This window comes from Pseudoalteromonas sp. Ld19 (assembly GCF_045064135.1).
Lineage (GTDB): Bacteria > Pseudomonadota > Gammaproteobacteria > Enterobacterales > Alteromonadaceae > Pseudoalteromonas > Pseudoalteromonas aliena.
The window spans coordinates 171,891-229,561 of sequence record NZ_JBISHA010000008.1; the positions used below are offsets into that span (position 1 = coordinate 171,891).

At 40.0% G+C, this 57,671-nt stretch carries 48 protein-coding genes and 1 pseudogene (1 of these 49 only partly in view); 27 read left to right on the forward strand and 22 right to left on the reverse strand.

Annotated elements, in window-relative coordinates; translation table 11 throughout:
- Positions 1-140: 140 nt before the first annotated feature.
- The 3 genes from ACJJVZ_RS00765 to ACJJVZ_RS00775 form a co-directional block, all read right to left on the reverse strand.
- A complete protein-coding gene (locus ACJJVZ_RS00765) occupies positions 141-1,760 on the reverse strand; it encodes a methyl-accepting chemotaxis protein (RefSeq protein ID WP_138586282.1) in 1,620 nt (539 codons plus the stop codon).
- A gap of 265 nt (positions 1,761-2,025) precedes the next feature.
- Positions 2,026-2,643 (reverse strand): glutathione S-transferase family protein, encoded by a 618-nt coding sequence (locus tag ACJJVZ_RS00770; protein ID WP_138586283.1) that lies wholly within the window; start codon positions 2,641-2,643, stop codon positions 2,026-2,028.
- A gap of 50 nt (positions 2,644-2,693) precedes the next feature.
- On the reverse strand, positions 2,694-3,722 hold the full coding sequence (locus ACJJVZ_RS00775; RefSeq protein WP_405597265.1) for an NADP-dependent oxidoreductase: 1,029 nt from the start codon (positions 3,720-3,722) through the stop codon (positions 2,694-2,696).
- Between the two features lie 279 nt (positions 3,723-4,001).
- On the opposite strand from ACJJVZ_RS00775, the gene ACJJVZ_RS00780 reads away from it, so the two are divergent.
- Complete coding sequence (locus ACJJVZ_RS00780; RefSeq protein WP_405597267.1) at positions 4,002-5,207, forward strand: anhydro-N-acetylmuramic acid kinase; 1,206 nt, start codon at positions 4,002-4,004, stop codon at positions 5,205-5,207.
- Positions 5,208-5,240: 33 nt separating this feature from the next.
- Here ACJJVZ_RS00780 and ACJJVZ_RS00785 read toward each other — a convergent pair whose 3' ends face one another.
- Both ACJJVZ_RS00785 and ACJJVZ_RS00790 read right to left on the reverse strand, forming a co-directional pair.
- The gene (locus tag ACJJVZ_RS00785) at positions 5,241-5,726 is read right to left on the reverse strand and encodes a hypothetical protein (RefSeq protein ID WP_077535490.1); all 486 of its coding nucleotides are present in this window, start codon (positions 5,724-5,726) and stop codon (positions 5,241-5,243) included.
- Between the two features lie 1,019 nt (positions 5,727-6,745).
- The gene (locus ACJJVZ_RS00790; RefSeq protein WP_405597269.1) at positions 6,746-7,618 is read right to left on the reverse strand and encodes a LysR family transcriptional regulator; all 873 of its coding nucleotides are present in this window, start codon (positions 7,616-7,618) and stop codon (positions 6,746-6,748) included.
- 104 nt (positions 7,619-7,722) lie between these two features.
- Between ACJJVZ_RS00790 and ACJJVZ_RS00795 the strand changes: the two genes are divergently transcribed.
- A complete protein-coding gene (locus ACJJVZ_RS00795) occupies positions 7,723-8,094 on the forward strand; it encodes an isochorismatase (protein WP_138586287.1) in 372 nt (123 codons plus the stop codon).
- A gap of 476 nt (positions 8,095-8,570) precedes the next feature.
- Entirely contained in the window at positions 8,571-8,951 is a 381-nt protein-coding gene (locus ACJJVZ_RS00800; RefSeq protein WP_273049681.1) for a hypothetical protein, read from the forward strand.
- A 504-nt stretch (positions 8,952-9,455) separates the two neighbouring features.
- On the opposite strand, the gene ACJJVZ_RS00805 is transcribed toward ACJJVZ_RS00800, so the two are convergent.
- Complete coding sequence (locus ACJJVZ_RS00805) at positions 9,456-10,007, reverse strand: YkvA family protein (RefSeq protein WP_182703072.1); 552 nt, start codon at positions 10,005-10,007, stop codon at positions 9,456-9,458.
- Between the two features lie 217 nt (positions 10,008-10,224).
- Between ACJJVZ_RS00805 and ACJJVZ_RS00810 the strand changes: the two genes are divergently transcribed.
- The 6 genes from ACJJVZ_RS00810 (at position 10,225) to ACJJVZ_RS00835 (ending at position 17,093) form a co-directional block, all read left to right on the forward strand.
- Entirely contained in the window at positions 10,225-11,463 is a 1,239-nt protein-coding gene (locus ACJJVZ_RS00810) for a DUF3667 domain-containing protein (RefSeq protein WP_405597272.1), read from the forward strand.
- A gap of 165 nt (positions 11,464-11,628) precedes the next feature.
- Entirely contained in the window at positions 11,629-13,551 is a 1,923-nt protein-coding gene (locus ACJJVZ_RS00815; RefSeq protein WP_405597274.1) for a hypothetical protein, read from the forward strand.
- Between the two features lie 72 nt (positions 13,552-13,623).
- Positions 13,624-14,082, forward strand: a complete 459-nt coding sequence (locus ACJJVZ_RS00820; RefSeq protein ID WP_273049687.1) for a thioredoxin family protein — start codon at positions 13,624-13,626, stop codon at positions 14,080-14,082.
- A gap of 356 nt (positions 14,083-14,438) precedes the next feature.
- Positions 14,439-15,272 (forward strand): tyrosine-type recombinase/integrase, encoded by an 834-nt coding sequence (locus tag ACJJVZ_RS00825; protein WP_405597276.1) that lies wholly within the window; start codon positions 14,439-14,441, stop codon positions 15,270-15,272.
- Positions 15,269-16,357 carry an IS91 family transposase gene (locus tag ACJJVZ_RS00830; RefSeq protein WP_405597279.1) on the forward strand — a complete coding sequence of 363 codons (1,089 nt, stop codon included), beginning with the start codon at positions 15,269-15,271 and terminating at the stop codon, positions 16,355-16,357. Before ACJJVZ_RS00825 ends, ACJJVZ_RS00830 begins: the two co-directional genes overlap by 4 nt.
- Positions 16,358-16,697: 340 nt before the next feature.
- On the forward strand, positions 16,698-17,093 hold the full coding sequence (locus ACJJVZ_RS00835) for a GFA family protein (protein ID WP_405597282.1): 396 nt from the start codon (positions 16,698-16,700) through the stop codon (positions 17,091-17,093).
- An 84-nt stretch (positions 17,094-17,177) separates the two neighbouring features.
- Here ACJJVZ_RS00835 and ltrA read toward each other — a convergent pair whose 3' ends face one another.
- The 3 genes from ltrA to ACJJVZ_RS00850 form a co-directional block, all read right to left on the reverse strand.
- Positions 17,178-18,491 carry a group II intron reverse transcriptase/maturase gene (gene ltrA, locus ACJJVZ_RS00840; RefSeq protein WP_405597284.1) on the reverse strand — a complete coding sequence of 438 codons (1,314 nt, stop codon included), beginning with the start codon at positions 18,489-18,491 and terminating at the stop codon, positions 17,178-17,180.
- Between the two features lie 388 nt (positions 18,492-18,879).
- Positions 18,880-19,440, reverse strand: coding sequence for a hypothetical protein (locus ACJJVZ_RS00845; RefSeq protein WP_405597287.1), 561 nt, complete (start codon positions 19,438-19,440; stop codon positions 18,880-18,882).
- A gap of 119 nt (positions 19,441-19,559) precedes the next feature.
- A complete protein-coding gene (locus ACJJVZ_RS00850; protein WP_405597290.1) occupies positions 19,560-20,438 on the reverse strand; it encodes a LysR family transcriptional regulator in 879 nt (292 codons plus the stop codon).
- Positions 20,439-20,559: 121 nt separating this feature from the next.
- Here ACJJVZ_RS00850 and ACJJVZ_RS00855 point away from each other — a divergent pair, with 121 nt between their 5' ends.
- Positions 20,560-21,642 carry a YeiH family protein gene (locus tag ACJJVZ_RS00855; protein ID WP_405597293.1) on the forward strand — a complete coding sequence of 361 codons (1,083 nt, stop codon included), beginning with the start codon at positions 20,560-20,562 and terminating at the stop codon, positions 21,640-21,642.
- Positions 21,643-21,787: 145 nt separating this feature from the next.
- On the opposite strand, the gene ACJJVZ_RS00860 is transcribed toward ACJJVZ_RS00855, so the two are convergent.
- Positions 21,788-23,098, reverse strand: coding sequence for a DASH family cryptochrome (locus tag ACJJVZ_RS00860; RefSeq protein ID WP_405597296.1), 1,311 nt, complete (start codon positions 23,096-23,098; stop codon positions 21,788-21,790).
- Positions 23,099-23,596: 498 nt separating this feature from the next.
- Here ACJJVZ_RS00860 and ACJJVZ_RS00865 point away from each other — a divergent pair, with 498 nt between their 5' ends.
- Together ACJJVZ_RS00865 and ACJJVZ_RS00870 are read left to right on the forward strand one after the other, a co-directional pair.
- A complete protein-coding gene (locus tag ACJJVZ_RS00865) occupies positions 23,597-24,181 on the forward strand; it encodes a DUF4202 domain-containing protein (RefSeq protein WP_273049853.1) in 585 nt (194 codons plus the stop codon).
- 24 nt (positions 24,182-24,205) lie between these two features.
- Positions 24,206-24,709, forward strand: coding sequence for a zf-TFIIB domain-containing protein (locus tag ACJJVZ_RS00870; RefSeq protein WP_405597299.1), 504 nt, complete (start codon positions 24,206-24,208; stop codon positions 24,707-24,709).
- Positions 24,710-24,789: 80 nt separating this feature from the next.
- Here ACJJVZ_RS00870 and der read toward each other — a convergent pair whose 3' ends face one another.
- From der to ndk, 9 genes are all read right to left on the reverse strand, one after another.
- On the reverse strand, positions 24,790-26,256 hold the full coding sequence (gene der / locus ACJJVZ_RS00875) for a ribosome biogenesis GTPase Der (RefSeq protein ID WP_077535506.1): 1,467 nt from the start codon (positions 26,254-26,256) through the stop codon (positions 24,790-24,792).
- Between the two features lie 93 nt (positions 26,257-26,349).
- A complete protein-coding gene (bamB, locus tag ACJJVZ_RS00880) occupies positions 26,350-27,528 on the reverse strand; it encodes an outer membrane protein assembly factor BamB (protein ID WP_405597302.1) in 1,179 nt (392 codons plus the stop codon).
- Positions 27,529-27,538: 10 nt separating this feature from the next.
- Positions 27,539-28,159: a YfgM family protein gene (locus tag ACJJVZ_RS00885; protein WP_405597305.1), complete on the reverse strand. Its 621-nt coding sequence runs from the start codon at positions 28,157-28,159 to the stop codon at positions 27,539-27,541.
- A gap of 19 nt (positions 28,160-28,178) precedes the next feature.
- Entirely contained in the window at positions 28,179-29,459 is a 1,281-nt protein-coding gene (gene hisS, locus ACJJVZ_RS00890) for a histidine--tRNA ligase (protein ID WP_182703086.1), read from the reverse strand.
- Between the two features lie 137 nt (positions 29,460-29,596).
- Positions 29,597-30,715 carry a flavodoxin-dependent (E)-4-hydroxy-3-methylbut-2-enyl-diphosphate synthase gene (gene ispG / locus ACJJVZ_RS00895; RefSeq protein WP_077535510.1) on the reverse strand — a complete coding sequence of 373 codons (1,119 nt, stop codon included), beginning with the start codon at positions 30,713-30,715 and terminating at the stop codon, positions 29,597-29,599.
- Positions 30,716-30,720: 5 nt separating this feature from the next.
- The gene (locus ACJJVZ_RS00900; protein WP_405597308.1) at positions 30,721-31,581 is read right to left on the reverse strand and encodes a RodZ domain-containing protein; all 861 of its coding nucleotides are present in this window, start codon (positions 31,579-31,581) and stop codon (positions 30,721-30,723) included.
- Positions 31,578-33,413, reverse strand: coding sequence for a type IV pilus biogenesis/stability protein PilW (gene pilW / locus ACJJVZ_RS00905; RefSeq protein ID WP_405597311.1), 1,836 nt, complete (start codon positions 33,411-33,413; stop codon positions 31,578-31,580). The genes ACJJVZ_RS00900 and pilW overlap by 4 nt, the downstream gene beginning before the upstream one ends.
- 117 nt (positions 33,414-33,530) lie before the next feature.
- Positions 33,531-34,661 (reverse strand): bifunctional tRNA (adenosine(37)-C2)-methyltransferase TrmG/ribosomal RNA large subunit methyltransferase RlmN, encoded by a 1,131-nt coding sequence (locus ACJJVZ_RS00910; RefSeq protein ID WP_405597313.1) that lies wholly within the window; start codon positions 34,659-34,661, stop codon positions 33,531-33,533.
- A gap of 169 nt (positions 34,662-34,830) precedes the next feature.
- Positions 34,831-35,262: a nucleoside-diphosphate kinase gene (ndk, locus tag ACJJVZ_RS00915; protein ID WP_007377442.1), complete on the reverse strand. Its 432-nt coding sequence runs from the start codon at positions 35,260-35,262 to the stop codon at positions 34,831-34,833.
- A 216-nt stretch (positions 35,263-35,478) separates the two neighbouring features.
- Here ndk and yegQ point away from each other — a divergent pair, with 216 nt between their 5' ends.
- The 11 genes from yegQ (at position 35,479) to ACJJVZ_RS00970 (ending at position 52,019) form a co-directional block, all read left to right on the forward strand.
- Positions 35,479-36,861 (forward strand): tRNA 5-hydroxyuridine modification protein YegQ, encoded by a 1,383-nt coding sequence (gene yegQ / locus ACJJVZ_RS00920; RefSeq protein WP_405597316.1) that lies wholly within the window; start codon positions 35,479-35,481, stop codon positions 36,859-36,861.
- A gap of 659 nt (positions 36,862-37,520) precedes the next feature.
- Complete coding sequence (locus ACJJVZ_RS00925) at positions 37,521-38,399, forward strand: NAD(P)-dependent oxidoreductase (protein ID WP_405597319.1); 879 nt, start codon at positions 37,521-37,523, stop codon at positions 38,397-38,399.
- Positions 38,400-38,520: 121 nt separating this feature from the next.
- On the forward strand, positions 38,521-40,788 hold the full coding sequence (locus ACJJVZ_RS00930; RefSeq protein ID WP_405597322.1) for a polysaccharide lyase 6 family protein: 2,268 nt from the start codon (positions 38,521-38,523) through the stop codon (positions 40,786-40,788).
- 52 nt (positions 40,789-40,840) lie between these two features.
- Positions 40,841-43,051, forward strand: coding sequence for a heparinase II/III family protein (locus tag ACJJVZ_RS00935; protein WP_193156864.1), 2,211 nt, complete (start codon positions 40,841-40,843; stop codon positions 43,049-43,051).
- 5 nt (positions 43,052-43,056) lie between these two features.
- A complete protein-coding gene (locus tag ACJJVZ_RS00940) occupies positions 43,057-43,401 on the forward strand; it encodes a cupin domain-containing protein (protein WP_182703293.1) in 345 nt (114 codons plus the stop codon).
- Between the two features lie 2 nt (positions 43,402-43,403).
- A complete protein-coding gene (locus ACJJVZ_RS00945) occupies positions 43,404-44,711 on the forward strand; it encodes an MFS transporter (protein WP_405597326.1) in 1,308 nt (435 codons plus the stop codon).
- A gap of 74 nt (positions 44,712-44,785) precedes the next feature.
- Entirely contained in the window at positions 44,786-45,718 is a 933-nt protein-coding gene (locus ACJJVZ_RS00950) for a sugar kinase (protein ID WP_405597329.1), read from the forward strand.
- 67 nt (positions 45,719-45,785) lie between these two features.
- Positions 45,786-46,403, forward strand: a complete 618-nt coding sequence (gene eda, locus ACJJVZ_RS00955) for a bifunctional 4-hydroxy-2-oxoglutarate aldolase/2-dehydro-3-deoxy-phosphogluconate aldolase (RefSeq protein ID WP_405597331.1) — start codon at positions 45,786-45,788, stop codon at positions 46,401-46,403.
- A gap of 14 nt (positions 46,404-46,417) precedes the next feature.
- Entirely contained in the window at positions 46,418-47,500 is a 1,083-nt protein-coding gene (fbaA, locus tag ACJJVZ_RS00960; RefSeq protein ID WP_405597334.1) for a class II fructose-bisphosphate aldolase, read from the forward strand.
- A complete protein-coding gene (locus tag ACJJVZ_RS00965) occupies positions 47,497-48,462 on the forward strand; it encodes a class 1 fructose-bisphosphatase (protein WP_405597336.1) in 966 nt (321 codons plus the stop codon). The genes fbaA and ACJJVZ_RS00965 overlap by 4 nt, the downstream gene beginning before the upstream one ends.
- A gap of 596 nt (positions 48,463-49,058) precedes the next feature.
- The gene (locus ACJJVZ_RS00970) at positions 49,059-52,019 is read left to right on the forward strand and encodes a TonB-dependent receptor (protein ID WP_405597338.1); all 2,961 of its coding nucleotides are present in this window, start codon (positions 49,059-49,061) and stop codon (positions 52,017-52,019) included.
- 146 nt (positions 52,020-52,165) lie between these two features.
- On the opposite strand, the gene ACJJVZ_RS00975 is transcribed toward ACJJVZ_RS00970, so the two are convergent.
- From ACJJVZ_RS00975 to ACJJVZ_RS00985, 3 genes and pseudogenes are all read right to left on the reverse strand, one after another.
- Positions 52,166-52,897 carry a FadR/GntR family transcriptional regulator gene (locus tag ACJJVZ_RS00975; RefSeq protein ID WP_182703261.1) on the reverse strand — a complete coding sequence of 244 codons (732 nt, stop codon included), beginning with the start codon at positions 52,895-52,897 and terminating at the stop codon, positions 52,166-52,168.
- Between the two features lie 493 nt (positions 52,898-53,390).
- Positions 53,391-53,558, reverse strand: a complete 168-nt coding sequence (locus ACJJVZ_RS00980; protein WP_193157071.1) for a hypothetical protein — start codon at positions 53,556-53,558, stop codon at positions 53,391-53,393.
- Positions 53,548-53,836, reverse strand: a pseudogene (locus ACJJVZ_RS00985) (helix-turn-helix domain-containing protein). The gene ACJJVZ_RS00980 and the pseudogene ACJJVZ_RS00985 overlap by 11 nt, the downstream one beginning before the upstream one ends.
- A gap of 217 nt (positions 53,837-54,053) precedes the next feature.
- Here ACJJVZ_RS00985 and ACJJVZ_RS00990 point away from each other — a divergent pair.
- The 4 genes from ACJJVZ_RS00990 to ACJJVZ_RS01005 form a co-directional block, all read left to right on the forward strand.
- Positions 54,054-54,299 carry a YfhL family 4Fe-4S dicluster ferredoxin gene (locus ACJJVZ_RS00990; RefSeq protein WP_405597340.1) on the forward strand — a complete coding sequence of 82 codons (246 nt, stop codon included), beginning with the start codon at positions 54,054-54,056 and terminating at the stop codon, positions 54,297-54,299.
- A 187-nt stretch (positions 54,300-54,486) separates the two neighbouring features.
- Complete coding sequence (locus ACJJVZ_RS00995; protein WP_405597343.1) at positions 54,487-56,214, forward strand: N-6 DNA methylase; 1,728 nt, start codon at positions 54,487-54,489, stop codon at positions 56,212-56,214.
- A complete protein-coding gene (locus ACJJVZ_RS01000) occupies positions 56,204-56,797 on the forward strand; it encodes a DUF1016 N-terminal domain-containing protein (protein ID WP_405597345.1) in 594 nt (197 codons plus the stop codon). The genes ACJJVZ_RS00995 and ACJJVZ_RS01000 overlap by 11 nt, the downstream gene beginning before the upstream one ends.
- A protein-coding gene (locus ACJJVZ_RS01005; RefSeq protein ID WP_405597348.1) for an ATP-binding protein crosses the window boundary here: on the forward strand, positions 56,787-57,671 show its 5' portion. 582 nt of this gene lie beyond the right edge of the window; only the first 885 of its 1,467 coding nucleotides appear in the window; its start codon is at positions 56,787-56,789; the stop codon falls past the right edge of the window. The genes ACJJVZ_RS01000 and ACJJVZ_RS01005 overlap by 11 nt, the downstream gene beginning before the upstream one ends.

Sequence of the window (57,671 nt, forward strand, 5' to 3'; positions counted from 1 at the left end):
GTTAGCGCTGAAAATAGCTGCTAGAGATAGATTTATTATCCAGAGTTCAGGTTAACTAGGTTATCCCTACATATAACTATTGCTACCTACAAAAAAGGGGCTTAAAGCCCCTTTTTAAATTGCTGTAAAACGCTAAACACTTAAACTTTAAAGTAACTAATATACTTTTTGAGTGTGCCCGACAGATCCGCTAATGCCACCGCTTCTTGTGCGTTACTATTTAACGACATACTGGTTTCTTTCGACATATTAGCAATTTCTTCAACGCCGGTACTTATTTGTGCCACGGTAGCTACTTGGGTTGATGTTGCCTCAACAATTTCCAGCACGTTATGTAATGAGTCGTTAGCTTGTTGTTGTATTTGATGGAGTAACTCGTTTGCTTCGTGGGTAAGCGTTAAACCATTTTCTACTTGCGGTACTGTGGTTTCCATCGCGGTTACCGATGCTTGCGTGTTTTCTTGTACTTGCAAAATCATTTTTTCAATATCGCCCGTTGCATCGCCAGTACGCTGAGCAAGTTGCCTTACTTCATCAGCAACTACTGCAAATCCACGACCAGAATCGCCCGCTCTGGCGGCTTCAATCGCGGCATTAAGTGCTAATAAATTAGTTTGATCAGAGATACTGCGGATCACACTTAAAATATCACCGATATGCTTTACGTGCTCTTGCAGTACATTTACTTGGGTAACTGTTGCTTTTACCGTAACAGAAATTTGTTCTATCTCAGCCGCCACTTTTTGTACTGCTGAACTCCCTTGCTGAGATAACTGCGCTGTAATTTTTGAATTGTCTTCAGTTTGTTTGACTGAGCCGGCAACAGAATTAATGCTTCTGCTCATCTCCTCTAAACTACTCACAGCTGAATTTATATACGTCACTTGTGTGTCGGCAGCGCTAAGTGCTTGTTGAGAACCCGATGCCACGCTTGCAGAGTGGGTCGATAGCTCTTCAGATGAATTAATTATACTATCGACAATGGTTTTTAATTTACTTTGCATTACGCCTACAGAGGCCATCATGCTATTAGGGCAACACGAATGAACATCTGCGGTTAAATCGCCTTGGGCAATAAGTGCAATTACTTCTGCGGCTTCTTGCGGCTCGCCACCTACCGAGTTTCTGATCTGTTGGCTAATAACATAGGCAACGCCGGCACCGATTAAAGTGGCAAGCGTTGTTAATAAAATCATCCATATTCTAAATGAGCTAGCTACTTCGCGGGTCTCGATAGTTGTCATTTGATTTGCTTGTTCTTGCAAGTTTATAAACTGGTTTATGGTATTAAGCCATTGTGTAAATGCTGGGCGGGCATCCGTTAATAAAACGCTCGACGCTTGATTTAAATTACCTGCTTTTTTTGCACTTATTATGGTTTTGATTAAAGGCTGAGTACGTTGCTCTATTTGATTGATTTTTTTAATTAGTGAGCGTTCTTCATTGGACATATTGGCAGTGAGTTGACTCATGGCACGACTTGATGTTTGATAAAAAGCGTCTAGTTCTTCTATATCATTAAAAACTGTACTTAAGTCACTTTGGTCAGTTATTAAAACAACATCACGAACGGCAATTGCTCTGTCGTGTACACTCCCTCTATAATTTATAGCGTAACGTTGCTTTACTGAATTCACATCGGTCATTTGCGTAATATTGTTATTAATAAGACTAACGCGTGAAATTCCGATAATTGTTAAAATAAGCATCATCGATAAGATCACACCGAACCCTGTGGCTAAGCGCATATTTATGGTCATGGTTTGTTCCAAATGTGAGAAGTACTGACTTTGTAGGCCACCAGTACAATTAAGAAAATTTTATAATAATTAGTCCATTATGCACTATAGGAACAGTATTTAGCACAACAATCCGCTTTTTTTGTAAAATATATGTATATAAAATGAGGGCCTGTTCACCTTTCAGGATTAAAATATGTTCTATTAGGTGGCGATTTAATTGCAGAGCTATAAAAACAAAAAAGAGGCCTAAGGCCTCTTTCAGTTATCTGTGCTATGCCATTGACTAGTCGTATTTGGCTTCAAGTTCGTCAGCCGTATGAAATTTTTCATGACTTCGTAACTGTTCATCGTATTTAACCAGGTTTTTAAAGTGCGCTAATTGACCTGAGTTTTTAACAATTTCAACAATAAACGACATCATAAAATCGGCGCCGGTTAAGGTGTCGCCCACTAAATAACGTTTACCTTCTAGGCGGTCGTTAAAGTAGCTAATTACTTTAGCTGTTTCAGCGTCTGCATAGCCCTCTAAAAACTGTGTTTTAGCACCGTCTTTTAGTACAAACATTTTAAGTAAAAGCGGTAAAATTGCTGAGCTTTCTGCAAAGTGCAGCCATTGCTGGTAGTCAACGTAATCAGCTGTGCCTGCTTGTGGAGCAAATTTGCCATTACCATATTTAGTAATAAGGTAGTCGGTAATAGCGCCTGATTCGGTCACAATTAAGCCGTCGTCTTCAATTACCGGCGACTTACCAAGCTGATGAACATGCTTTAGTTCGTCAGGAGCTAGGAAGGTGTCTTTATTGCGCTGATAAGCGACAATTTCGTAATCAACATCTAGTTCTTCTAAAAGCCAAATTATGCGTTTAGAACGTGATTTATTTAAATGGTGTAGTTTGATCATGTCTGTCCTTGCAGGCTTATAAAGCGCGATACTTAATAAGCCGTTTAAAATTAAAGCGGCTGGTTGATTTTAACCACTGTTTTACCAAAGTTTTTACCGCTGATCATATCGTTAAACGCGCTAACTGTGTTTTCGATACCTTCTACCATGTGTTCGCGGTATTGAATTTTTCCGTCTTGTAGCCATTTTTGCATGTCTTGTGCAAACTCGTCGTAACGATGGCCGTAATCATCAAAAATAATAAAGCCTTGCATTTTAATACGCTTAGTAAGCAGTTGGCCCATTAACATACCTAAACGGTCTGGACCCTCTGGCAAACTCGTTGCGTTATATTGCGATACTAAACCGCACAGTGGTACGCGTGCGGCTGTGTTAAGCAAAGGTAATACGGCGTCGAATACTTTTCCGCCCACATTTTCGTAGTAAACATCAATACCCTTGTCGCAGGCTTTTTCTAGTTGCGCAGCAAAGTCATCTGCTTTGTGATCAATACACGCATCAAAGCCTAGCTTTTCAACTGCGTGGGCACATTTTTCGCTACCGCCAGCAACGCCCACTACTTTACAGCCTTTAATTTTAGCTATTTGACCAACCGTTGCGCCCACTGGACCTGTTGCGGCTGCGACTACTACGGTTTCACCTTCTTTTGGTGCGCCAATATCAAGCAAGCCCATGTAAGCTGTAAAACCAGGCATACCCATTATACCTAACGCGTACGAAGGGTTTGTAGGCTCTTTTCCTAATTGCATTAAGCCTTCGCCGTTGGTAATGGCGTAGTCTTGCCAACCTGTGTAGGCAAGAACCCATTCGCCTTTGCTAAACGTATCGTTTTTAGACTCTTCTATTTGGCACACTGTCGCACCAACCATGACATCGCCAATATTGACAGGATCAGCGTACGACTTGGCATCGCTCATACGGCCACGCATGTATGGGTCTAATGATAAATAAATAGTACGCAATAACACTTCGCCATCTTTTAATGCAGGAAGCTCTACCGTTTTTAATTCAAAGTTTTCATTGCTGGGCGCGCCGTGTGGGCGTGATTTAAGAGTAAGTTGGCGACTAGTTGTAGACATAAAATCTCCTATTAATATAAATAAACTACTTATCGAATGTTTACGCTTTTGAAATTGTGTTCAGCTAAACAAGAATGCGCGAATAAGCAGTATGAATATGTACAATGCGTACCTTAATACAGGAGTTTTGGGCGGATGGTTGATAATTCAACCCTAATGAGTGGAGTATTTATTCTAATTCGAATTTTAAAGCTGAGCTTTAAGTAGTAAGTACCTCTATTACTTTGTTTTAAAGTCCTCTAATATAAGCAAGATATGATACCTGTTTAAGATACCTTTATGCATCCACACATAGCCGCCCTTTATAATAGTGCCCAAAAGCCAAGCCGTTTAATTATTGGTTTAATGAGTGGCACCTCGTTAGACGGACTCGATGTAGCGCTTTGTAGAGTAACGGGCGCAGGCTTAAATACACACATTGAGGTTTTAAATTTTACCACCGTTGATTACAACGACGATTATAAAACTAAAATAAAACAGGTATTTGCTAAGCGAGAGTGCGATTTAGAACTTGTGACTTTACTGCACCCGTGGGTAGGTAAGCATCATGGCACACTGGTTAATCAGTGCTTAACTAAGTGGAATATAAACCCAGCCGATATAGACGTAATAGCCAGCCACGGGCAAACAATTTATCACTGTCCGCAGTCGCAGCATAATCATAAAGACTTTAATAACGGCACCTTACAAATTGGCGACAGCGATCAAATAGCGGTTACTACCGGCATTACTATTATTGGTGATTTTAGGCAAAAACACATAGCTGCAGGAGGTGAGGGCGCACCACTGGCGGTATATGGCGATTATCTGTATTTTTCGAGCGCAGCCGAAAACCGTATTTTGTTAAATATGGGGGGGATAGCGAATCTCACGTACCTACCTAAATGTGGTAACTCAAGCGCGGTATTTAGCTCAGATATTGGCCCTGGTAATACTATTATGGATGCTTACGTGCAGCGTTATTTTTGTGATATGCATTACGATAATGATGCTGCGCTTGCAAAAGCCGGTACGCAAAATAAATTGCTGTTAGAAGCGCTATGCGACGATGCATTTTTTAAGCTCAGCATGCCTAAAACCACAGGGCCTGAGATATTTAATTTAGCGTATTTAGATGCGGCTCAAACTCGCTCAAATACACATAACTTAAAACATGACGATATAATGGCAACGCTTAATGCATTTACTGCTCATGTTATTAGCAAAGCAATAAATGAGTGTGTTAAAAACGCGCCAAACTGTGTGGTATATGCAAGCGGCGGCGGAATACATAATCCATTATTAATGGAGCAGCTACAGGCGTTTTGCCCTGCGGTAAAAGCGTTTAAAAATACCCACGCACTCGGAATCGATCCAGATGCTAAAGAAGCTGTACTATTTGCTATTTTAGCAAACGAATGCCTAGCAGGAGAGCAACAGCACCTAAATAATACAACGCAAGGTATTGCTGGCGTTACTATGGGCAAAGTAAGCTTCGCTGATTAATAACTTATCAGTGTTACAGGAGTGCAATCAGCATTAAAACAGTGATAAAAACGTAGATCCCATACTCGTAAAATAGCGACGAATACCTTGCGGTTTAGTGCGCTCTACATTAATAAATGGTGCGCAGTAACCTTGTTTAAATGCCTTAATATGCATATCAAATTGTAAGCTGTTTTTTAAAGTTGCGTGCTTACCATGCAGCATCAATTGCATTACAAAACACTGGCTTTGTGTAATTTTGCTCAAAGTAAGATTTACGACACCTCGTTCAAGATCCGCATTCGTTAACGTGTGCTCAGTAAAATACTGCGCGCCACGAGCACTTGGATGTGTAGCGCTAAGTGAAATAGTATCATCTTCATGCGCTGCATCAGGCAGCATGCATTGCAGCGCAATGTTATGTGTTTCATTGGCTTGTAACGAAAGCTTTTCGTATTCCATGGTGTGGCTCATGGCCGCAGACATTGGATCTTCAAATGATTGCAGCGCAAATGTTAGTTGCACTAAAGGTGTGCTCATCTTACTTTGTCTTCTTGAGTCTATATATTTATCGGATAGAAATTATCCACTATCAAGATTACAGAATTATGACTCTGATAGTATAAAAACTACGCATTAAGTTGATTTGATCAAAAAGGATCTTTCTTGTCCTAGGGCCTGTTGACCTTTCAGGATTAAAATTTGTTCAATCTAGGGGCGATTTAATCGCGGCGTGAGGTTTGTAACCTATGGGCTAAGTAAAAACCGAGCAACAAAGAGTAAATTGCCCCTAGGCAGAACCCAAAGGGCAGCGCATGTTTGGCATTTATGCTGCGTTATCGCCTATTTATGGGGAGTAACCACACTACATAGGCTCTGCCTTGCCTAAATACCAAACAGTCTGCTGCAAATTTAACCTCGAAAGATAAACAGGCCCTAGGGCGTGTTGACCTTTGTGGATTGAAATTTGTTCAATCTAGGGGCGATTGAATCGCGGCGCGAGGTTTGTAACCTAGTGGGCTAAGTAAAAACCGAGCAACAAAGAGTTAATCGTCCCTAGAAAGAACCCAAAGGGCAGCGCATGTTTGATATCTATGCTGCGTTATCGCCTATTTATGGGGAACAACCACACATCACAGGCTCTGCCTTGCTTAAATACCAAACACACTGCTGCAAAATCAATCACGAAAGGTCAACACGCCCTAGTTTGGAATCATTTCTCAGGCATCAGCAATAGAGAATCATATCCAGCAGGGCTAGAGAGGAGCTGGCAATATGTCTTATTTGGGCTTTGCTACTCGGATTTAGAATTGCATCCTAAATCATAAATAAGTTTAAATATCAGTTTGTTAAATCTAATTAATAAAGGGGGCCACTATGCATATCGCGATTATGGGTTTACGTTTGAGTACTTGCAAGACGATCATGAGTGAAAGTCGTACATTGAGTAAGTTAGTTGTTTTATTAATCCAAACCCTGTTTAACAAAATATACTAAGCAACCTATGGATCGCTAGACGCAATAGCTATGTTTGCATCTTTATACAAACATGAGTTCACTTATCTTTTTGAAAACTTATCAAGCTTATTCGCTATGGCTTCAATACAAACTTTTACGCTTAAAGGCAGATGTTTTTCGTAGGGATATAATGCATAAACATGATTTATTGGTAAGGTTAAATGGGGAAACACTTCAACTAAAGCAGGTTCAACTGAACTCAACTGAAAATCAGGTATTAAGCCAATACCTGCGCCCTCTTTTATTAAGGCTAAACAGGAATAAAAAGAATTTGATCTACATTGTGCCGTTGCTTCAAACACAATAAGCTTACCTTGATTATCACTAAATTCATGGCTGATTCTCTTACCTTGCCACGTATTAGCTATGTACATAGCGTTATTTATATCTCCTTGTGTAACAAGGTTATGGCGACCACAAAGTACGTCTCGGAATTGACCTATTCTGCGTTGCTTAATATTACTTGTTTGAGATCGCCCCACCCTGATCGCTAAGTCGATATTATCAGACATTAAATTAAGATGATCATCACCGCTTATAAGCTCAGGTTTAAGCAATGGATATTTCTTAAGCAAATCACCAACAGCGGGGGCAATAACAACATCCATTAACGCATTAGGCGCAGTAATTTTAATATTCCCTTGCGGCACTTCTACTGAATTTTTTGCTTGCTTCCAAGCAATATCAGCAATTTTATTCATTTCTCTACATGATTGATAAAATGCCTCTCCTTCGTTAGTAAGTATGTGCTTCCTTGTTGTGCGTTTAATTAACAACACACCAAGTTCTTGTTCTAGCAACTTTAAGTGCTGACTAACAACCGATTTTGATAATTGGAGCGCTTGCGCAGCATTGGTGATCGATCCGGTTTCAACGATATGGGCAAATATCGACATATGACGTAATTGATTCATGATTATTGTCCGTAAAAACAGAACTATTAATTCTATTGCCTTTGTATATAGATGCAAACAATAGTTCTATTATCTATTCACAAGATAACAATGAGTAAGTAATCATGAGAAAGACAGTTTTAGCATTATGCAAAGAAGGTTCAGAGTCTTGGAAAGTGGCTTTTAATAATAAAGATGCTGCTGGTTGCGCGCAGCAATATACTAAAGATTCGGTAATGACAGCCAAGCCGATTGGTGTATTTGAAGGAATAGAAGACATTCAAACTTGTTGGCAAAATATTATCGACCAAGGTTTTGCTAATGTTGAGTATACGAATATTAAGTGGGAAGCTGCTGGTGATAATGGTTATATTCTATCGTCTCAATGGACAATGAATAAAGCCTTTGGTGTTGTTCATAAAGAGCATTGGGTGATTGATCATGACGGTAAAGCTCGTATGATTTCTGATGAATTTGAAATACTTGGCGAAAGATAAATAAAAGAAGAAGTTAGGATGACACCTACCTAATTACTACAGGAATTGTCAATGAGACGACAGCTGTTTATTAAAAAAGGTAAATGACTCAGCTGCATTTAGCCTGTTTTCCTTTTAATAAAGTACAAAATATTGCAAACAATAAAGGTATGAACAAATTGACCTTGCGGGGTTAAATGAAAGTGAATACCTTTACTTCACACTGCGGTATTTGTACTGCCTTGTTTATAATAGTGAACGAAAAAGTTAGGATGACACCCATTCAAAGAAGTAAAAAAAGGGATAAACAAGACATCCATCCTAAATTTAGCCTCCCAAAACGCGAATCAAAACAACACTCTTTTTATCTTCTGCTAAAAAATACAGTAACCGATTGAAGCAAAATAAAAACTCAGCTATGGTTTGTTGATCAAAAAAGACAATAAAAAGCGAGTTATGCTACAGGCTTGTTATATTTTTTATGTTGGAGTATCTAAATGGCTCAAGGCAAGAATAAGAAATTACTAATCAAAAAGACTCGTAAAGGTAATAAAGGTTTCCCTATAGCAACGATCGCTTTTTATGGTCCAAACCGTGATCTTGCATCAAAAGCAGTATGCGCAATTATAATGCATGAAGGTGCAGCTGCAGAACCAATGAAAAAGTGGTTTGCTTCAACAGACTTGAGAAAATCAGAACTGGTTATGAGTGAAATACTGAATTTCATTGATGCAAATGGAGCTAAATCCGTTAGCATGATCCAAGAAGTAATTGGTTGCCCCCATGAGGAAGGAATTGATTATCCTGTAGGTTGCTATTGTCCTGAGTGTAATTATTGGAAAGGCCGAGACCGATTTAGCGCAGAGATGGTGCATTAATTAAAGTTAGTAAGTTAGGATGACATCCATTCTAACTATTACAGAAATCGCTAACTATAACAGTGGTATCTAGTTAAAAATTACAGTTTCACTCATTCCAATTACACATACACCCCCTCCCTTGAAGTCAAAAGGAGTTAGTTTATAAACGTCAAAATTGATACCTTATTCTATTATCACATTTCACTGTAATGGTGCGCCACAATTTTGCTAAAAAGCAAAGGTGCTGAAATATATTCGAGCTATTGCGCAATTTATATTTGGCGTTATGCCTAATGAAGGTTAAAAGTAAAATAACGAGCCACTGATTTTAATACAAAAAAAAAGAGTGCTAGCTGGTACTTATATATTGAGTGTGGGGATCAAATCTACATTACGTATATAAAAAATATAAACCTTAACTATGGTTAATAGGCATAAGTGCGTTTTTGAGATTGGGATTAGAATTAAAGGCAATAAAAAAGAGCTTAAATCAGCTTTTTATTGCCTTGCAGTTAGTCGTGCTTAAAACACTGAACGAAATGAAGAACGACCTGAAGAGCGACGAGCATTACGGCGGTGGCGCATGCGGCTGTGTAGTTCACGACGTTTTGCGTCTAGCCATTCATCACGCGTAATGGTTACGTTACCATTGCGACCTTCTTCACGACTACGGTAGGCACAAAACTCTTCAAACGCTTCTACGTCGTCGCTAAATTCACCAGCGACCAGTTCAATCATAATTGCGTCATCTAAAAAGCCCAGTACGGGTATGTGATCAGGCACTAAATCTTCAGGATCACTGAAGTAAGCAAGCGCACTTAATATTTCTACGCGTTCATCTTCTGGAATTTGCCATTCAGCATCTTCAATCATTGCGACAAACGTTTCTAATTTTTGAATACGAAGGCGTACAAACTCAGGTACATTGTCTTTAATGTTTAAGCTGATTTTTTTTGCATTATTAATTATTACCTGCTCACTGAGTAATTTTGCACCTTGCTGTGCTTTACGCATTACATCACGAAAGTGTTCTAAATCGGTATCTGATAATTCAAACTTAACTTCAAACGCCATTATAATTCTCCTGTATTGGTTATATGGTCACAGCAAATCATCACTATGACAGACAACATTATCAATAGCTTATTGTCAATGTTGAATTTAGCAGATACTTGAGCTAGCAGCACGCTTAATAGTTGGTTTTGTATAAAATATTTGTAATGTATATGTTACATCGTGCTATTGTTTTGTGCATTGCTCCATTAATAGTTTAAATAGTCGTAGTGAAATTATGTCCCAAGAAAGTCAGGTAGTGAATGTAAATGGCTCGCTTTCTTCACACGAAGAAGTATCCGTTATTAACGAGAGTGCAGCGGTTAAAGCGGCTCCTAAAAAGCATTGTGATAATTGCCACCAATCAGTTGAGGGAGGTTTTTGCTCTAATTGCGGGCAGTCACTCGACTCCACGCTAAAATATTTTTGGGTGGTTATTTTACATCTACTCGATGATATTTTTAGCTTTGATTCTCGTGCGAGTCGTACTTTATGGCCATTAATATTTCGCCCTGGCTTTTTAACAAATGAGTATTTTGCTGGCAGGCGAGTGCATTACGTGCCGCCACTACGGCTGTATTTGTTCATCAGTATTGTGTTTTTTTTAACCCTAAAACTAACCGTTTCGGGAGAAGACAAACAAACCATTGAAATTAATAATAACAAAGCTGCTATTAGCCAAGTGACTGAGTATATTAAAACGCTTAATGAAAAAAAATTACAAGCTCAGTCAACGCCTGATGATCAAACAATGGTGAGTATTGATGCTGATTTGGCGAGATTTAATCGCTATTTGAGCGATTTAAAACTTGATATTTCTGTTGCTGAAAATGCCAAACTGGTGAGTACAACCCGACAGCTGGCTACCATAGAGCTGGAGCGCGTTAAGTTAAGAACAAATGACAAAAGCAATGATATTACTATTTCAAACAATGCTGATGGTAGTTTATCATTTGATTTTTTATCAGATGAAAGTAATAAAAAGCTCGATGATTTTGCAAAAAAATTAGCAGAAAAAGCAAAAAAAACCTTTACCACAGACACAAACCGTTTGATCAATGAAGTATTAGGCAAACTCCCGCAATTAATGTTTGTACTTTTACCTCTATTTGCCTTGTTATTGAAGGTGGTTTTCATCTTTTCAAAGCGCCTTTATATGGAACATTTAACCGTGGCATTGCATAGCCATAGCTTTATTTTTATCAGCTTTTTATCAATCGATATTTTGGATGTAACACATGACCATGTTATAGCGCTGGGAGGTGGGGTTGCTACTGCTGCGGCCAGTATTTTAGGATTCATTGGCTTTGCCTTACTGATATGGGTACCTATTTACTTGTTTATTATGCAAAAACGTATTTATAAACAAGGTTATATATCAGCGTTTTTTACTTATGGCTTTGTCGGTATTATTTACTTTATATTGATGGCATTAACGACGTTTGTGGCAGTCGTTTGGGGTCTAACAGAAATTTAGCCTTTTTATCAATAGGTCACTAAAATACACCTGATAGCGCAGTGCAAATAACGTGACCTTAAATTTATATATTTAAATAACTACCTTTAGCTAAACATTTTACCTAAAGGTTTTAGCTAATCGACCGATATATTGTTTAATAGGGCTTAGCGATTAAGGATAATCATGGTTAATAATATACTTGGCAGTCATGCTAACTTAAGTACCTTGCTTGCCCAATCCGTCAATAATGCAAATCAAACAACACCACCTACTAGCTTACAAGCCACTGCCAATTTAGAAGCAAATGCCCAAAAAATCACCGATGAGCTGCTTGGGCAGTTTAGCGATGAAAAAGTAGGGCAAGTTCTTAATCAGCAACTAACCTCGTTATTGACTATTTCAAGCACACCTAGCATTTTAAATTATAAACTCTCCGATGAAGAACTCGCCTTACGCACAGTCATAAGCTCTCAGCAAGAAGGCTTATTGAATAACGAAAATAGCACTAAGTTAATTGAACGCTTAAATACATCGGTAAAAAATATTCAAGGTGCGTATGCCAGTACAAGCGCTATTTTGTCGAATTTAGGACAACTTGGGCATAAGCAACAGACGTTTTTAGCTTCGAGTCAACAACGTGTTGAGCGCTCGCTTAATCCTTTTATGGAAGACTTGAACCGCAAAAATTACGAAAATAGTGACAATTACCTATTTGAATTATCGGTAAAAACAAAAGAAGGTGATGTTATCAATATCACTTTTAACTCTGCGCAAGGTTACGATGAAAACACCGGTGAAGCGACCGATGACTTTAGCTTAAGTTACGAAGTGAATGGGGATTTATCCAAGGCTGAACATCAGGCATTAACTCAGGTACTTTCGGGTGTAGGTGAAATGGCGGATGAGTTTTTTAAGACTAAACAAAGCTCGCACAGTAGTTACGTGCCTTTAAATCAAACTGATATAAGCCTCGATTTTTTAACCGGTTTTAATCATCAACAGTTATCTGGTTTTGATGTGTCTTTTTCAACAACTGACGGGGAAACTATTCTACCCTCAGAAAATAATCTCAATTTGAGCTATAACATTGACGCAGCATCCAATCAGCAAGCGCTTGTATACAAATCAGAAAGTGGGCAAAACGAAGTCGATTTTACGTTAGATATGTCTACCTTTGGAGGGCAAGACATAAACCAAATGCAGCAATATATCACCACTTTAGATAAAAGTTTAGAAGGCAGCCGGCGCAATAGCTTTGATGAGACCAACGACTCAGCATTTGGTCACAAGGGCGATGAAAAAATGAAGCAAGGTTTTGCTTTATTTAAAGATGCGTTTACTAGCATGTCTTCTGCGGCTGAGCGTTATAGCCGTATTGAGTCGGTTGCGTCGCAGCAATTTACTAATGGTCGCGAGTTAGTTTCGGATTTGGTCGATAACATGATCACAAACGATCCGCGTTATCAAGGACTTGGCAGTAGCGAAAAAAATACATTGGGTGCAGGTATTTCTAAGTTAGCCGATTTTGATGCAGCGTTTTCTTTTGCTATGGATCGTGGAGATTATCAGCCAAAAAGTAGTATTGAGTTAAGCCAAGCAACAGAGCAAGAAAAATTAGGAAAATTTAGCGGTGTAACTCAAAGTAAAAATGCCAGTACGCGTTTTGATTATCAAGATAGTCACCCAAATACTTACGATAAAAAAGAAAGCTATAACATTGGCACTGCGGTTAAAAATAATGAATTAGTAGGGCTTGATCAGTCTTACAAAGCGGATGTGGATAAAAAAACGTATCAATTCAATCCCGAGAAATCTCAATATGAGATAAAAATGGCGCTAAAAGAGCAAACTATTAGCGAAAGTAGCATTCGCTTTATCAACGATATATGGCTTGAAAAAAACCAAGATAGCTACAGCATGGATAAAAAAGAGCGCATTAATAGCAATAGTACACAAGACGAATTTAAAAGAACGAGTAGCCATTCTCATAGCAAGCTAGTAACACTAATTGGTGATTTAGATAAGCTGGCAACAGATAAAAATGTAAGGCGTGAATATTTAACTAATTTATCACAAGTGAACTTCTTCATGGATAAAGAAAATTAACTACCGCTCTATTCACTCACTGCGCAATATTGGGTATAGTCGTCACATTACTCCTTTTAAAAAAGTAACCTTATGTTTAAACAATTAATTTTGTTATTCGCTTTGGGAATGCCACTGATAGCCGGCGCTGATACGGCCCCGTTTTCTGGCGGTATTACAGCGGATACACTGCTGAGTGAACACAATAAATTTAGCGAACAATACAAGGCGTTTACGCCAACGGCGCAAGATATAGCGCTAATGCAAAAATTAGCAGGTAAAGAGCTTATTGTATTGTTCGGCACGTGGTGCCACGACAGTCAGCGCGAAGTACCAAGACTAATTAAGTTACTTGAAGAGTCTAAAGTAAAACTTGCAAGCATTGAATACGTGGCTGTTGGTTACAACAAGCAAGACGATTCAGGCATTGCACAGGCGAACGACTTACAATACACCGCTACTTTTATTGTTAAGCAAAATGGCAAAGAGTTACTGCGTGTAATTGAAAAGCCAACGGGTACATTGGCGCAAGATTTAACGCAGGGTTTGTAGATTCTACTTGGTTATATTTGTCTTACGGTTTTGACTGATGGGTTTATATTTAAGCTAAAGGTTGCTATGAGCGAAAAGCAGATATTCAGGTGAGTCGTCATTAGTTTAGTAAGAATAAGAGGACACTTTCCTCTTTTTTACATGTTTATATAAATAACAGAAAGAATAATATTTATAGCTGGCAATGATTTAAACTGTTTGCTATTAATGTAAGTTCAAAAAATAAGGACGTTTTCGCGCTAAAATAGGGAAAGTATCCTCTGATAAGTTGTTGAACTAAGCCGCTACGCGGAGATCCTATTCTGACCATTTGAGCCACACTTACCTTGGGGTTATCCCATATTTGGAGGTAAGTCATGAATACACTCATTGAACAAGTCAAAACTGAAATAGCCTACCGTGGCTATTCACAAAGTACCTGTAAAAGTTACTGTGAGCATTTGCTTAAACTCAGCCATTATTTTAATAAACCACTCGATTTAATTACTGATGATGAGCTGAATACCTTTTTTAACGATCCCGCTATTCGAAAGCTCTCCAGAGCGAGCCAGAAAATACAAATAAACAGTATTTGGTTTTTGTTTAAGAATATTTTACACCGCCCACTGAACTTAAATATCGCACTGCCAAAAGCAAAATTGCGCGCACCCACGTATTTATCGCGTGATGATATTCGTCGACTTATAGAAAGTTGCACGGATATGCGCTTAAAAACATTGATAGTGGTGTGTTATGGGTGTGGTTTGCGTATTGGCGAACTGCTGCGTATTAAAGTGCAAGACATCGATGGACAACGTAAAACCATTTTAATTGAACATGGTAAAGGAGATAAGTCACGCTATGTTGTTGTATCAGACAGTGTGCTAAATCAATTACGTTGCTATTGGAAAATGTATCACCCACCGGGCTGGATGTTTTATTCTCGATGGTTAATGGATAAACCCATGTCACCCTCAAGCTTCAGAAAGGCATTGAAAAAACATACACAAATGTGTGGTTTAAAGCACTGTAATCCACATGTATTACGCCATGCTTATGCAACACATCAACTTGAGTTAGGGATGCCGCTTCATCAACTTCAACATCAGCTTGGCCATAGTGATATTAAAACTACGCAAAGTTACTTACACTGGTTACCTGAGTTAGGGCATGGCGGCATTGATTTACTCGCAAGTTGGGCTAAACAATGAGCGCTTTGCATCTCGCTGATATTTTAAACTCACATCTTGAGAATTATCGGCAACATCATACGGTGAGCTATCAACAACTGCGTGTCTGTCAGCACCTGCAATCATGCAGAACAGGTCAGCTCGGTTACCAAGCATGGCAATGTGATAGCTGTGGTGAAGTACAACAAATTGGATGTAGCTGTCGAGATCGTCACTGTCCACGTTGCCAAGGCATGGCCACGGCTAAATGGGTGCAAAAACAGCAGGAAGATTTATTACCGTGTCGGTATTTCCACCTTGTTTTTACACTCCCTCATGAGTTGAATATCATTGCGCACTATAACCCAAACGCGTTGTATCAGTGTTTATTCAAAGCCACATGGCAAACGCTGAGTAAATTTGCGAAACGGAAAAAGCATGGCCAGTTAGGCATGACTAGCGTGCTGCATACGTGGGGGCAAAACTTAAGTCAGCATATTCACCTGCATTGCTTGATACCCGCAGGAGCGCTTGGTAAAGCACAATGGCACGAAATAGAAAAAGGTTATTTATACCCAGTAAAAGCATTATCAACGGTCTTTAGAGGAAAAATGCTGGCGGCGCTCAATGAATGCGATAGTTCATTCGCGAAGATAAGCACCCCGACTAAATGGTGTGTTTATAGCAAAGCCTGTTTAACGTACAGTGAAAAGTTAGTCAGTTACCTTGCACGTTATACCCGAAAAGGCGTGATGTCAGAATCACGGCTGGTATCAGCGAATGAACAAACAGTGAGTTTTAAATACCGTGATTATAAAGATAATAACCGGAATAAGGTCATGACACTGAGTTGTGACGAATTTTTACGGCGTTATTTACAACATATATTGCCCAAAGGGTTTATGCGCATTCGCCACTATGGATTTTTAGCCAATGCATGTCGTAAACAAAAGTTAGCGTTAATAAGGGCTCAAGAGTCACACATATGTAAACCAGTGAAGCCAAAAACAGAAAAAGATCCATTGATACCACATTGGCCCTGTCAATCATGCAAAGTTGGCATCTTGCGATTTATTGGTATAGCAGAGTCGAATGCGGCAACCGTTAAAACAGAGCGAACGAGTTAGCGGGCTAGCCTGCTAAATAGAATCAATGAGTTAACCTGCTTAATTGTTCAGGCTAGTAGCGGCTGTGTGAGTAAAAAATATCATTGCTTAACGGTTAAATATTAGGTTTAATAGGGACATAATAAATGCTGAGCAACGCAGGGAAAGCTTAAATTATAATAGGTAAGCTTATTAAATTAGCTGATTTAGCTAGAGCCTCTAAAAAGCAAATTCCCATAGCATAAACAACACCAACTCTGACACACCGAGCAGGTAGCGCCTCAGTCCAACAAGCGATTATGCAACACAAACTGCGTGTCGCATAAATACTAAAGTGTTATACATTAATTGGAGTCATCACATGATTGAAGGAAGCTGTTGTTGCGGAACAGTTCGGTTCGAGCTGACTGAAAAGCCCAGTATGATGGGCATGTGTCATTGCAGCCGCTGCCGTAAAGTTGGGGCAAGCTCATTGGCATTCGTTAAATCCGAGAAATTTAAAATTACTGCTGGCCGCGACAAAATAAGCACCTACAAGGCTGAGCCTCCGTATAAATATGACCGATGCTTTTGTTCAGTATGTGGCACGGCGCTTGGTGAAGTTCTGTCGGGATTGGATTCTTTCCCCATCAACGCAAATTGCATAGATAGTGAAATAGAAATCGAGAACACATTTCACGAGTTTGTTTCTGAAAAGCCGAGCTGGTTCAAAATCGGCGACAATGCAAAACAGTTCGAGGAACATCCGCATGAGTAATCGGCAAAATGTATAATCGGGTAGCCGGAGGTCTCTAACCTCCAGCCCCCACACCACCCATCATGCGGGTCCGCAATGGGCGGTTCATCTCCCGTAATGAATATTGATCCAAATATCTTTCAATGACACTAAACCTTGTGATGCTAAATAGTCATTACCTAGCGCAATGTTAATTCCTTTTGTTTTTGAGCTTCTACAAGGGCCTTTACTGGTGATACCACAGGCTATGGCGAGTCGCTCGCTAACACCCAATTTCATTAAACTGCGTACTTTGGTACGTGCTATACCTGATAAAGAGCGCCACTGCCGCCAGTAGCACATCCTTATCCTACGGCGGATCCAATGATCTAAATCCACTGTTAGTTGATAAGCGTTGGCTATTAGGTAGTAGTGTCCCCAGCCACGTAAATACTGTGTGAGTTTATGAATTTGTAGGGTCATTGAGAACCCCCAGTTGCGGTTAGTGAGTTCTCTTACATTTGCTTTAAATTTCTTTAGCGCCTGTTCGTGAATTTGCACTTGACCGTAACGAAAGGTAAACCCGAGAAATTTCGAGCCTGTTACTGGACCGACTCGACTTTTCGATTCGTTCACTTTGAGCTTTAATCGCTTAGTGATGAACGCAGTAATTTCCCGTTGGATTATGAGCCCTTCGCTTTTCGTTTTTACTAAAATGATTATGTCATCAGCGTAACGTGCAAACTTAAGGTGTTTGTAGGTTAGCTTCTTATCTAATTCATCGAGTAAAATATTGGAAAGTAAAGGGGATAATGGCCCACCTTGAGGGACGCCTTTGGTTGACTCAAACCACAGACCTGTTTCGCGCTCTGCTACTCCCGCTCGGAGGTATTTACCAAGTAGGCGCATGAGTGCTTTGTCTTTGATTTTACGACCAACACGATTCATCAGCATGTCATGGTCTACTTCATCAAAGAACTTAGACAAGTCGATATCAACCGCTGTTTTATAACCTTGTTTAACACAAGATTGAACATGGTTCACTGCTTGACTGGCTCTTTTATGAGGGCGATAACCATAACTATGTGGTGAAAATAGAGGCTCAAAATAAGGGCTAATCACTTGAGCAATGGCTTGTTGGATCACTCTGTCGATAACAGCAGGGATCCCAAGCATTCGCTCACCGCCATCAGGTTTGGGTATCATCACGCGTTTGACTGGCAAGGGTTGATAAGTGCCGCTAAGTAATTGTTGTTTAATACCCAGCCAATGTAACTTAGCGAAGTCATTAAATTCCTCAATACTCATATTATCAATACCCGCAGCCCCTTTATTGCGCTTAACATGTTGCCATGCTGCACCAATATTGTGGTTGCTCAGTACCCTTGCCATCAGGTCACGATCTGTTTGGTTGTATTCATTCGAGGTAAAAATAAACAAGACACCCAATCTAAATTTTGCACTTCCAATTAGAATCTAGGCACAGTTTTATTTGTTTAATTAGAATGGCTGTCAAGTTTAGGGCTAAGTTTAGGGCTATTCAATATTCTGAATCTATTTGTAGGCTGGTGGGATTATTAGTATTTGATACAGATGGTTACGATTCATTCTAGCTCTACATTTAATTTTGTGTCATCAGTTGGTTCTTGCCAACTTTCATAATATTTACAGAGAGTTGCACGCTAACGCGTTTCTGTCCATTAACTATTTGAATTAGTGACTGTCAGATTTGGTCAAGCTCCAAAAATCAAATATGACAGTTTAAGTTAAGACTTTTTCAATTAGACCTTCAGTCAAAGAGCGTAGTTAACGCCTTTTAAAGTAAGAACTAAACTTCTGATACTTCCTCAAAGGAAATACCTGTATAGCATTTCCCATGGATTGCGCAGAACAGGTTATTTAGTATATCGTCATCACTTTCTTGATTGTCGCAACAAAAAATTTCAGTGTGATTGTCTTGTGGGATCTTGAAAGTAGTAGCATTTGTTAGCTTGTCTTTGAAAAAAACAAATTCGACTAAATTAAGTTTTATGGCCCCTGTATTTATCAGGTATGTGCTGTTTTCATCATCTAATGCATCTATTGACGTGGTGACATTTAGAGCATACCAAGTTTGTCCATCTACGCTAAATGGAAGGAACTCACCTATACCCTCAAGTATATCAGCAAGTTCCTCCGCAACATCTTCTCTAAAAGCAAATGTTGCCATTCCTATATAAGCAATATCGGGTATAGGCTCATTGCTGTCTTTTTCAAAATGAGCATTAAAATTCATTAGCTTTCCAGCCAAAGTATCCCCATGGAAATCCCATAAGTCAGACTGATATACCGTAGACTCTGGATACATTAAGCGATACTTCGTATCTGGACGTAATTTATATACTTTCATATTCTAATACTCCAGAGCAGAAAATGGGGTCGCGTCTTGCCTTTTGCCACTTTCTTTTGAATGTCTGTTGATGGTACACATACGACTTACAGATCGCGTTAAGTTCACTTATATAAACATTATTCACTAAATAGGCTTTTTTCGAATGCTTGCGCTGCATGCGAAGACGGTCTGTCTTTATAGTGTAATTGATATAATGGCCGTGATAGCTCGATGTTATTTTGTGGCTTTAGGCGTGTTAATTTACCTAATTGCACTAAATCTTCAGTTACCACATTAGGCAATAACGCAACGCCCATCCCTTGTGCTACCGCTCTTGCTATAGCCTCGTTACTGCCCAATTGCATGCTGTTTTTTGCTGTAACGTCGTGTTGTTGTAGTAACTTAACCGACATTTCGAGTGTGCCAGAGCCAGGTTCGCGCAGCAGCCAAAACTGCTTGTTTAACCATGCTTTTACATTTTTAGCGGGCTTTAAGTTACTCGGTATAACCACACTCATTAAATCGTTTTGCCAGTGCCTACTTATTATATGCGGCTCGGTAGGTGTGCCTTCAACCAGTGCTAAATCTATAGTGCATTCAAGTAAGGCATGTTCAATTTGTGCGGTATTGGCAACTTGTACTTCTACTTTTATATGTGGATGTTGCGCGCAAAATTTAGCTAAATAAGGGGGCAGCCAATAGCTTGCAATGGTGGTGCTGCTGCCTATAACGAGTGTGCCTCGCTTAAGCCCTGTACGCGATTTTATATCTTCGATGGCTGCTTTTTCGATAGCAAAAATACTACGAGCATGTTCAAAAAGCGCTTGCCCAGCTTCACTTAAAGTGAGTTTTTTACCCTTGGATGCACGTTCAATCAGTTGTATGTTTAGCTGATACTCAAGCTCTTTTAAAGCCTTTGATACCGCCGGTTGACTTATAAACAGTGCTTCAGCTGCGGCCGAAAAGCTACTTAGTTTAGCAACCGTATGAAACACCCGAAGTGCATGTAGGTTCATTGTGCCTCTCAAGTTACATAACCTTAAGTTATCAAATTATGATTTTAATGTATTAGAGTTATATTTTGCGCTTTATTATAATGAAGTCAATTAATTACGATGACTTTATGAAGGGATGATTATGCTTAGTAAAATTAAAAAAATAGCACAGTATTTTAGTGTTAATACTAAGCAATACAACGATTCGCGTTGGTGGTTAGGAATGCTGCTCGTTATTGTTTTAGCGGTGGTTGCTGTTGCCCTGAGTAAGTTGCCGGTAATGCAAAGCGCTCAGTTTAGTTCTTTAACGCTTGGTATTGTACTTGGCATTATTGTTGGTAACAGTGTTTTTTCGCGCATTGCGACTCATATCGATGTGGGTGTTAATTATGCTAAAAGTACTTTACTCAAAGCGGGTATTATTTTATTTGGTTTTAGGGTTACATTTTCACAAGTAGCGGGAGTTGGTTTAACTGGGTTGATAACCGATATTACAGTACTTAGCGGTACGTTTATGTTAGCACTTAGCTTAGGTAAATACGTATTTAAACTTGATGAACACACGACTATATTAATTGGCGCAGGTAGCTCAATTTGTGGCGCTGCCGCTGTAATGGCAACTGAGCCGGTAATAAAAGCGCAGGCGCACAAAGTATCAGTAGCTGTGGCAACGGTTGTAGTGTTTGGCACACTGAGTATGTTCGCGTATCCGTTATTGTTTGAATATATGGGCATGACGGAGCACGCGTATGGTATTTTTATCGGTTCAACGATTCATGAAGTAGCGCAAGTCGTGGCTGCGGGCAGTGCTGTAAGCGAAAATGCTACCGATACGGCGGTGATCGAAAAAATGTTAAGAGTGATGATGCTAGCCCCATTTTTGTTGTGTTTATCGTATTGGCAAAATAAAAAAAATTTAAAAATAGGTAGCATTGCAAACAGCGAGGGGAATAAATCAGGCATCACTATTCCTTGGTTTGCGGTATTATTTATTGCGACAAGTGGTGTACATTCACTCTCTATACTTCCTCAAGTGGCTACAAGCGCAGTTGTTTGGTTTGATAATATATTACTCACGATTGCGATGGTGGCTTTGGGTTTACGCACACATATTGGGGCTATTCGCCAAGCGGGGATTAAGCCACTGTTACTGGCGCTGTGTTTATTTTTATTTTTAACGTTAGGTGGTTACGCTATTAATATAGGCATTGCTGAGCTGTTTTAAATTTTGGATGAATAACCTGAGTTTTGGCTAAGATATTTAAAAACGCTATAAATAATAACGATATTTAAGTTTGTTTCTCTCTAGCTCAAAATAGCTGCTTGAGATAGATTTATTATCCAGAACTCAGGTTAACTAGATTAGCGGCTTAAATTGGCCAATCAACTTCGTTTACGTTATCAAGCTGTGTGCTTGTATGTTTATTGCCTTGCCACTTGTTAGTGTAAACAGCATGCGGATCAAACTGCAATGTTTGCTTTTGTATATTAAAGTGCCTGCCACCGCGCGGATCTACACCCACGCCCGCTATATATTGCCAGTTGCCCCAATTAGCAGCTACGTCGTAATCAATCAGTTGCTGTTCAAAATAGGCCGCGCCATAGCGCCAATCAAGGCTAAGTTCGTTAACTAAGCAACTTGCTGCAACTTGCCTAGCTCGGTTTGATATATACCCGGTGGCATTAAGTTCATTCATAATAGCGTTCACCAAGGGGTAGGGGGTTGCGCCATTGCACCACGCAGCAAAGCGATTTGGCATAAACGTTGTAAGGGGTTTAGTGTGTTTTTGGCCTTTAAAGCTAAACAGGCTGTTACCTACGTTAAGTGCATGCCATTTAAAATACTCACGCCATAACAGCTCAAACTTAACCCAGTAAGTAGACTCGTTTGCTATGTGGTTTTGCTCGTACTGTTTAACTGCATTATAAACTTGTCGTGCACTTATGCAGCCAAAGGCAAGCCATGCACTAAATTTAGTGGTGTTATTAAAGCCATCAAGCTCGTTTCGAGTTGTTTTATAGGTACTTGGTAGTAAGCCTGAAAAGTAGTGCTCCAAATGTGTTTGCGCACTATTAAGGCCTCCGTGTATAAAATGCTCAAGATTATTGTGCAGTTCAATTGGCTTTGCAGCACATAAAGTAATGGGTTTTGGTAATAACGTTTTAGGCAACGCTGAAAGCGTGATGGGAATATTTACCGCCTCTACCTTTTTTCTAAATAGGGTAAAGTTTTTAGGCAGCTCGTTTAAATCAAAAGGGAGGTCGCTTTGTTTAAATAAAGTGTCTTGTTGAGTCGTTTTAAATATCAGATGCGGGCAATGTGCTTTTAGTCGCGCGAGTTGGCGTTGCTCATATATTCCAACGTGCTCTGCGCATACAACCTCGTCAATATGTTGATCCGCAATTCTTTGCTTTAACACTGTAACAGGCTCGCCCTCAAGTACATGCAGAGTTTGTCCGCGTTCAATAAGCGCTTGTTGCAGCTCAAATAAGCTTTGCATTAAAAACTGTTGTTTGTGCACGCCATATGGTTTTTGTTGGTAGTTATTATTTCTAAACCAGTGCGGATTTATTACAAATACAATATCGAGTGCGCATTGCTGCAAAGCAAGTTCGCTAAAAATAGGGTTGTCGTCTATGCGTAAATCATTTTGTAGCCAATATAAAATACGTTTGCTCATGTTTGCGGATCTTCCTAATAATTATTACAGATCGTTACGTATTTTAAACAAACAGCGATTACATTTTAGTAAACTTATATGCTGCATAAAAAAGGCTCTAGGGCCTGTTGACCTTTAAGGATTAAAATTTGTTCAATCTAGGGGCGATTTAATCGCGGCGTGAGGTTTGTAACCTAGTGGGCTAAGTAAAAACCGAGCAACAAAGAGTAAATTGCCCCTAGGCAGAACCCTTCGGGCAGCGCATGTTTGGCATTTATGCTGCGTTATCGCCTATTTATGGGGAATAACCACACACCATAGGCTCTGCCTTGCCTAAATACCAAACAGCCTGCTGCAAATTTAACCTCGAAAGATAAACAGGCCCTAGTGATGCATCACTGCATACATTGATATTAGGTTTTAAAAATAAATGAACTTTAGAATTTCGTAATTTTCATTGCTGGCATATTGTTTATGAGCTGATTAAAATAGAGAAAACTAATTACAATAATGACCGTCATGTTTAATAAAGTAATAACGCTGATTGATGAAGCTAATAGCCAAGACCCTAATAATGAATTGCATGACGGGAAAAGCTTCCCAAAAGAGCGTTTATATTCAGAGCGTATGAGCGAAATGCTACTTCGTTTTATGCCAAATGCAGATGAACTCATGAAAATTGCAGTGCGTGCGCAGCATATAGAGCGTTGGAAATCACCTCGTAGTGGCTTTGAAATGAATAAACAAGGTTATCACCAATGGCGAACTGCGCTTTATATTTTTCATGCGTCAACGGTCGTTGAATTAATGCAACAAGCTGGTTTTAATGAAATAGAGCAAAATCGTGTTTATGAAGCCGTAGCTAAAAAAAATATCAAACGTAATCCCGACAGCCAGTTAGTTGAAGATGTGGCAAGCCTTGTATTTATTGAGCATTACATGCTTGAATTTACCCGCTCTAAACCTGATTATGATGAGCAAAAGTGGATAGGTATAATTCGACGTACGTGGCAAAAAATGTCTGATGACGCGCATGAGTTTGTACTTGCAGGTAATATTACTTTACCAGAGCCGCTTGTTGGGCTTATTCATAAAGCACTTTAATAAAAAATAAAAAGGATTTTTAAAATGTTATGCCCACGTACAAACAGCTCTCTTAAACCGTTATTAATTGGCGGTATTACTGTTTACACTTCAGCGCAAGGTGGCGTATTTTTTGATAACAGCCAAATATTTAAATTTAGCTCACCAGAGCTAAAGCATAGTCAGGTATTGCTAAAACATTTGAGTGAACATAGCGAGAAAGAATACGATGTTTCGCTACGAATAAACTGCCCAAAGTGCAAAAGTATTGTAATGATGCGCAGGTATTTTTCGCCAGTAAAGGCTGTCGAAATAGACGAATGCCCAGGTTGTGCAGGAATTTGGCTTGATAGTGGAGAATTAAGCAAGATACATGAAAACCACCTAACACCTCGAGAGCGTAAGCTGTTAGCCCATGAAATGGCAACCGACCATGGTTTTATAACTATTAAATCACCTATTTCTAGGTTTACGCCAACTAATAAAAATAAAAGTGCGCATGAAACCACCGTTGAGAACTTGGTTCGTTTAGCTTTACTTGGTTTGTAACTCTTAATAACATATTAAAACAAAAAACGGCGTACTAAAAAGTACGCCGTTTTTATTGTAATAAACTAATTTTTTAAAATTTATTTATTACGGTTTTCTTTAGCAAACGCACGTATTTTACGTTTTTGCGACAGTGTTACTTTATTAACACGACCAGCAAATGGGTTTTCACCTTCTCTAAATTCAATTTTGATAGGTGTACCCATAATTTTAAGCGCTTTACGGTAATAGTTCATCAGGTAACGTTTATAACTATCTGGTAGGTCTTTAACTTGGTTACCGTGAATAACAATACGTGGTGGGTTATAACCACCGGCATGGGCATATTTAAGCTTAACACGACGTCCACGAACAAGTGGCGGCTGGTGATCAGCTTGAGCCATGTCCATAATTCGGCGTAGCATGGCTGTACTTATACGTTTAGTTGCAGACTCGTAAGCTTCATCAACCGATTCAAATAAGTGACCAACACCTGTACCGTGTAATGCAGATATAAAGTGCAGGCGTGCAAAGTCAATAAAGCCTAAACGGCGATCGAGCTCTGATTTAATACGATCTTTAACGTAATCGTCTAAGCCATCCCATTTGTTCACGGCAATAACCAATGAACGACCTGAGTTAAGAGCAAAACCAAGCAAGCTCAAGTCTTGATCAGAAATACCATCACGCGCATCAACAATTAACAACACCACATTACAATCTTCGATTGCTTGAAGCGTTTTAATGACAGAGAACTTTTCTACTACGTCACTTACTTTTTTACGTTTACGCACACCAGCTGTGTCGATTAACACGTACTCTTTTTCATTTCGAGTCATCGGAATGTAGATAGAATCGCGTGTTGTACCTGGCATGTCGTATACAATTACACGATCTTCACCAAGTATACGGTTTGTAAGCGTTGACTTACCAACGTTAGGGCGGCCAATTATCGCAAGCTTTACAGGTTTATCTGCAAACGCTTGATGATCGGTGTCATCCCCTTCACCTTCTTCGTAAAGATCAATAAGTTCTTCGTCGTTGTCGGCTACGTCTTCATCTTGCGCTGCTAATTCAGCAATAAGCGGCTGAAGAGTTTGCTCAAGTAATAACGTAATACCACGGCCATGTGATGCCGCAATATGGTGGATCTCACCTAATGATAATTGGTAAAATTCAGCACAGCTTGAATCAGCATCAATACCATCGGTTTTGTTAGCGACAACAAAGCATTTCTTATCTTGCTTGCGCAAATGATTAGCAATGGCTTGATCGGCAACGGTCATACCAACACGGGCATCGACTAAAAATAGCACAATGTCGGCTTCTTCAATGGCTAGCAGAGATTGATCTGCCATTTCGATTTCGATGCCTTCTTCTGAGCCATCAATACCGCCCGTATCTACCACGATAAATTCATAGCCATCGTAGCTAGCTTGGCCATATTTTCTATCTCGTGTTAAACCAGGGAAATCGGCTACGAGTGCATCACGAGTACGTGTTAAACGGTTAAATAATGTGGACTTGCCCACATTGGGTCGCCCAACTAGAGCGATCACGGGAAGCATAAACTACCTCTTTAAAAAACAACAAAAGGCTTCGCAGTGCGAAGCCTTACAAAAAATAATTAACTATTAGCAGGTTATACTAATAGTAGTAAGTTAGTTTGGTATTTTAACCGCACTAACTTCACCATCACGGGTGTATAGAATCAGTTTATCGTCGGCAACAACTGGCTCAATAAAAAAGCCTGAGCTGTCAAAGTCTTCACGAGATACTAGCTCGCCAGTGTCTTTATTTAACCAATGTAGATTACCTTCTTGGTCGCCTATGGCTAAATTACTACCTGCAACAGTAGGACCGGTTAAGTACCAACCACGTAGAGCAGGTTGACTCCAACGTTCAATACCTGAATTTTTATCTAATGAATAAATAACGCCATTGCTATCTACTACATAAAGACTTTGTGCATCCATCGAAATTTCGCGATAGCTGCTGTATTCGCGTTTCCACACAACATTTCCAGAGCGAATATCAATAGCTGCCAGATTACCGTTATAGGCAATAGCGTATGCGTACGGGCCACTAATAAGTGGCTGAGTGTCTACATCAACAAGGCGTTCAAATTCTGATGCGCCTTTTGCTACCGCGATTTCTGCGCTCCATGCTGAGTAACCAGTGTCTGAAATCAAAACATTGAGTTTGCCTGTTTCCAGGCCTACTAATACACCACCATTTGCAACGGTTGGTGAGCTTTGTCCACGTAATGTTAATGGTGGAACTTCTTGTTCAAAGTTCCAGCGTTCTTCGCCCGTATCTGGGTGAAGCGCGAGTAATTTACCTGAGGCTAAATTAACAAATATGAGACCGTCGCCAGCTGCCGGTTTAGACAGTGATTCACCAGGTACATTTTTACGCCAAACTTCTTCGCCTGTTTCACGATCTAGCGCAATTACAAAGCCATGCTCAGAGCCAATGTATATTTTACCATAAGCTTGTAAGATACCGCCTGATAATTTTGCAGTGCCGTTATTAGCCCACGGCCAAAATGAAGTATTCTGACGTATATCAGTTTCCCATTTTGTATCGCCGTTAGTAAGTGAAAGCGCTTCAATTTGGCCTTCACGGCTAGCAACATATACATTATCTTTATATATGGCTGGCGTTAAGCGAGAAAAATAGTGCTCTACACCATCGCCTATCGACTCTTGCCATATAACATCAGTCTCAAACTGATTTACAATTTCAGGAAGGACGAGTTCTTCTTCGTCATCACTCGATGAGCATCCCATTAATGTTGCCATACATAAAGCAAGGGCTGCTGTTGTTAATTTTTTCATGCCTAAAACCTTATGCCGCTGGGCTAGTTACTGCTAGGTCATCTAACTTAACTTGTAAAAGAGGATTAGCTGTTAATCCACCTGCATCTACCGCTGCTTGATACGCAGTGCGTGCTTGCTCTTTATTGCCTTGCTGAGCGTAAATATCGCCTTTAAGCTCCGCAACATTTGCATTAAATGCTTCAGGTAGTGGTGCATTTAATGTATTTAATGCATCGTCATACTTTGTTTGTGCTATTTGAATGCGTGCTAAACGCGTAATCGCAATCGCTTTTAACTCTGCGTTTTCAACGTTTGATACAATCCAGCTTAGTTTTTCGCTAGCAACAGCTAGGTTTTGCGCTTCTACAGCATCTTTAGCTGCAACAAATGCCGCCAATGTAGCGTAGTTTGTATCTTTATTTTCGCTGATAAATGTATCAGCCGCAGATAACACATCATCACTTTCAACAAGTGTTGTATACGAATCTGATGCTTGTTCTGCCGTGGTAATTTGGTTCTGGTTATAGGCTTTCCAACCATATAAACCACCTAAACCTACAATTACACCGAGTGCAAGTGACAGGCCGTTTTCACGGAAAAAACGTTTAATGGCTTCTGCTTGTTGTTCTTCTGTTGAATAAATATCCATGTTTACCTCTAATGTTCGCTTAGCCGTTAATAAGCTCTGCTAATAGCGCTTTAGCTTGTTCTAATTCTAATGTGACTTGTTCTTTACGCTCGCGTAAATATTTAATAGTCACAACGCCTTTTTCTAATTCATCTTCACCAATAATAACTGCAACAAGTGCATCGCTTTTATCAGCACGTTTTAATTGTTTTTTGAAGTTACCGCCGCCCGCATGAACCATCACACGAAGGCCAGCCACATCACGGCGTAGTTCAGACGCAATAATAGGCGCTTGAATACTGGCTTTATCACCCATTGCCGCTAAATATACATCAGCATTGCGGCGTATGTCACCTACGCACTCTAGTGCTTGTAATAACAACACCAAACGCTCAAGGCCCATTGCAAAACCAACTGCTGGAGTGGCTTTACCGCCTAGTTGTTCAACTAAACCATCGTAACGACCGCCAGCACATACTGTGCCCTGTGCACCTAAACTATCGGTTACCCACTCAAATACTGTGCGGTTATAGTAATCCAAGCCACGAACTAATTTTTCGTTAACCGTGTATGAGACGCCAGCTGCGTCTAAACGTTCACATAAATTTTCAAAATGTTCTTTTGATTCAGCATCTAAATTCTCAGATAATTTAGGTGCGTCGGTTAATATGGCTTGTACATCTGGATTTTTGCTATCAAGTACGCGTAATGGGTTTGAATACATACGGCGTTTTGAGTCTTCATCAAGCACATCAATGTGTTGCTCAAGGTAGGCAACTAACGCATCACGGTAATCTGCACGTGCTTCATTAGACCCTAAAGAGTTAAGCTCTAAGCGAACGTGTTCAGTAATACCAAAGGCTTCCCATAACTGTGCCGTTAATAAAATAACTTCTGCATCTATATCTGCACTGGCAATACCAAATGTCTCTAAACCAAATTGGTGAAACTGACGGTAACGACCTTTTTGCGGACGCTCGTGGCGAAACATTGGGCCCATATACCAAAGGCGCTGCTCTTGGTTGTACAATAACCCGTTTTCGTTACCAGCACGTACGCATACTGCGGTGCCTTCTGGTCGCAGTGTTAACAAGTCGCCATTGCGATCGGCAAAGGTGTACATTTCTTTTTCTACAATATCGGTAACTTCACCAATAGAGCGTTTAAATAAGTCGGTTGATTCTACAATAGGAAAACGAATTTCTTGATAACCGAACGATGCTACTGTCTCGCGTAAAATGTTTTCTACTTTCTGCCAAACTTGTGTGTCGCCTGGCAGACAATCGTTCATACCGCGAACTGCCTGAATTTGTTTTGCCACTGATAAATCCTAAATACTATTTTTTGTGTAATAAAAAATGCTTACACAACAAGAATGCTAAAAATTGACCTGCCATTATAGCGTTCTGATTATAAAGGTAAACGGCAAACAGCGCTGTTTGCCGCTATATACGGTATTTATTCGACTATTTTTATATCTATAGGTGTTTGGTTTTGTTTTTTCTCTATAAAGTCGCGAACATAGCCTTCGAGTTGCTCAACAATATTATTGTTATCGATGCGTGCTTTTTGACGCTCGCCATTAATATACAGGCCAGAACGACGGTTTGCACCGGCAAGGCCTATATCACTAACCAGTGCTTCACCTGGGCCATTTACAACACAGCCAATGACTGATACCGATACTGGCTCGATAATATCTTCAAGGCGTTCTTCTAGTTGATTCATGGTGCTTACAACATCAAATTCTTGGCGAGAGCAGCTCGGGCAGGCGATAAAATTAATACCCCGCGAACGAATGCGCAGCGATTTTAAAATATCAAAGCCAACTTTGATTTCTTGCACGGGATCGGCAGCGAGTGAAACACGCAGCGTGTCGCCAATCCCTTCGGCAAGTAACATGCCTAGGCCAACTGCCGATTTAACAGAGCCCGAACGCATGCCGCCTGCTTCAGTGATCCCTAAATGCAATGGCTGATCTATTTCTTTTGCAAGTAAGCGATACGCGCCTACGGCTAAAAATACGTCGGAGGCCTTTACTGATATTTTAAATTGGTCAAAATCCAAGCGGCGCAATATGTTTACATGGCGCATTGCTGATTCTAATAGCGCTTCCGGTGTTGGTTCGCCGTATTTTTCTTGCAAATCACGCTCTAGTGAACCGCCATTTACGCCTATACGAATGGGAATATTATGCTCGCGGGCTGAATCGACAACGGCTCTTATTCGTTCTTCGCTGCCAATGTTACCTGGATTTATACGCAGGCAATCTACGCCGTATTTTGCTACTTTTAAAGCGATACGGTAATCAAAGTGAATATCCGCAACTAGCGGGATAGTCACTTGCTCTTTTATACTTCTAAATGCGTCTGCGGCATCCATAGTTGGTACTGATACCCGAACTATATCGGCACCGGCATCTTGTATTGCCTGAATTTGCGCAACGGTTGCATCAACATCCATCGTGTCGGTGTTGGTCATCGATTGGACGGCAATTGGGGCACCGTCACCAATAGGGACGTTACCTACGTTAATACGTGTGGATTTTCTGCGTTTAATTGGAGATTCTGAAAACATAGCGACTACTCTGCTAGTGGTAATGTAAATTTGGCTAAACGATTTTTGGGAAAAGCTGAAATATCAACTTTTTCACCGTTTAGGGTAACGCTTACAACGTTGTGCTTACCAAGCACAACAGAAAAAGGAGGTTTGCCGGTGACAGTCATTAAATAGCCTGCTTTTTTAACACCAAATGCAATTTTTTCACCTTCGCCGTCGTAAATTTCAACCCAGCTTTCATCATTAAAATTCATTTCGATGGTGCTATTTTCAGCTGAGTCTGTATTAGTGGTGAGTGGTTGATTTGTTTGTGCTTGAGTTATTTCAGGTACAGTCTCACGTTCGCTTGGCGCTAATACTTCTTCAGCCAATGCATTATCAGCAGGTTGCTGCTGTGCGATATTAGTGGGTTGAACTGCTTGGCGTTCACTGAGTATTGAATTTTCTACATTTATATTACTGGTTTGCTCTTCTATGGGGGTTGCGTTTTGCCAAAACCATAATGCAGATGAGCCAATCACAATCGCTAAAATAATATAGGTCACTAGCATTAAGCGGCTATCACTGGCTTCTTTTTCTGTACGACGTGAAAAGCTTTGCATGTTAGCGGGTTTTGCCGGCTCTGGTGGTGCTGGCATCATGGCTAAAATAGGGGCGCTATCAATTTCTAGTTCTCGGCAGTAATTTTTGATATAGCCTTTTACAAAAGTAATCGGTCCGAGTAATGCAAATTCATCATTTTCAAGACGTTTTATTTGTAGTTCAGATAATTTTAACGGCTCAGCTATGGTTGCAATGCTAACATTGGCATGCTCACGATGCGCTTTTAATATTTGTCCAACCGTTGGTTGTTCAATCTCTGTTTGCGTATTTTCTTCATTCATAATAGGTATGATTCTGGATCCACTAGTAAAAGTCTATGCCCTGATTTAAGTTCAGTATCTGGGCTTAATTTATTCCATCGCATTAATTGATCAATTAATACATGCCGCTGGGTAGCTATTTTATACAAGGTGTCGCCAGCTTTAATTTCGTAATAAATATTAGGATCGTTCAAATAAATTTTACTTCCATTCATTACCCGATCAGACTCTTTTAGACCATTCCATTGTAAGAGTTTTTGTAGTTTAACATTGTATCGGACGGAAATGCTAAATAGGTTTTCACCAAATGTAATTATATGAGAGGGCACCGTTATAACTGGCACTTTAGTGCTAAGTAATGGGGCGTCTATTTTTTTTATCGCAGAATAGTTTGTAAATTCTACGTCTTCATTCGATTCATTTTTACTATTAGAAAAAACAGCGCCATTTTTTACTGCCTCGTAAAATGTAACGTTAGCGCCATTATTACTATTTGAGCTTTCAGTGTCTGAGTGTGCTATTTGATTTTTTTGTTGCGAATTTAAGTCTATTGTTTTGGATTCACCAAAAGAAATTATTTTAACTTCAGTCTTAAGTTCGTTTGAATTTTTTTTAGTACTTGTTTGCGATACGGCGTCCTGGGAAACCGTTACTTTTTTGGCTGAACTTTGCTGCGAGGTTAAAGCCGATATCACCGCAGAAGTATCAGTAGCGGTATTTGAAAACGTCACCGGTATTGTTTTTTCTTCAGGCTCACTAGGCGCGTCTACAACAATAGAACCCGCAGGGATGTTTTTTACTTGCGGCGGTTTATTGTTCTCAGTTTTTATACTATTAGCAGGGCTCGCTTTAAAAGGCGCGGGGTGCTCATTCACTTGATTTTGACTTACAGACGTGGCTGCGTTAGCGCTTTTACTATCATTTGAAATTAAGCTGGTAGAGCTATCTAAAGTCGGTTTTTTTTTACGAAGGATTTTTATTTTAGGCTCTGAACTAATGCGCCCGTTGTTATTATTTTGTTGCAAGTCATCAAGCATTGCTCTGCGATACTTGTCTCTTAAAATTTCAAACTCGCTCAGACGTGTTTTTTGCTCTCGTAACGAATAAGCTTCATTACTCGTTGGGTAGGTTTGCACAATAGTAGCTGAAATTTTTTCAGCTTCTTCTATTCTACCCATTCGACTTTTAATTAGGTACTCAAGCATTAATGCGCGTGCCGATATTTGGCCTGTATCATCATGACGTTTTAAAAGTTCGCTGGCTTTATGTAAATCACTTTTAGCGTAAAATAACGCGGCAAGACTAATTAAAGTAGAAGTACGCTGCGAGCTGTGATTCATGGCTTGTTGAAAGTAACTTTCAGCATTATCAAAATCATTAAACTCAATGGCACACAAGGCTAAATTTTCGTAACTTTCGGCAACACGGATATAACTTGGGACTTCAATGGCTTTTAAAAATTGGTCCGTCGCACGGTCATATTCGTTAATACCGCATAAAAATACCCCATAGTTATTTAAGGTATTAGGATCATCCGGTTTTATCGCGAGCGCTTTTTGATAGGCTTTATCAGCGAGTGTATTTTCACCTACTTGTTGATAATAATAAGCAAGAGAGTAATGGACTTCAGGTAGCTGTGGGGCAAACCCAGCGGCACGTTCTAAATTGTATTTAGCTTGAGAGTTATTACCGGTATTTAAATACTGCAATGCTAAAGCAATACGTGTTCGTGCAGCGCCTATATTATTAATTTTATTTTCGACGACGGGCTTGTCACTGCCGTTATAACTATTTTCAGTTACGCAACCACTCAAAGCAATTGCTGAAATAGTTAATGCAAGTATAGATCGCATTACCTTGTCTCTTTATTTTTATCCATAGAGTCTATCTTACCTAAAAGCCCTCATGTTGCATCCTTTATTTAAAATAAACGATTTAACATGAGGGCTTTAGGGATTTTCAACTAAAAATTATGCTTGATGGATATTAACGGCAATTGCGTTATCGTCACGTATTTTCTTTTTAGCTAAGCGCTTAGTACGGTCAACTACATCACCGACTAGCTGTCCACAAGCAGCATCAATATCGTCTCCGCGAGTACGACGAACAATACAGGTAACGCCCGCTGCTTGTAATACCTTTGAAAAACGATCAATTCGGCTGTTACTTGAACGCGTATATTCATTTCCAGGGAAAGGGTTAAACGGGATAAGGTTGACCTTAGACGGTGTGCCTTTTAACGTTTTCACTAAGGCATGCGCCTGATCAGTGCTGTCGTTTATTCCGTTAAGCATAACGTATTCAACGGTTACGTCTTTATTCGCTTTAGAGCCGTCGATATAACGACGACACGCTGCTAAAAATTCTTCAATAGGGTACTTTTTATTAACTGGCACTAAAATATCACGCAATGCGTTATCTGGTGCATGCAATGAAATAGCCAAGGCCACGTCAATTTTCTCTTTTAGTAAGTCAAGTGCAGGTACAACCCCTGACGTACTTAATGTTACGCGGCGCTTAGATAAACCAAAGCCCCAATCGTCCATCATTAGTTCCATTGCTGGCACTACGTTTTTAAGATTAAGTAAAGGCTCGCCCATACCCATCATTACAACGTTAGTAACTGGGCGCTTTTCGCTATGACCATCAAGGCCAATATCTTTAGCTACACGCCAAACTTGGCCAATAATTTCAGATACTTTTAAGTTACGGTTAAAGCCTTGTTGCGCAGTAGAGCAAAAAGTACATTCAAGCGCACATCCCACTTGTGATGATACACATAAAGTTGCGCGCTCTTTTTCAGGGATCCAAACAGCTTCTACTTCTTGACCACCTTCAAGTATAAGCGCGTACTTAATAGTCCCGTCGCTTGCTTGTTGGCGAACGGTGATTTCTGGTGCAACAATTTCACATTCAGCTTTAAGTTTTTCTTTAAGCTTTTTATTTACGTTGCTCATATCGTCGAAGTTATCTACGCCAAAATGGTAAATCCATTTCATCACCTGGTCACTACGAAACGGTTTTTCACCGAACGATGCAAATAACTCGCGCATTGCTTCTCGGTTTAAATCTAATAAGTTAATCTTTTTTTGCTCGGTCATGAAACAACCTCAATCGGTGACGGTGGAGATAAAATTTACGAGGACGAATTGTACACAATTCACTCACTTTAATCATTAAGTAAAATATCAACAAATACACTGATAAATACTTTACGTAATGACTAAAAAAGGGCCCGAAAGCCCTTTTCAATATGTTAACGAATTCGAATTAACGAGTACGTGAACAAAGCTCTTCGTCAGCGAAGAAATACGCGATTTCGCGAGCAGCAGATTCAACAGCGTCAGAGCCGTGAACAGCATTTTCGTCGATGCTATCAGCGTAGTCTGCACGTAAAGTGCCAGCTAGTGCTTCAGCAGGGTTAGTAGCACCCATGATTTCACGGTTTTTAAGAACAGCGTTTTCGCCTTCAAGAACTGTAACCATTACTGGACCAGATGTCATGAAAGATACTAAAGCACCGAAGAAAGGACGTTCGCTATGTTCAGCGTAGAAACCTTCAGCTTTCTCTTGTGAAAGGTGAACCATTTTAGCTGCAACGATTTTAAGGCCAGCAGATTCGAAACGGTTGTAGATAGCGCCAATGTGGTTTTTAGCTACTGCATCAGGTTTTACGATTGAAAAAGTACGTTCTAAAGCCATCTTTATGCTCCAATAATTTTAAATAAAAGTGTGAATATTAACGGGCGCGAATTATACGCGTTTTAACTGAAAAATCCTAATTTTATTAAAAACCAGTTTGATTACGGTTTTGTGATCTCGATCAAAAGCAAATTGCTAATCGAACTTATACTGCCGCGCTTATAAATTAATTAATCATACAACTGGCTTAAACCCAGTTCGATGTATGGAGCGCACATGTTACCAACGACCTCTTCAACGCCTTTTATTCCTGAATTACTATGCCCCGCAGGCAGTATAAAAAACATGCGCTACGCTTTTGCTTATGGTGCTGATGCAGTATATGCAGGGCAACCTCGTTATAGTTTGCGTGTGCGTAATAATGAATTTGACTTAGAGACGCTGCAAATTGGGATTAATGAAGCGCATGCGCAAAATAAAAAGTTTTATGTGGTGTCTAATATTGCGCCGCATAACGCGAAAGTAAAATCGTATTTACGTGACATTGAACCTGTTATTGCGATGAAACCGGATGCGCTGATTATGTCAGATCCTGGTTTGATCATGCTGGTTCGTGAAAAATGGCCGACTATGCCGGTTCATCTATCAGTGCAGGCAAATGCAGTTAACTACGCCAGCGTACAGTTTTGGGCAAAGCAGGGAATTGAAAGAGTTATTCTATCGCGAGAACTATCACTCGAAGAAATTAGTGAAATACGCACACTCTGCCCAAACACAGAACTTGAAGTATTTGTGCACGGCGCACTGTGTATGGCCTACTCAGGACGTTGTTTGCTTTCGGGCTATATTAACAAGCGCGACCCAAACCAAGGTACATGTACCAATGCATGTCGCTGGGATTATGATGTTAAGCCGGGTGTTGAAAATGAAACCGGCGAAATGGTGCATAAAATTGATCCAAAACAGGTTATTCCTACATTGGGAGAAGGGACGCCAAGTAACGATGTATTTATGTTAGAAGAGCAAGGCCGCCCAGGCGAATATATGCCAGCGTTTGAGGATGAACACGGCACCTATATTATGAATTCAAAAGACTTACGTGCTGTGCAATATGTAGAACAGCTCACAAAAATGGGTGTACACAGTTTAAAAATAGAAGGCCGTACTAAGTCGTTTTATTATGTAGCGCGCACAGCACAGGTATACCGAAAAGCAATAGACGATGCGGTTGCAGGCAAGCCGTTTGATGCGGATTTATTTAAAACATTAGAAAACTTAGCGCATCGTGGCTATACCGAAGGCTTTTTAAAGCGCCACGCCCATCAAGATTATCAAAATTACGAATACGGTCATTCAGTTTCTACCAAGCAGCAATTTGTAGGCGAAGTATTAGGTCGTAATGCCAATGGTTTGGTTGAAATAGATGTAAAAAATAAATTTTGTGTTGGCCATTCGTTAGAGCTAATGACACCAAAGGGAAATATTAGCTTTGTGCTTGAATGTATGGAAAACAAAAAAGGCGAAAACATTACCGATGCCAAAGGCTCTGGTCATATTGTAAAAATCCCACTACCTAATAATCTCGATTTAGCGCACGCTATTTTAATGCGTAACCTAGATGAAAACCAAGACACCCGCAATCCGTTTAAACAAGCGTAATGTAACCCTATAACAGTGCGCCTATTTTCATAAATAGGCGATAACGCAGCATAACTTGGTTTTTACTTATTCTTACAAGGATGTAAGCCACTAGAGTAACGCAGGAGTAGTTACCGAGCCCGCTCGATTAAAAACCTCACACCGTGATTAAATCGCCCCTAGATAGAACAAATTTTAATCCTGAAATTAGCATTAACCCCGTTTTACTTTGTTTAGCTCTCGATAAAAATTAACTAATGCTAAATTGGTAAATCTTACCTTGCTAAATTACCACTTGTTATTACCAATTTCATTTCTATTGTAAATCTTCAAGAAACAATGGCTTTGAATCTTTGCTCTGTTGTCTAATTATCTGTTTTTAATTACTTTATTTAATTTTTATGATGTTTTTAATTTGATTTTATTATTAGTTTAGTTATTTTCCCATTACTTTCTTTGAGTGGCTTCATTAAATTGGTTGACAAATTGGTTGCCAAATAATACTGTTTTTACAATCTGATTGGTAATTTTTTAATTTAAGCTGCTTACCCATCAGTATAAAGTCTAAAGTTACGCCATGTTAGGAGTAACTCATAGGAGCTAATAAAGCGAAGTAGGGTCACTGTTACTAAGCTAACGAATAGCGTGAGAACAAGCGCTCAACAATTTAGGAGTTATTCATGTCTAAACCAACTATCGGTTTTATCGGACTAGGCCTTATGGGCGGTAATATGGTCGAAAATTTACAAAATAAAGGCTATGAGCTGATTGTAATGGACCTCAATAAAGGTGCGATTGCTGCATGTGTTGAACGTGGAGCGAAAACAGTGGCAACCGCGAAAGAGCTCGCAGCAGCAGCTGATATCGTGATGCTGTGTTTAACCACATCAGAAATCGTTGAAAAAGTTGTTTACGCAGAAGATGGTTTACTTGCTGGTTTTAAAGCAGATTCAGTATTAATAGACTTTGGTACATCAATTCCTGCTTCGACCAAGAAAATTGGTGCCGATCTCGCTGCAAAAGGCGTAGGTATGATTGATGCACCACTAGGTCGAACTCCTGCACATGCAAAAGATGGCTTGTTAAATATCATGGCTGCAGGTGATTTAGGAACATTTAATAAAGTTAAATCTGTTCTACAAGAACAAGGCGAAAATGTTTTTCATTTAGGTGAGCTAGGTGCTGGTCATACAACTAAATTAATCAATAACTTTATGGGTATGACGACGGTTTGCGCTATGTCGCAAGCTTTTGCTGTGGCAGATCGCGCAGGTGTTGATCGTCAACAGTTGTTCGACATTATGTCAACAGGGCCGTCAAATTCCCCATTCATGCATTTTTGTAAAAACTATGCAGTTGATGGTGTAAGTGATCTAGGTTTCTCAATTGCAAATGCAAACAAAGACTTAGGTTATTTTTTACAGATGGTAGAAGACTTAGGCACTGTGTCTAAAATTGCCGAAGGCTCATCGGCTAACTTGCAAGCTGCATTTGATGCGGGTATGGCTCAAGGAAACGTACCGGAGATCTTTGACTACTTTAAAAAATTAGACAAGTAATCCTTGTAAATTTTAGGCGCTAAATAGCAAGGTTATTTAGCGCCAACACACACTATAAAGTTGGTGATGCAGAATACTCTTGTGGTTTATCTGCCTATCCTAGTTTAAAAAAGAGTTAACTATGCGATTGATTAATTTAACTATAATAAAATTAAGCCTAGTTATCCTTGGTTGTATTTCAACAGCGACAACAGCCAAAGACTACTTTGTTGACAACAAACAAGCTTACACAGACATTGCCAAAGCCTTAAAAGCGGGTGATAAAGTTATTCTAAAAAATGGTACTTGGACAGACTTTGAGATTTTATTTCAAGGTCAAGGTACAGAAAAGTCTCCTATTGAGTTGACTGCACAAACGAAAGGTAAAGTTATTTTATCTGGGCAGTCTAACTTGCGCCTTGCTGGGCAATATCTTCAAGCAAGTGGCTTAGTCTTTAAAAACGGCTATACGCCAACGTCGGCGGCTATTGAATTTCGTCGTAATAAAAATGAACTAGCCTATCACTCTCGCGTTTTCGAAATGGTTATTGATAATTACAATAACCCAGATAAACGTGAATCTGATTACTGGGTGGCATTATATGGCAAACATAACCGTTTTGATCATAATCACCTCGTTGGCAAGCGTAACAAAGGAGTGACTCTGGCGGTGCGTTTAAATAGCAAGCAAAGTCAGCAAAACTATCATCAAATTGATCATAATTACTTTGGTTACAGACCCACCTTTGGCTCTAACGGCGGTGAAACTATCCGCATTGGTACCAGCCATTACTCACTTACTGACTCGCATACATTAGTTGATAATAATTATTTTGAACAAACCAACGGCGAAGTCGAAATTATCTCGATTAAATCGGGTAAAAATATTGTACGCAACAACGTGTTTTACGAAGCACGCGGCACACTTACCATACGCCATGGTAACGGTAATCTAATAGAAGAGAATATCTTTTTTGGTAATGGTGTTGAGCATACAGGCGGTATCCGCCTTATCAATAAAGATCAAATTATTCGTAATAACTACCTAGAAGGGCTTACAGGTTTTCGTTTTGGTAGTGGGTTTACAGTAATGAATGGCGTACCAAATTCGCCAATTAACCGCTATCACCAAGTTGAAAATGCACAAATAGAAAACAACACCTTTGTTAACGTACGTCATATCCAATTAGCTGCGGGCAGTGATGCTGAGCGAAGTGCTGTGCCAATTAATAGCGTGATGAAAAATAACTTAATTATTAATGATGATCAGGTGCAACCTTTCAGTGCATTTGATGATGTTAGTGGCATTAAGTTCTCTAATAATGTTGCTAACTCAAGCGTACTCAACGTACTAAGGTATGGTGTAAAACAAACAGCAGTTGAGATGAAGCGCAATAAAAATGGTTTACTTTACCCTACCTCAAATATGTCTGCTGTTGGCGCGAAAGCCGATTTAAAAGTGATAGCAAAAAAAGAGACCGGTGTAACTTGGTATCCAAAAGTGCCAGCGGTTATCGTTTTTGACTCAGGTAAAACACATGTTGTATCGGGTTCAGCTAAGTCATTATTAACTGCAATTGAGCTGGCTAAATCGGGGGATGTCCTTGAGCTTGAATCAGGTCAGTTTGATGTGTCTAAACTGGTTGTTATTGATAAAGTATTAACAATTAAGGCCCGCCAACAAGCAAAAGCGACCCTCACATTTCAACGCTCAAGCTTATTTGAAATACACGACGGTGGAAGCTTAAAGCTCGATGGGCTAATCATTTCAGGGCAAAGTAGTCCCGATTCGGCTGGCAATACTGTAATCAGAACGAAAAAGTGGGGGATGGTCGATAACTACCGCTTGATCATGATGAATTCTCACTTAGTGAACCTTGATATTAACCACACTTTTGATTTTTTCAAAACAGGTAAAGGTGCGCTGGCGGATGAGATCACGCTAATTAATAATAAGTTCGACGGAGTATCTGGCGATATTTTACGCCTTGACAGCGAAACTGAAGATTTAGGGATATACAACGCTGACTACGTAACCTTCAGTGATAATAGTTTTAGCAATATCGGCGGTAGCTTAGTCACGCTTTATCGCGGTGGCACAGATGAAAGTACTTTTGGCCCTCACTTTATAATGACGAATAATTCGCTAAATAATGTAGGGCTTGGAAAACGCAATAAACGTAATGCCAGTATTTTCCTGCATGGTGTGCAAGTTACGAATATCAATAAGAATACATTTGTTAACTCAGCTCCTGTTATTGTTGAGCATACAGTCGGTGAGCCAAAAACTTCGATCATTAACAATATCTTTGATGCCACAGATGCGCCAAGTGTTACTGAGCTTAGAGTTGCAGGGCCGCACACGGCCACGTTAAAAAACAATAAAGTAATTAACCCAAACTCTAAATAGTAAATTTCTTAATCAGAGTTCAGGTAAATTAATAATTAGTGGAGTGTTATTGATGTCATTATTAAGCTTACAAACAAAATTAACAGCGGGGGTTATGTCGGTTGTGCTTGCTATTGCCTCGTTTAGCTCATTGGCCGCACATCCTAATTTAGTGATCACGCAAAATGATGTTATAAAAATGCGCAGCGCTCTTGATAGCAAAGGTCATTTTAGTGAGCGTTATTACAGTTTAAAATCACAGGTTGATCAAGAAATTGCATTTCCAAGTGTGGTGCCTGTGCCTAAAGATGGCGGCGGTGGTTACACCCATGAACGTCATAAAAAGAATTATCAACTAATGTACCGAGCAGGGATCATTTATCAGCTTAGCCAAGAGCAGAAATATGCTGACTACGTTCGTGACATGTTACTGCAATACGCCACGCTTTATCCTAGTTTAGATGTGCACCCTAAGCGTAAAGTAAAGTCCCAAAATCCAGGTAAATTATTTTGGCAAAGCTTAAATGAAGCAATGTGGTTGGTGTATACCATTCAGGCCTATGATCTGGTTCATAATGCATTAACGGATCAACAGATCAATACCATTGAGCAACAGTTATTACGTCCAGTTGCTTTATTTCTATCCGAAGGGCAACCAACTACGTTTAATAAAGTACATAATCATGGCACGTGGGCAACAGCTGGCGTAGGCATGGCGGGTTATGTAATGAATGAGCCTGAGTGGGTTGAAAAAGCCTTGTATGATTTGGATAAGTCAGGCAAAGGAGGTTTTTTAAAGCAACTTGATTTGTTGTTTTCACCGCAAGGCTATTATAACGAAGGACCTTATTATCAACGTTTTGCGTTATTACCATTTGTCACTTTTGCCCAAGCGATTGCTCACAATGAGCCTGAGCGAAAAATTGCCGAGCATCGAGATGGTATATTGCTAAAAGCAATTGATACGACAATTCAACTTAGCTACAACGGTTTGTTTTTCCCTATTAACGATGCGATTAAGAGTAAAGGAATTGATACCATTGAGCTTGTCCATGGCGTAACTGTTGCTTATAGCTTAACAAATGACACCGGTTATTTAGATATTGCTAAACAACAAGGGCAAATTATTTTATCCGGTGATGGTTTAAAAGTGGCGCAGGCGCTGGATAAAGGTTTAGCAACACCTTATGAGTTTAAATCGGCCGCTTTTGGCGATGGTAACGACGGTAAGCAAGGTGCGTTAGTTGTAATGCGAACGCAAGTGGGTGGCAATCAAGCACTACTGTTTAAACCTGCTGCACAAGGTTTAGGGCACGGTCATTTTGATAAGTTAACGTGGCAGTTTTACGACCACGGTAATGAAATTGTATCTGACTATGGCGCAGCCCGTTTTTTAAATGTAGAAGCTAAATACGGCGGCCGTTACCTGCCAGAAAATAACAGCTACGCTAAACAAACGGTTGCTCATAATACGGTTGTAGTGGATGAAACAAGCCATTTTAATGCCAGTGTGAGTGTTGGTAATCGCAATGCCCCGACACTTAATTTTTTCGAAACATCTAACGTGGGCACAGTCTCAAGTGGTGAAATAAGCACTGCATATAATGGCGTTGAGCTAGCGCGCACACTAGCCTTAATTAACGTACCAGAGCTTGACAGCACGATTGCACTTGATGTGTTTGACGTTACAGCACAGGCTGAACACCAGTTCGATTTACCGCTTCACTACAAAGGTCAGCTTATAGATACCAGCTTTGCACTGCGTGCTAACACAACACAATTAGCTGCGCTGGGTTCTAAAAATGGCTATCAGCACTTGTGGCTTAAAGGGCAAGCAAAACCCAAAAATGGGTTAGCTAAAGTAACGTGGTTGAACGACAACGGGCGCTTTTACACCCAAACAAGCTTAGTCAAAGGTGATGAGTCTTTTTTGTTTACTCAAATTGGTGCAAACGATCCTAACTTTAATTTACGCAACGAAAATGGCTTTATTCGCCGCGTAAATGGGCAAAAAAAGCACACGTTTGTATCGGTGTTAGAGCCCCACGGTGAATACAACCCAAGTAAAGAATATACGTTAGAAGCTGTTAGTCGAGTTACAAAGCTTGAATATAGCCAGCAAGGCGATTTAACACTTGTTGAACTTGATATTAAAGGCAAGTCCTATTTAGTGGCTATAAATAAAGCACAAAACGCAACCAAAAACACATTCACATTTAAAAATAAAGAGTTCACCTTAAATGGCCGACTAGGCGTTTATGCGATGAAAAATAATCAGGAGTAAACAGAATGCAAAAGCAAAGCGCACATTTTTCATTTGGTAACGAGACTAAAATTGAAGACCTAGGAAATGGCCTGAAACGTCAAATGCTAGGCTATAACGAAGAGTTGATGGCGGTAAAAATTTGGTTTGCACAAGGCGCTATTGGTTATAACCATGCACACCGTCATTCACAAGTTACTTATGTAGTTGAAGGTGAGTTTCATTTTAATATTGATGGTGTTACTAAAATATTAAAACCAGGGGACAGTTGTTTTATTCCGCCATTTGTAGATCATGGTGCGACGTGCCCAACAGGCGGTATTTTAATCGATACCTTTAGTCCAGCTCGTGAAGATTTTCTTGGGGAATAACTATGCAACTTAAAGGTTTACGTTGGTGGGTTATCGCATTAATTGCGCTTGCTACCATCATTAATTACATCGACCGCCAAGCGCTTAGTGTGCTTTGGCCGGACATTGTTGAAGATTTATTCCCTGATGAATCTGCATTAGAGCGCAAACAAATTTACGCTAACATCTCTATTGTATTTGTATTTGCCTATGCATTTGGTCAGGCCATCTTTGGTAAAGTATTTGACTGGGTAGGTACTCGTTTAGGCTTTGTTTTATCAATAGGTGTTTGGTCTGTTGCAACGATTGCGCATGCATTTGCTCAAGGTGTGCTTAGCTTTAGTATTTTTCGCGCTATTTTAGGCGTAGCAGAAGCCGGTAACTGGCCAGGTGCGGCCAAAGGCAATGCTGAATGGTTTCCAACTAAAGAGCGGGCTTTAGCACAGGGTATTTTTAACTCTGGTGCTGCTATAGGTGGCATTATTGCTATTCCTTTAATTGCTTACTTAACGATTTATTTTAGCTGGCAAATGGTGTTTGTTGTTATTGGTGTTCTGGGCTTTCTTTGGTTAGTGCCTTGGTTGATTTTAGTAAAAGCACCGCCTAGCTCCCACCCTTGGCTTACGGCACAAGAACGCGAATATATTTTAACAGGTCAACGTCGTGTTGATGATAACGGCGATGTTACTGGTGAAGATGAAGAAGAATATAATCCTTCAACAAAAGAGCTTTTATCTCGTAAACAAAGCTGGGGCGTAATTATTGCCTCTGCTGCCATTGACCCTATTTGGTGGTTATTTGTTTTTTGGATCCCAATTTACTTAAACGAAGTGTATGGCATGGACGTTAAGTCTATCGGCATATACGGTTGGGTTCCTTATGTGGGAGCAATGTTTGGCGCTTGGTTTGGTGGCTTACTGGCACAAAATCGACTTAAAGCCGGTTGCAACACAGATAAAACACGTAAGCTCACTATTACGCTGGGTTGCTTAATTATGTTACCTGCGTTACTTGCAATGGCAAATCCAGGAGGACCAACGACAGCAGTGCTAATAATGGCAGTTATATTATTTGGTTTTCAAACTGCAATTGGTAACGTGCAAACACTACCAAGTGATTTGTTAGGTAAAAAAGCAGTGGGTACATTATCAGGTTTCTCTGGTATGGCGGCAAAACTGGGTGCTGTAGGACTTACATCGCTTGTGCCTATTCTTACTGCGGATGGTAACTACGCACCAGCATTTATTATTGGTGCCTCTTTAGCCATTATTGCAATGGCAGCTGTTTGGATTTTAATTCCAAAAATAGAACCTCTTAAAAAGCCTCAATAATCTAGAGAATAACTGCTATGCCAAGATGTTTTGTATAAGCGCATAGCAGTTAACTACATAGGGTAACTTCCAAGATGAAAAATATTTACTTTATCGGTGAATGCATGGTCGAGCTTAGGGCTATGAGCGCAGCCACTCTACACCAATCATTTGCAGGCGATGTTTATAATTCTGCAGTGTATTTAAAACGTTGCTTCCCAAAGGTTACTACTTCGGTTGTTACGGCTTTAGGTCAAGATAATTTAAGTAAAAAAATGCTTGAGCGCTTTGAAAGTGAACAAATAAATACGCAACTTGTATTTGCTCATGACAGCAAAGTACCTGGCATGTATTACATAGAAACCGATGAGCATGGTGAGCGTAGCTTTATTTATTGGCGTAATGACTCTGCAGCTAAAAAAGTTGTCGATTTTTTAGATGCTGATGCGCTCGAGCAGCTTTGCCAAGGTGATATGTTTTTCTTTTCAGGAATTTCATTAGCAATAATTGAAGAAAGTGCACGTGAGCACTTTTGGAAAGTTGTGACGCAGCTAAAAGGTGCTGGAGTAAAAATAGTTTTCGATCCTAACTACAGAGCCCGTTTGTGGAATAGTATAGAGGAAACTAAAGAGCAATATCATCTAGCCTTTACGCTGGCAGATATTATCCTACCTGGCGTTGAAGATTTAACAACACTTTATGGCGTACATAGCGTAGAAGCGGTTGTTGAGTATTTAGAGCCTTACAAAATTGAAGAGATTATTGTTAAAAATGGCCCTGAATCGGTAGTTACTAAGCAGGCCGATACGCTTCAAAGCCACACTATAATACCGGTAACAAATGTTGTAGATACAACATCCGCAGGCGATGCCTTTAACGGTGTTTATTTAGGGGCTCGTTTATCTGATAAATCAATTTCAAGTGCAGTCCAACTGGCTGCAAAAGCAGCAGGTGCAGTTATACAACAGCCTGGTGCTATTGCTCCAAAAGATATATTTCAGCTAGCAATGGTTGAAGCTGGGATTTAACAAAATAATCAAACATTAAAGGCCGCCATACATCGGCCGCATTACTTTTTTATAAAGGAACAACGTTATGACTCGCTTTTCTGAACTTATGTCAGGACAAACACTGCTACCTATAATTCAAGCTGACACGCCAGAGCAAGGTGTTCAAATAGCAAAAGCTATGGCTAACGCGGGCCTAACTTTAGTTGAAGTAGTACTAAGAACAGAGGCTTCAATAGAGGCATTAAAAGCGATTAAAGCTTACGTACCTGAGTTAAAAGTCGGTGCGGGTACAGTCATAAATACTGACATTTTAGCGCAAGCACTTGAAGCGGGTTCTGACTTTATTGTAACGCCAGCGGTGTCTCTTGCATTACTTACAGCACTTGCTAAATGTAATGTGCCGGTACTTCCTGGTGTATCAAACACCGGTGATATTTTAATGGCGCTTGAATATGGCTTTGCAGAGCAAAAATTATTCCCGGCTTCGCTAGCTGGTGGAGCCCCTTTTGTATCCGCCGTGTCGTCAGTATTTAGGGCCGTCAGCTTTTGCCCTACAGGTGGCGTTAGCGAAAGTAACAAAATGGACTATCTTTCTTTAAATAATGTATTCGCCGTTGGCGGTACTTGGATAGCTAAAAAAGAGTGGGTTGAGCAAGAAAATTGGCAAGCAATTACCGATTCTTGTATCCAGGCTCTAAAGTAGAAAGGATCAGATAAATGAATTATTTAGCCCCCACAATACTGCCAGGCGTCATCGTTGGCGACGAAGTCAATGCGGTGTACGAGCATGCACGTACACATCAATATGCGTTACCTGCGGTAAATGTTGTTAGTACAACATCTATCAATGCGACGCTAGAAGCTGCTAAAAAGAAAAATTCCCCCGTTATTATTCAGCTTTCTAATGGTGGAGCACAATTTTTTTGTGGTAAAAGCTTATCGTTACCAGAGCAACAATCAGCGGTGCTTGGGGCGGTAAGTGCTGCAAGGTATGTACACTCGGTTGCAGCGCATTATGAAGTGGCAGTGATGCTTCATACTGATCATGCAGCTAAAAAGCTACTACCTTGGATAGATGGGCTGCTTGAGGAAGGTGAAAGACACTTTGAAGTGACTGGCAAATCACTGTTCAGCTCGCATATGATTGATCTGTCAGAAGAGCCGCTTGAGGAAAATATCGAAATTTGCGAACGTTATTTAACGCGTATGGCAAAAATAGGTATGACGCTAGAAATTGAGCTTGGCTGCACGGGCGGCGAAGAAGACGGTGTTGATAACTCACACTTAGATAGCTCTGCTTTATATACTCAGCCCGAAGATGTTGCCTATGCGTACGAACGCTTAAGTCGTATTAGCCCTAATTTTATAATTGCGGCGTCATTTGGCAATGTGCATGGCGTTTATAAGCCAGGTAATGTAGTACTTACGCCAACTATTTTAAAAGAATCGCAAGCCTACGTATCAGAAAAATTTAATTTACCAAGCAACTCAATTAACTTTGTATTTCATGGTGGAAGTGGTTCTGAGTACGATAAAATTGCAGAGTCTTTAACCTATGGCGTAGTTAAAATGAATATTGATACCGATACGCAGTGGGCGTGTTGGACAGGTATTTTAGATTACTACAAAGACAAGCAAGCATATCTGCAAGGGCAAATTGGTAACCCTGATGGGGATGATAAGCCAAACAAAAAATATTACGACCCTCGTGTATGGCTGCGTCATTCAGAGCAAAGTATGGTTGCAAGGCTAGAGCAATGCTTTGACGATCTAAATTGTGTAAACAGGTATAGCGCATGAAAAGACTAAATACAGTATTAAAAGAAGACGGTGTAAATACCGACCTTATTTTACTTATTCGCACAATTTTAGCGACCAGTAAAGAGATAGCCTTTCGAGTAAGCCAAGGTGAATTAGCCGGTGTTTTAGGCTCAACATTGAACGAAAACATTCAAGGTGAAGTTCAAAAAAAGCTTGATGTAATCGCAAACCAACTACTTAAAGACATACTACTTGACGACAGCAGCGTAAGAACCGTTGCATCAGAGGAAGAAGATCATGCAGTAGGTGGTCATCCTGAAGGTCAATTTATTGTTGCTTTTGACCCACTAGATGGCTCGTCTAATATTGATGTTAACGGCCAAATAGGCACCATATTTACTATTTATTTAGCCCGTGACGATGTTCCCTTCGACTGTGACGAGCAATTTAGCCAGCCAGGTGTAAATCAAGTTTGCGCAGGTTATGTGTTATACGGCCCTTCATCATTACTTGTAATGAGCACTGGCGGTCCAACACGTTGTTATACATTAGATTCAACCCATGGCGGTTACTTACTGACAAACAAGCAGTTGAACGTACCAGAGCAAAGTCGTGAATTTGCCGTTAATATGGCTAACTACCGTTATTGGGACGAAGCAACACAAGTGTATTTTGATAAATTGCTATACACCTGTGAAAGCTTTGAAAAAAGCTCAATGCGCTGGAATGCAGCGATGGTAGGCGATGTTCATCGTATTTTATGCCGAGGCGGGTTATTTTTGTATCCGCAAGATAAGCGCACGGGTAATGAAAACGGAAAAATAAGATTGCTTTATGAAGCAAATCCGTTAGCACTTTTAGTTGAAAATGCAGGTGGTAAAGCAACCTCTAGAGGATCGCGAATTTTAGGTATTGCGCCAACGAGCTTGCATCAACGAGTGCCTGTCGCTTTGGGCTCAAATGAGCCTGTAGAATTTTATAATAACGCCATGTTGTCATAAAGCTGCTCTAAATATAAAAATAAAGAAGGGGCGAGAGTGCTGCCTCTACTTTATCTTTTGCACCCGATCTAATACATACCTAAAATCCACTTCTATAATTTACCGGCCCTATTGTAAGTAAATTCAACGTAGCTAGCGCTGAAAATAGCTGCTTGAGGTAGATTTATTATCCAGCGTTCAGGTTATTTATTATGAATGAAAAATATAGCCAAAAATCTTAGAATACTTATATTTTGGTTAACCTATTTTGTTTTTTATCTGTTAATAACTAATGTATTCCCAGATATATAAAAATAATATAACAGTGTGATTACTCTGTTTAATAACTGTTTTGTCATGAAGTTATTAGATTTTAATTTAAAAAATCAATATATAACAATTGGTTGTGTGTTTTTGTGGTTTTGGTTTGTAGTGGTGGTGAGTTTGGTTTTTTATTTGGTAATAACTTTCTGGGTTAATATTGATGTTTTTTAATCTTATATTGGTTGACCTTTTTGCTTTTGGGTGTGAATATCAAGTTAATACTTTGTATTTATTTAAAGCTTTCGAATAGAAAAGTAGCACACAACATAGCGTTTCACACACAGGAAAAAACTATGAATTATAAGTTATCAAAAATCACACTGGCGGTAATATCAGCAACTGCAATGAGTATGTCGTTATCTATTCAAGCCCAAGAGTCGTCAAAGCAAGTAAAAGACGATCTAGAAGTCATCGAAGTGTCGGGTATTCGCCAATCATTAACGAGTGCTCTTGCCGAAAAACGTTCCGCTAGTAGTTTAGTTGAGGTTATCCAAGCGGTTGATATTGGTAAACTCCCTGATCAAAACCTTGCTGAAGTACTTGAAAACGTAACCGGTATTCAAATTACACGTGAAGCCGGTGTAGGTACGGGGGTGCAAATTCGTGGCACGAATGCAAACCGTACAGAAGTAAACGGTGTTTCAACAGTGGGTTCGGGCTCTGGCCGAAGCGGAATTAGTTTTGAAGATGTGTCGGCGGCTATTATCTCCGGCGTTGAGGTTATTAAATCACCAGAGGCTAAAACAATTGAAGGCTCAGTAGGTGCAACAATTAATCTAAAAACTATTCGCCCGCTTCAATTAAACGAAATGCTTGGCTCTATTCGTGTTCAAGCAGAAGATAGCAGCTTGTCTACCGATGGCATGACACCGCGAATCTCTGGCGCATGGGGTGATAACTGGGAATCAGATGCTGGTAAGTTTGGTGTTGTATTTAGCGGTAGCTATAGTGAGCAAGACGTAACGGCATTTCGTCCTCGTGTTGACCGCGATAACTCAGTTGCAGCTGACAGTGGTGCAGCAAGTGCTCAATCATTTGATTTCTTACCAATTCAGTTTTTAATTCAAGATTACGATAACTACGAGTATGAAACTAAAAACTTTGCAGGTACGTTTGAATACGCACCTAATGATAATTTAAAATTCTTCTTTGATGCAGTTGTTAACGATCAAGAGCGCCGCCAAGAAAGCTCAAGGGTTCAAGCTTCAGGCGTAAGTGACTTAAGAAATATATCAATCCCAAGTGAATTTGAAACCGTAAACTTTGGTTCATTAGGTGGTCAAAATTTAGGGAGTATTGAAGCAGCAGTCCGTGGCGTGATCCCCGTAGAGGATGGCGATGCAGATCCAAATCTTCGTTTTTCTAGCGATACCAATTCGCGTATCACCGAAAGCAAAATTTTTAGAATTGGTGGTCAATGGCAAGGTGAAAACTTATTTGTAAGTGTTGAAGCATCAACGTCTCGCTCAGATTCATCTACTCCGAGCTTTAATACAACACTGAACTTTATTAACCCAAATGTTGCCACTAACTCATCGAACGAAAATGGTACACCGTTTGAGTACGACCTGACCGGTGGTGCATTAACGTTTGGTATTGCACAAGGTGAAGCAAATGCGCCAACAGCAGCCCAGTTACTTGACCCTGCAAATGTGGTATTACGCGATGTAAACCAAGGGCAAGATAGATCCGAAAATACCGAAGATGCGTTTCGTACTGACTTTACGTATTACCTGGACAATATGATTACCTCGGTTGATTTTGGTTACCGTTACAGTAAAACAAATAGCGTTTCAGACCAAGTACGCAATAATGTTGGTTTACGTAATCTAGCAGACAGCCCAACAGGCAACTTATTTGCTGATATTTTAACAGCCGGTCCAGATAATTTTAACGACGCAGATGGCCGTGCATTATATATTCGCGACTTTCTATTAATAAACCCAGAGCTTGCCAGTTCAGATCCAGACGCCGTACTTGCGGCATTAAACGCAGCCATTGAAGCAAATAACGTCATCACAGGGTCAACACGTGCTCCTATTAGCTCGCCAACCTCACAAGTTAATGCGTTTTTTGATATTGATGAAGAAACACATGCACTCTATGCTCAAGCTAACTTTGAATATGGTATTTTTAGAGGTAATTTTGGAGCGCGTTACTTGGAAACAGAAGTAACGTCATTAGGTAATTCAGTAACACAAGACGGCAATGGCAATGAGATTGTTAGCCAAGTGACCTCAAAAGGCGATTACGACTTTTTCTTACCACGCTTTAATGTTGCTGCAAACGTAAGCGAAGATGTATTAGTACGTTTAGGTTGGTCTAAAGATATTAGACGCCCTGACTTTAACGACTTGTCAACCTCGGTTACTTATAGCACCAGCCCTAATAGTGCGGTATCTGTTGGTAACTCAGGTTTAGTTCCAGAAGAAGTAACGTCATTTGATATTTCTGCTGAGTGGTACTTTGCTCAAGCGGCATTAGTGAGTGTGGGGTACTTTCATAAAACACGTACAGACTTACACGTCACTCAACAGGTTGACCCATATGAAGATCCTACAACCGGCTATCGCGATACAACGGGTCCAGTATGTGAAGATGGCGGAGTATTTAACCCGATTGCAGATATAAACGTGTTTGGACCTACGCCCGGTGTAGGTTTATGTGTACCAACACGTACCACGATTAATGACTCAGGTGAAACAACTCAAGAAGGGATTGAGCTTGCATTTCAGTACGATTTATCAAGTTTTGAAGACGATTTAGGCTGGGCATCAGGTTTTGGTTTATTAGCAAACTACACCTATCAAGAATTTTCAGGTGGTGAGTCAATCGATACCGCAACAAGCCGTGCTAATACCGTGTTTGCATTAACAACAGGTATACCAGATATAGACGTAAGCGCTAAACAGCCATTGATCGACTTATCTGAAAATGCTTACAACGTCACCTTTTACTACGAAAAGTTTGGCTTATCTGCACGTGCACGTTACACATGGCGTGAAGGATACCGTTCAACTGACTTTGGCAGTACATCAAGCTTCCCTTGGGGATTTCCTGTGGTGCAAGAAGACCGTGGTCAGCTTAATGTAAGTATAAGCTATGACGTAAATGAGCAACTTAATATTGGTGTAGAGGCTGTAAATCTAAGCGAATCAGAAGTCAGTCAATCATGTGTAAATGAAGGTGCTTTACTTTGTTTCCAAGGTTTAACAGACCGCCGTATTACATTTGGTATGAGCTATCGTTTTTAAATAATGGCGCAGCAGTAGTAAAGCAAGCCTTATTTAAGGCTTGCTTGTAACCTGAACTTTAAATAACCTGAACTCAGGATAATAAAACTATCTCAAACAGCTGTTTTTAGTGCTAACTGCCTTCTGGGGGAGTGGATAAATTACTGTTATTGCGTTAAATGAGAGATTGAATACAACCCACGAGTTTCGCTTGTTTGGCGTTTAATTTCTTCAAGTGCTTTTTTCTCGCTAGCAGCAAAAAGGGCATTGATCAAACGGTTAAAATGATTGTGCATGGCTTTGCGCGCCGCCGATGAATCATGATTTGCGATAGCATCGTAAATTGACGTGTGTTCTTGCAAACGTTGCTCGTCGCTTTGAGAACATACATCTTCATACGCCGCAACGATTTGTGGTTCACAGCGCCTTAGTTTCCACAGATTTTGTATAGACATCACAATGGCGTTGTTACGAGTTGATTTAGCAATTATTTCATGAAAACGCTGATCAGCTTCAATGGCCATTTCTGGTATTTGCATATCCTCTAAACTTTGCTTTAAAGTGGCAAGTTCGTGATCTTGAATGGTTGCCGCAGCCAACGCAGCGGCTTCAGCTTCAATGAGTGCTCTGGCTTGTGTAAGCTCAAATGCGCTAATAGGTTTGTCGCTTGTTTCAACTTTGTTTGTGTCTGTTACAAAAACACCCGAACCTGTTTTTACTTCAACACGACCTCTGACTTCAAGCGCGATAATTGCTTCTCGAATTGTTGGCCGGCTAACTTGGTGAGTTTCTGCTAACTCTCGTTCTGCAGGCAAACGACTTCCAACATGATAAATCCCTTGATCTATCGCGGCTTCTAACTTATCAACAACGTTCCAAAAACGTCTGCGCCTTTTCATTTTAAACTCCCCAGGTTTTATACTTTGTGTTTCGTAAACTAGATAGTAATCGACTACTAAAAGTTGACTAAATTGGCAAATTAATTGGTAAAAAAAATACCTTAATTGGTAAAGTACATTCCTTATATTACCTTGTCAATTTGCTTTTTTTAAAATTGAATAAAAGGCATTAGTGTTTTAGGGGACCACTGGTTTTTAAAAGGTATTGAGGTGAGCACTTAATAACTTATAACGAACATTAATTTGCTATAAATAGTTTGAAGTCGTGCTTGTTAGAGTCATTGAAATAGATTTAGAAATGTTAATTAGAAATAGAGTGGCTGCTGCCTTTTTAGAGGTATAAATAAACGACACTTTTAAAAATTAAAACCTCTGCACGAGTGCCTGTTGATCTTTCAGGATTAAAATTTGTTCAATCTAGGGGCGATTTAATCGCGACGTGAGGTTTGTAACCTAGTGGGCTCGGTAACTGCTCCTGCGTTACTCTAATGGCTTACATCCCTGTAAGAATAAGTAAAAACCGAGCAACAAAGAGTAAATAGCCTTGATCGAATTGAAAGTAAACACCTTGTCTATTTTGAGCAAGTACACCCACCATTAACTCTGTTGAGTCTGACAGTGTACGTTTTACTTCTAGCTTTTCTATGGGTTTAAAGGCCATTGTTTAATACCTGATCAATAGACGTTGGCGCATTCTTACCTTGAGCTGGCGCTTTTGTTAACTCATATAAACGAGTTAAGTCGTCGAGTGTTTGCCACAAAAGCAATAGCTGCCTAAACGAAATAAGCCCTGTAACCTCAAAATTTTTATTGTAGATGCAGGTACCGTACTTTTTTAGCTAACGCTTCACGTGACATCTTTGCTTTTTTACGGCGTTCTTTTAGGTGCTCAGCAAAGGCTAGCTGCACATCACCCTCGCTTAATAATAAATAATTAATAATAGAACCCCACGAACTTTATTGGACACGACTGTGTCCAAAATTGCTTTTTTATGAGCGTAATGGATATTGTAGTGTCCATTTTTAGTTGTAAAGTTAATGATTGAATACGAGTTACCCAATGTAATTTTTATTGATTGAGATCAACAAGAAAACGCAGATTAAAATGCATAATTTACGGCTGCAAATTTATGCTAGAAGTACTAGAGGCTAGAGAATGGCGTTACTAATTAACAACAAATGCATTAACTGCGACATGTGCGATCCAGAATGCCCTAACGAAGCTATTTACATGGGCGCTAAAGTTTACCAAATAGATGCAAGTAAATGCACCGAATGCGTAGGCCATTACGACAAACCAACCTGTGTCAGCGTATGCCCAATTGACTGCATAAAGCCCGATCCTAATCACCGTGAAAATATAGACGAACTGGCTGAAAAATATGTCAGGCTAACGAGTTAGTGTATTAATTGGTTTTTATGTGTAATGGGTTACGAAGCGAAAGTGGCGACACTGTCGCAGCAATCAAACTGCTCGCATGTGACTAATAAATATCTCCTCATATATTTTTAATTAAGTCTCAATAATTCGCGCTCTTTACGGTATGATAACTCAATAATTTGTATTGATATTCTGGTCTGAGATAGCTATGGAAACCGCACCTAAAAAAACCGCCACAAAGCCCGCTACTAAAAAAGTTGCTAAAAAAACCACAAAACAAGCACAAGTCGGGTTTGAAGAATCGCTTTGGGATGCCGCCAATAAACTACGTGGCAGTGTTGAATCAGCCGAATATAAGCACATTGTTTTAAGCTTAATCTTTCTTAAATTTATTAGTGACAAGTTTGAAGTACGTCAAAAAGCCATTATTGCTGAGCACGGCGATGAATACATCGACATGGTCGACTTTTACGCAATGGATAACGTGTTTTACCTACCAGAAGACGCCCGCTGGTCATACATTCAAGCCAACGCCAAGCAAGGCGATATCGCTGTAAAAATAGATACCGCCCTGCACGGCGTTGAAAAAAACAATAAATCACTCGCGGGCGCATTGCCCGATAACTACTTTTCACGCTTAGGGCTTGATGCCAGTAAGCTTTCAGCGTTAATCGATACCATTAATAATATCGACACCATCGCCAACCAAAACGAAAAAACAGAAGAAGACTTAGTTGGCCGTGTGTACGAATACTTTTTAGGTAAATTTGCTGCATCTGAAGGTAAAGGCGGGGGCGAGTTCTACACCCCAAAATCAATCGTTACCCTTATCGCCGATATGATTGAACCATTTGAAGGTAAAATTTACGACCCCTGTTGTGGCTCGGGCGGTATGTTTGTGCAATCGCTTAAGTTTATTAATAGCCATAACGGCAATCAAAAAAATGTGTCTATTTATGGGCAAGAATACACTAACACCACCTATAAACTGGCTAAAATGAACCTCGCCGTGCGCGGTATTTCGGGCAATTTAGGCGATGTAGCCGGCGACACTTTTTTTAAAGATCAACACCCCGACCTAAAAGCCGATTACATAATGGCAAACCCACCGTTTAACCAAAAACAGTGGCGCGCCGATAACGAATTAGTTGACGATGCCCGCTGGGCCGGTTACCCAACACCGCCTACCGGTAATGCCAACTATGCGTGGATCATGCATATGATCTCAAAACTCAGCGAACATGGCACCGCAGGTTTTGTATTGGCTAACGGCTCAATGAGCTCTAACACCAGTGGCGAGGGCGATATTCGCCAAAAAATAATCGAAAATGATTTAGTCGATTGTATGATAGCCCTACCAGGGCAGTTGTTTTACACCACACAAATTCCGGTGTGTTTATGGTTTATCAGTAAAGATAAACGCGGTAATAACGAAAAAGGCCTACTAAAGCGCCGTGACCGCCAAGGCGAAACGCTATTTATAGACGCCCGCGAAATGGGCGCTATGGTTAACCGTACCTTAAAAGAACTCACCAACGACGACATTGCAAAAATAACCCAAACCTACCATATTTGGCGCGGCGAAGAGCTAACCACTGAAACTGCGAAGCCAGAAAGCGCAGATAAAGAGCAAAGCGCACAAAAAGAGCAAAGCGAAAATAAAGAGCAAGAATACGAAGATGTTGCCGGTTACTGTAAATCAGCCACCCTTAGCGATATAAAAGCGAACGACTATGTACTTACTCCAGGGCGCTATGTAGGCGCGGCCGATATTATCGACGATGGCATCCCGTTCGAAACTAAAATGAGCGAACTTAGCCAAACTCTTTATGGCCAAATGAATCAAGCCGATGAACTTGATAACGCCATTCGTAAAAACTTGCAGGCCTTAGGCTATGGTGAAGAGCGTGATGGAGCAAAACGTAATGACTCATAGTGAAGAACAGCCATCGACTCAAAACGAGCTCTTATTAGTTGATATTCGCCGCATTGTTGAGCAAGCCCGTGGGCAAGTTAAACAAACTGTTAATACCGCCATGCTACAAGCGTATTGGCAAATAGGGCGCTTAATTGTAGAGGATGAACAAGGCGGTGAAACACGCGCAGCCTACGGCAAAGCAACATTAAAACGTTTATCGCAGCAACTCAGCACAGACTATGGCAGAGGATTTGACATAACCAACCTGCGTAATATGCGCCGCTTTTATCTCGCCTTTGAAAAACGAGACGCAGTGCGTCTCGAATTAAGCTGGACGCATTATCGTGTACTATTACGGGTGGATAATGCAACTGCACGCAACTGGTATAGAGATGAAGCAATTTTACAAAATTGGTCGGCACGCGCGTTAGAACGCCAAATTGGTACACTTTACTACGAACGTTTACTCTCAAGTAAAAACAAACAACCCGTAGAGCAAAGTATTATAAATACCCTACAACAGTTTTTATTAGAGCTTTGTAAAGTGATCCCCAAAATCGTGGAAACGCAGAATCATGGAGAGCGATGCAATGGAAAATAAACACCCTTTATTGCTTGAAATAGAAAAAGGTGAAAGCAAAAATTTAGAATTGAAAGTGCAATTGCCAACCAGTAAAGAGTGGGTTAAAAGCATTATCTCGTTTGCCAACTCTGCGGGTGGAAAGCTGGTTATAGGCGTTTCTGATAATAGAACACTGATAGGCTTGCAACATTTTGACCTATTTGAATTAATGGATAAAATTAGCTCAACAATGCATGAACTGGTTGCACCTACGCTATTACCTAATATTTATATAGAGAATATTAACGGGATTGAGTTATTAGTGATAGAAGTGCAGCGCGGAGCATTACTCCCTTATTATTTAAAGAGTAAGGGCAAAGAGTTGGGTTGTTATCAACGTATTGGTGCGACTAATCGCGTAGTCAGTCAGGCGCAAGTGATAGAGCTTGAACGTCAGCGAAATCATATTAGCTTTGATTCACTTATTAACTATGAAGTGGATTTATCAACCCTTGATTTAACGCCACTTCAACAGCGTTTTGCAGCGCATGATAAACCATTAACGCCAGAAAAATTATTAAGCTTAAAACTAGTAAAAAACGATAATAATACGCTTTACCCCACACATGGCTTGCTAATTTTACTGGGCTTTTATGAGCATGTAGAAATAAAATGTAGCCGATTTAAAGGCACTACCATGTCTATCTTTTTAGATAAAAAAGAGTACACGGGTGATCTATTTCAGCAAATAGAAAACGCAGAGCTATTTATAAAAAACCATCTTCATTTACGCGCAGAGGTACTGGGGCTGCAACGCACCGATACCTTTGAAATACCAATCCCAGCAATTCGAGAAGCATTACTCAATGCGGTAATGCATCGAGATTACAGCAATTTTGGACGAGATATAAAA

Excerpts from the sequence above, each read along its gene's own strand:
- ACJJVZ_RS00765 (WP_138586282.1), bottom strand. The coding sequence starts at position 1,760 with ATGACCATAAATATGCGCTTAGCCACAGGGTTCGGTGTGATCTTATCG.
- ACJJVZ_RS00770 (WP_138586283.1), bottom strand. The coding sequence starts at position 2,643 with ATGATCAAACTACACCATTTAAATAAATCACGTTCTAAACGCATAATT.
- ACJJVZ_RS00775 (WP_405597265.1), bottom strand. The coding sequence starts at position 3,722 with ATGTCTACAACTAGTCGCCAACTTACTCTTAAATCACGCCCACACGGC.
- ACJJVZ_RS00780 (WP_405597267.1), top strand. The coding sequence starts at position 4,002 with ATGCATCCACACATAGCCGCCCTTTATAATAGTGCCCAAAAGCCAAGC.
- ACJJVZ_RS00785 (WP_077535490.1), bottom strand. The coding sequence starts at position 5,726 with ATGAGCACACCTTTAGTGCAACTAACATTTGCGCTGCAATCATTTGAA.
- ACJJVZ_RS00790 (WP_405597269.1), bottom strand. The coding sequence starts at position 7,618 with ATGAATCAATTACGTCATATGTCGATATTTGCCCATATCGTTGAAACC.
- ACJJVZ_RS00795 (WP_138586287.1), top strand. The coding sequence starts at position 7,723 with ATGAGAAAGACAGTTTTAGCATTATGCAAAGAAGGTTCAGAGTCTTGG.
- ACJJVZ_RS00800 (WP_273049681.1), top strand. The coding sequence starts at position 8,571 with ATGGCTCAAGGCAAGAATAAGAAATTACTAATCAAAAAGACTCGTAAA.
- ACJJVZ_RS00805 (WP_182703072.1), bottom strand. The coding sequence starts at position 10,007 with ATGGCGTTTGAAGTTAAGTTTGAATTATCAGATACCGATTTAGAACAC.
- ACJJVZ_RS00810 (WP_405597272.1), top strand. The coding sequence starts at position 10,225 with ATGTCCCAAGAAAGTCAGGTAGTGAATGTAAATGGCTCGCTTTCTTCA.
- ACJJVZ_RS00815 (WP_405597274.1), top strand. The coding sequence starts at position 11,629 with ATGGTTAATAATATACTTGGCAGTCATGCTAACTTAAGTACCTTGCTT.
- ACJJVZ_RS00820 (WP_273049687.1), top strand. The coding sequence starts at position 13,624 with ATGTTTAAACAATTAATTTTGTTATTCGCTTTGGGAATGCCACTGATA.
- ACJJVZ_RS00825 (WP_405597276.1), top strand. The coding sequence starts at position 14,439 with ATGAATACACTCATTGAACAAGTCAAAACTGAAATAGCCTACCGTGGC.
- ACJJVZ_RS00830 (WP_405597279.1), top strand. The coding sequence starts at position 15,269 with ATGAGCGCTTTGCATCTCGCTGATATTTTAAACTCACATCTTGAGAAT.
- ACJJVZ_RS00835 (WP_405597282.1), top strand. The coding sequence starts at position 16,698 with ATGATTGAAGGAAGCTGTTGTTGCGGAACAGTTCGGTTCGAGCTGACT.
- ACJJVZ_RS00845 (WP_405597287.1), bottom strand. The coding sequence starts at position 19,440 with ATGAAAGTATATAAATTACGTCCAGATACGAAGTATCGCTTAATGTAT.
- ACJJVZ_RS00850 (WP_405597290.1), bottom strand. The coding sequence starts at position 20,438 with ATGAACCTACATGCACTTCGGGTGTTTCATACGGTTGCTAAACTAAGT.
- ACJJVZ_RS00855 (WP_405597293.1), top strand. The coding sequence starts at position 20,560 with ATGCTTAGTAAAATTAAAAAAATAGCACAGTATTTTAGTGTTAATACT.
- ACJJVZ_RS00860 (WP_405597296.1), bottom strand. The coding sequence starts at position 23,098 with ATGAGCAAACGTATTTTATATTGGCTACAAAATGATTTACGCATAGAC.
- ACJJVZ_RS00865 (WP_273049853.1), top strand. The coding sequence starts at position 23,597 with ATGTTTAATAAAGTAATAACGCTGATTGATGAAGCTAATAGCCAAGAC.
- ACJJVZ_RS00870 (WP_405597299.1), top strand. The coding sequence starts at position 24,206 with ATGTTATGCCCACGTACAAACAGCTCTCTTAAACCGTTATTAATTGGC.
- der (WP_077535506.1), bottom strand. The coding sequence starts at position 26,256 with ATGCTTCCCGTGATCGCTCTAGTTGGGCGACCCAATGTGGGCAAGTCC.
- bamB (WP_405597302.1), bottom strand. The coding sequence starts at position 27,528 with ATGAAAAAATTAACAACAGCAGCCCTTGCTTTATGTATGGCAACATTA.
- ACJJVZ_RS00885 (WP_405597305.1), bottom strand. The coding sequence starts at position 28,159 with ATGGATATTTATTCAACAGAAGAACAACAAGCAGAAGCCATTAAACGT.
- ispG (WP_077535510.1), bottom strand. The coding sequence starts at position 30,715 with ATGTTTTCAGAATCTCCAATTAAACGCAGAAAATCCACACGTATTAAC.
- ACJJVZ_RS00900 (WP_405597308.1), bottom strand. The coding sequence starts at position 31,581 with ATGAATGAAGAAAATACGCAAACAGAGATTGAACAACCAACGGTTGGA.
- pilW (WP_405597311.1), bottom strand. The coding sequence starts at position 33,413 with ATGCGATCTATACTTGCATTAACTATTTCAGCAATTGCTTTGAGTGGT.
- ACJJVZ_RS00910 (WP_405597313.1), bottom strand. The coding sequence starts at position 34,661 with ATGACCGAGCAAAAAAAGATTAACTTATTAGATTTAAACCGAGAAGCA.
- ndk (WP_007377442.1), bottom strand. The coding sequence starts at position 35,262 with ATGGCTTTAGAACGTACTTTTTCAATCGTAAAACCTGATGCAGTAGCT.
- yegQ (WP_405597316.1), top strand. The coding sequence starts at position 35,479 with ATGTTACCAACGACCTCTTCAACGCCTTTTATTCCTGAATTACTATGC.
- ACJJVZ_RS00925 (WP_405597319.1), top strand. The coding sequence starts at position 37,521 with ATGTCTAAACCAACTATCGGTTTTATCGGACTAGGCCTTATGGGCGGT.
- ACJJVZ_RS00930 (WP_405597322.1), top strand. The coding sequence starts at position 38,521 with ATGCGATTGATTAATTTAACTATAATAAAATTAAGCCTAGTTATCCTT.
- ACJJVZ_RS00935 (WP_193156864.1), top strand. The coding sequence starts at position 40,841 with ATGTCATTATTAAGCTTACAAACAAAATTAACAGCGGGGGTTATGTCG.
- ACJJVZ_RS00940 (WP_182703293.1), top strand. The coding sequence starts at position 43,057 with ATGCAAAAGCAAAGCGCACATTTTTCATTTGGTAACGAGACTAAAATT.
- ACJJVZ_RS00945 (WP_405597326.1), top strand. The coding sequence starts at position 43,404 with ATGCAACTTAAAGGTTTACGTTGGTGGGTTATCGCATTAATTGCGCTT.
- ACJJVZ_RS00950 (WP_405597329.1), top strand. The coding sequence starts at position 44,786 with ATGAAAAATATTTACTTTATCGGTGAATGCATGGTCGAGCTTAGGGCT.
- eda (WP_405597331.1), top strand. The coding sequence starts at position 45,786 with ATGACTCGCTTTTCTGAACTTATGTCAGGACAAACACTGCTACCTATA.
- fbaA (WP_405597334.1), top strand. The coding sequence starts at position 46,418 with ATGAATTATTTAGCCCCCACAATACTGCCAGGCGTCATCGTTGGCGAC.
- ACJJVZ_RS00965 (WP_405597336.1), top strand. The coding sequence starts at position 47,497 with ATGAAAAGACTAAATACAGTATTAAAAGAAGACGGTGTAAATACCGAC.
- ACJJVZ_RS00970 (WP_405597338.1), top strand. The coding sequence starts at position 49,059 with ATGAATTATAAGTTATCAAAAATCACACTGGCGGTAATATCAGCAACT.
- ACJJVZ_RS00975 (WP_182703261.1), bottom strand. The coding sequence starts at position 52,897 with ATGAAAAGGCGCAGACGTTTTTGGAACGTTGTTGATAAGTTAGAAGCC.
- ACJJVZ_RS00980 (WP_193157071.1), bottom strand. The coding sequence starts at position 53,558 with ATGGCCTTTAAACCCATAGAAAAGCTAGAAGTAAAACGTACACTGTCA.
- ACJJVZ_RS00990 (WP_405597340.1), top strand. The coding sequence starts at position 54,054 with ATGGCGTTACTAATTAACAACAAATGCATTAACTGCGACATGTGCGAT.
- ACJJVZ_RS00995 (WP_405597343.1), top strand. The coding sequence starts at position 54,487 with ATGGAAACCGCACCTAAAAAAACCGCCACAAAGCCCGCTACTAAAAAA.
- ACJJVZ_RS01000 (WP_405597345.1), top strand. The coding sequence starts at position 56,204 with ATGACTCATAGTGAAGAACAGCCATCGACTCAAAACGAGCTCTTATTA.